The organism is Aminobacter sp. P4_D5 (assembly GCF_056401815.1).
Genome location: NZ_JBFUIP010000022.1, coordinates 1 through 48,649 on the forward strand (window position 1 = coordinate 1; position 48,649 = coordinate 48,649).

A 48,649-nucleotide genomic window follows, 5' to 3' on the forward strand; every position below is an offset into this window, starting at 1 on the left:
TATAATAATGCAGCGGAATGTCACGGGTCTTGAGCAGCGCTATCTGGCGATTGACTGGCAGCGGCGGCGTGTAGGCCGGCGGCACATGCATCTCCAGAAAGGTGACCGTGACTTCAATATTTTCGCAGCGGTCGACGGCCATGCTCATGCTTTCCCCGTCACCACCGGGGTGTCGGACATGCCGCCCCATTCTGTCCATGAACCGTCATAGAGCCTGTTGTCGCCATGGCCCAGCGACTGCAGGGCAAGTGTGATGATCGCAGCGGTCACGCCTGAGCCGCAGGAAGTGACGACAGGCTTGGACAGGTCGAGCCCCGCCGCCTCGAGCGTTGCCTTCAGACGATCAAGCGGCAACAACTCGCCGTTCTCAGACAGCGTGCCGGAAGGCACGTTGCGTGCGCCAGGCATGTGGCCCGAACGCAAGCCGGCGCGCGGTTCCGGATCGGTGCCCTCGAAACGCCCGGCGGAACGCGCGTCGGCGACCTGGGCGCTGCCGGTATCAACCACCTTCCGCATCTCGGCAAGCGAAACGACCTTCGATGCATCGTAGTCGACATGGAAAAAGCCCGGAGCAGTCTTGGTCGGCTCGGCCGTCACCGGCCGCCCAGCCGCCTTCCAGCGATCGAAGCCGCCATCCAGAATGTAGACTTGGAACACGCCCATGATGCGGAACATCCACCACACCCGCGGCGCTGCCATGAACCCCGGCCCGTCATAGATGACGATGGTGTCGTCAGCCGAAATCCCCATCGAACCGGCAAAGCGCGCGAACAGCGAAGGCGAAGGCAAGGTGTGAGGCAAGGCCGAATCCGGGTCGACGACCAGATCCTGGTCGAAGAACACCGCACCGGGAATGTGAGCCGCATCATACTCCGCGCGCGCGTCGCGCTTGAGTGCGGGCATGTACCAGGATGCGTCGACGATCGACAGTCCGGGCGTGCCCAGCCGCTTTTCCAACCAGTCCGCATCAATGACGAAGGCGCTTTTTTCGCTCATGGCAACTTCTCCGGTTCAGTTGGCGGGCATCGCGCCGAAGCGGATGCGGAAGCGGCGGTTTTCGCGCCCCTTCTTTTCGATCTTGCCGATGTGGATCTCGCCGATTTCAGCCGTGCCGGCGACATGGGTTCCGCCGCAGGGCTGGCTGTCGATCGAACCATTATCGCCGATGCAGACCAGTCTGATTTTTCCCGTGCCCGAGGGCGGACGGACGTTCTTGGACTTCACCAGTGTCGGATTGGCAGCAAGCTCGTCATCGGAGATCCACCGCGTGTAAATCGGATGGTTGGCACGGACGAGCGCCATCAACTGCGCCGTCACATCTTCCTTGGTGACGCCGGCATCAGGGAGATCGAAGTCGACACGCGAATCGTCCTCGCTGACCGCAGCCCCGGTGATCGGATATGGGCAAACGACAGTCAGCAGATGGCAAGCGGCATGCATCCGCATCAAAAGATGCCGGCGCGGCCAGTCGATTGCAAGCTTCAGGCGTTCGCCGATCTCAGGCATCGCCTGATCCAGCGCCGGCACGTGGATGATCTCGTCCTTGCTCTCGCCGGTGATGGTCGCAGAAACGGCAATCCGGCTGCCGTCATCGCGAATCAAGGCGCCGGTATCGCCGGGCTGCCCGCCCGAGGTCGCATAAAAGATGGTGCGGTCGAAGATGATGCCGCCGCGGTCGTTGATGCCGACCACATTGGCCTCGGTCTCGCGCAGATAGGCATCTTCGCGAAAAACCGCCTCGGTGGAAAACGCCATCACGCCACCCGCTCGAACGGAACCGAAATCCTGGGCTCGCGCTCCATCCAGTCGGGCACAGGCAGGCTCTTGCCGCGCAGGAATTCCGGATTGAACAGCTTGGACTGGTAACGCGTGCCGAAATCGGCGAGCACGGTGACGATGGTGTGGCCGGGGCCGAGCTGGCGGGCGAGCCTGATCGCCCCGGCAATGTTGATGCCGGTGGAGCCACCGACGCAGATGCCCTCCTCCTGGATCAAGCCAAAGACGATCGGCAGTGCCTCCTCGTCAGGGATCTGAAACGAGAAATCGGGCGTAAAGCCCTCCAGATTGGCGGTGATGCGGCCCTGGCCGATGCCTTCAGTGATCGAGCTGCCTTCGGCCTTGAGCTCACCTGTCGTGTAGAAGCTGTAGAGTGCAGCACCCAACGGATCGGCGAGCGCGATCTTGACGGTGCCACTCTTCGCCTTCAGCCCCATCGCCACGCCAGCCAGGGTTCCGCCAGTACCGACCGCTGAGACAAAGCCATCGACCTTGCCGCAGGTCTGCTGCCAGATTTCTTCCGCTGTCGTGCGCATATGGCCGTCGCGGTTGGCGACGTTGTCGAACTGATTAGCCCAGATGGCCCCGTTCGGTTCGGACTTGGCCAGTTGCTCGGCCAGGCGGCCGGAAACCTTCACATAGTTGTTCGGGTTCTTGTAGGGAACCGCTGGAACCTCGATTAGCTCGGCGCCGAGCAGTCGAAGCGCGTCCTTCTTTTCCTGGCTCTGGGTATCGGGAATGACAATCACCGTACGATAGCCGAGCGCCTTGGCGACAACGGTCAGGCCGATGCCGGTATTGCCGGCCGTGCCTTCGACGATGACGCCGCCGGGCCGGAGCAGGCCGCGCTTTTCGGCATCGCGGATGATGAACAGGCCGGCTCGGTCCTTGACCGACTGGCCGGGATTCATGAACTCGGCCTTGCCAAGTATCTCGCAGCCGGTTTCTTCCGAGGCCCGCTTGAGCCGGATGAGAGGCGTATTGCCGATGGCATCGATCACCGAGCGCATGAAGATTCCTTCCTAATTCGACTGTGAACCCTAGAAATGTGAGGCGGTGCTTTCAAGGGATGAAATTGTCTGGACCACTCGCATCCGGGCGTCAACGAGCACATGCCCCTATGCTGCGGTCCCAAAACAGCCTTTCCATGTGAATGGGGCCTCGCTAGAGCTTCATAAGCTGCACTGCCGAGGGATTCAAAGTGAGCACATATCGGGCCAATCCAGAAGATGGGGTCGCATGGATTACCGGCGGCAGCACCGGTATTGGCCGCAGCGTTGCCCGCATGCTGGCCAGCAATGGCTACACCGTCGCCGTCACCGTCCGGCCCAGTGATCCGATCGACTCGCTGATCGACGAAACCAAGGGCATGAAGGGTCGTGTACTTTCGTTCCCTTCCGACGTCACCGACGAAGCCGGCATGGCCGCTGTAGTCGCCGCCATCGAGGCGCAGGCTGGCCCCATCGTGCTCGCCATCTTCRATGCCGGGACCTACTTACCCGCGACCGGTGACAACCTGCGCATCGCAGCCTTCCGCCAGAGTTTTGAAGTCAACGTCTTCGGCGTCATCAACGGGCTGGTGCCCGTCATCGAACGCATGCGCAATCGCGGACGTGGCCATGTCGTGTTCATGGGTTCGATCAGCAGCTATTTCGGTTGGCCAACGACGRCTGCCTATGGCGCGACCAAGGCTGCGGTCAACATCATGGCCGAAGCGCTGAAGTTCGACTTCGACAAGATGAACATCCGAACGCAGGTGATGAACCCCGGCTTCATCGACACGCCGCTGACGGAAACAGCACCCTTCTCGATGCCGGCGATGATGCCGGTCGAGGCTGCGGCAGCGCGAATCTGCAAAGCAATACGCAAAAGCGGTTTTGAGGTCACCTTCCCCCGCCGCCTCACCTGGGGCATGAAATTGCTGTTTTTGCTGCCACGGCCTCTGCGGGAAAAGGCGCTACGCATCGCCACGCGGTGGAAGGCCGAACCTTTGGTATACCTCAAGCGTTCGAGCTTCGACTGACGCTCAGTCTTCGCCACGGCTTAGGGTTTGGCGGCGCGGGCACGGAGATAGAAGACGATCGCGCCCCTGCATCCGCACATAACGAAAGGGCGGCCGAAGCATTGCTCCGACCGCCCTGACTTATCCAGTCATGTCAGCAAATGGACCAAGCCGGCCCGATCTGCTGCACCGGTTACGCTGCGCGCGTGTTCGGCTTGCGTGCGCCAAAGCGGCGCTTGCCGCCCTTGGGGGCCGCGCCATTCGGACGATCGCCCTTGGGCTTGCCGCCATTATTGCCACGTGGGCGCTGACCGCTGGGCCGGCGTTCCTCGCGGTCACCACGGTCGTTGGCCGGCACAAAGTTGCGCTCACCGGCCGGACGAGCCGGATCGGGCTCGCCAAGATGGTCGGCATCGATGGTCAGCTTCATGCGGATGATGCGCTCGACCTGCCTCAACTTGGAGTTTTCCGAGGGATCGACAAGCGTGACCGCAACGCCGTTGGCGCCGTTACGGCCGGTACGACCGATGCGATGGACATAGCTTTCGGCTTCGTCAGGCAGGTCGAAGTTCACGACGTGGCTGATGCCAGGCACGTCGATACCGCGTGCCGCGATGTCGGTTGCGACCAGAATGCGGACCTTACCGGCGCGGAAGCCGTTGAGTGCGGCCTGACGCGCGTTCTGCGACTTGTTGCCGTGAATGACGGCGGCGACAAAGCCGTCGCGATCCAGATCCTTCACGACACGGTCGGCACCATGCTTGGTGCGGGCAAAGACCAGGACCGAGGTCATGGATTCATCACCCAGCATCTTGGCCAGGATCTGACGCTTCTGCTTGGTGCGGGCCAGAATGATGCTCTGGCGGATTTCAGCCGCGGTCGTGCCCTGCGGCGCAACCTCGACACGAATCGGATCCTTGAGCAGGCCTTGCGCCAGCTCGGCGATCTCGGCGGGCATGGTTGCCGAAAACAGAGCGGTCTGACGGTTACGCGCAGTCGCCTTGGCGATACGCTTGACGTCGTTGATGAAGCCCATGTCGAGCATGCGGTCGGCCTCGTCGAGGACCAGCCACTGGGTATCGGCCAGCACAAGGTCGCCCTCACGGACGAGGTCGGTCAGGCGGCCGGGCGTGGCGATCAAAATGTCGACGCCTGGAGCGATCTTCTTGACCTGCGAGAAGCGCGACACGCCGCCGAGGACCAGGGCTGTCGAGATATGCGCGCCCTTGGCCAGAATCTTGATGGTGTCTTCGATCTGCACGGCGAGTTCACGCGTCGGTGCAAGGATCAGTGCGCGCGCCGTCTTGGGTCGGCGCTTGGTGCCAAGCGCAACTATCTTGGACAGAATCGGCAGCGAAAACGCAGCGGTCTTGCCCGAACCGGTCTGGGCGATGCCGAGAATGTCGCGACCAGCCAGCTGAGCCGGAATGGATTCGACCTGGATCGGCTTGGGCTCGGTGAAGCCCGCAAGCTGGGTAGCCTTGAGCAGAGCGCCGGTAATGCCGAGTTTGGCGAAGCCGTTCAGCTCCGCATTGATTTCATTCGTCAATATCTTCTTCTTTCGTGTGGCTTTCCGCCACAAACAACAATGGCGGCAGGGCGCAACCTGCCGGCCTCAATCTCTCGTGAAACGACAAGGCGGCGGACGACCGTCCGCTCGGCTGCGCTGTCGTGCCCGCTGGCCTCATGCCGCGGGTCTATTTCGCCGCCTTCCGTTGCCGGAAAGGGTGAAAACAGACGCAACCAGTCTCTCTTAGGAGAAAGCCGTAAGCCCGGCTCAAGCGCCTATGACGCCGCATATGGATGATTTGGCCACAAATAGCAAGCCCACCATGCTGCAACGCAACATGACAAATCGAACATTCGGACATCGATCTGCGTCAGACGGTGCCGACAACCTCGTTGAAAGTGTCCAGATCGACATAGAATATCCTGGTGATCGCAATGATCAGCTCGTCCCCCCAATAGCCGTGCGATTTCAATATGCTGACTGCGGTGAGTATGTCGACCGGTTCGGTCAGACGCCTCTTCATGCTTTCCTCGACAAACTGTTCCATCAGGCTGTCCCTTCGTCCGATTGCCCATACGCAATGAACACAGACCAGAACGTCCAATCAGAAGTATGGATCGCAGCTTGCGCGGAACTTGCCGGCGCGGCCGGCGATTCCATTCTTCGATCGGGGAGACACGGGAAAAGCGGCCGACTCACAAGGCCGCAGCAATGTTAGCACGGGCGCAGGACCGCGCTAGCGCTGAGAGGTATCCGGCCCGGCCGCCGCCGAAGGCCCGGTTGCGACATCGAGTGCAAGCCGCACCATTTCGGAAAATAATGCCTGCCGCTCGGCCGGATCAGTCTCCTCACCAGTCACCAGACTGTCGACCACGGTGCAGATCGATAGTGCCTTTGCACGAAAGCGGGCGGCAACAGTGTAAAGCGCGTTGGTCTCCATATCGACCGCCAGTGCGCCATGGGCTCGCACCCCGGCAAATCGCCCAAGCACGTCAGGATGGTAAAACACGTCGCTCGATGCCGTTTGGCCGACATGATGATCGAGGGCCAATTCTGCTGCCCGCGCCGCCGCGCGGCGCAGCAACTCGAAATCAGCGCTCGGCGCGTAATCATAAACGCCGAAGAACTGGCGATTGATGGCGCTGTCGCTGCTCGAGGATTGCGAGATGACCAGGCTGCGCAACTTGACGTGCTCGGCCAGGCCGCCGCAGGTGCCGACGCGGATCAGCGTCTTCACGCCGTAGGTCTCAAGCAATTCATGTGCATAGATGGCAAGCGAGGGCGCACCTATTCCGGTCGTCTGCACGCTTACCGGCATACCGCGGAATCTGCCTGTGTAGCCAAGTGCACCGCGCAGCCGGTTTACGCATCTGACGTCTTCAAGGAAAGTCGCGGCAATCCATTCCGCACGCTGAGGATCGCCAGGCAACAGAACGGCCTCGGCGTAGTCGCCTCGTTTTGCTTCGTTGTGCGGCGTTGTCTGCATATGTCCACCCCGACGACGCGCTTACCGGCATGATGGCACCATAAATGCCTGCGGGGAAGCGGTTCAAAAGGTCGGGCAGACCTGAACACAGCGTAGCTGTGCTGCCTTTAGCTTTCAAGCACCTCTTTGACGACCGTTGCCAGCTGCTTGAGCGAGAACGGCTTGGGCAGGAAACCGAACTGCGCGTCAGCGGGTAGGTTCCTGGCAAAGGCATCTTCGGCATAACCGGAAACGAAGACGAACTTGATATCCGGCTGGCGCTTGCGCAGCTCACCGAGCAACGTCGGCCCATCCATCTCGGGCATCACCACATCCGAAACGACAATGTCGATCTGGCCTTGGAGCTCATCGAATATCTCGAGCGCCTCCACGCCAGACGATGCTTCGTGAACGGTGTAGCCACGCGAGGTAAGCGCCCTCACGCCGCCCATGCGCACGGCATCCTCGTCTTCAACCAAAAGAACGGTCGCCGAACCGGAAAGATCCTTGGCGACATTGCTCGGTGCGGCCTCCGATTTGGCAAGTGCTGCTGCCTCGGCACCAGCTTTGGCTTCCTCCACCGACTGTGGCTTCACGACATGCCGCGGCAGGAAGATGCGGAATACGGTGCCCTTGCCGACTTCGGAGTCACAATAAATGAACCCGCCGGTCTGCTTGATGATGCCGTAGACCATCGACAGGCCAAGGCCGGTGCCTTTGCCGACTTCCTTGGTGGTAAAGAATGGTTCGAATATCTTCTTCAACACCTCGGGCGCGATGCCGCTACCGGTATCCTCGACCTCTATCACCACATAGTCGGCTGCCACCAGCTCGCGATAACCATAAGCCTTGGACTCTTCGGCCGGCACGTTCTTGGTGCGTACCACCAGGTCACCGCCTGCTGGCATCGCATCGCGCGCGTTGACCGCGAGATTGACCACCACCTGTTCGAGCTGGCCTATATCGGCACGTACAGGCCACAGGTCGCGGCCATGGTCCACCTTGAGCTTGATGCCGTTGCCGACAAGGCGCGCTACAAGAGTGCGCAGATCGGCGAGAACGTCGGTGAGGTTGAGCACTTCCGGACGCAGCGTCTGCTTGCGCGAGAATGCCAGAAGCTGCCTGACCAGCGATGCGGCGCGGTTGGCGTTCTGCTTGATGTTCATGATGTCGGGGAACGACGGGTCCGACGGGCGGTGATTGGTCAGCAAAAGGTCCGATGCCATGATGATGGCGGTCAGCACATTGTTGAAGTCGTGGGCGATGCCACCTGCAAGCTGCCCCACGGCCTGCATCTTCTGGCTCTGGGCCATCTGGTTTTCGAGCGCCTTCTGCTCGGTCGTCTCGACGGCATAAACGATCGCGGCCTCTTCGGCACCCTCAGCATCAGAACCGTCAGCCACCGCGTTGACGTAGAAGCGCATATGGCGCTCCTCATTGTCCGGCATCACCGTGTCGATGGGGGCAATATCGGCCTGGCGCTGATGCGCCCTTTGGAGGGCCGCAGCAAAAGCGGCTCGGTCGCGGTCGTGGATGACCGTGTCGAGACGCACCTTCCGATCCACGGCATCGCGGTCGACCACCGACGAGAACAGCGACAGGAACGGCGCATTGGTGCGCAGGATGCGCCCGTTGTGATCGACACCGGCAATCGCCATCGGCGTGGAATTGAAAAAACGGGTGAAGCGCACTTCCGAAGCGCGCAGCTGCGCCGACGAATCCTCGCCCTGGGTGCGGTTGAGCACGATCGTCCGCGTCGGGCCGTTGATGCCTTCACGACTGGCCGAGACGCGATGCATGAAGCGCACCGGCAATGCCTCGCCGTTGATCGTTGCAAGATCGAGGTCGATCACCGCATTGCGCGTCGTACCCGGATCGGCCTTGACCGAACGGACAAGCGCCATGCCGTCGCCGGCGACGACCTCGTCGAGGCTGATGGCTCCAGGCGTAAAACTTGCAAGGTCGATGCCGAGCCACTCGGCCAGGGTCGCGTTGACGTAGGTAATGCGGCCATCCTGGTCAGCCGAGAAGAATCCAGCCGGGGCGTGGTCGAGATGGTCGATGGCCTGCTGCAGGTCGAGGAAGAACCGCTCCTGCTCCGCTCTCTCAGGCGAAATATCGGCTAGCTGCCAAGCGTTTAGAGGCTGGCGCTGGCCTGGCACATTGAACGCGCGTGCCCGCACCCGGTACCAGCGTGCGCCGGGCGCAGCGCCTGGTCGAACGGATTGCGCGAGGCGGAATTCGCCGTCGCCCGGCTGGCCGTCACGCAAACCCGACGCCAGCTGCGAAATGGTCGCCGACGCCTCGGTCACGTCCGAGAGCAACCCTTCGACAGTCTTCAGGTCCGACGCCGTGGTCGCGCCTGTCATGTCGGCATATGCGCGGTTGGCATAAACGACACGGCCCTTGGCATCGGTTACGACAAGGCCCTGCGACATGGAATCGACAAAGGCCTTGGAAAGGCCATCTGAAGGCGAGCGCGGGGAAATCTGGACGAAGCCGATCGCGGTCGCAAAAAGGTAGCCAACGCCGATCATGGCGAGCACGCCAAGCATACCCATCAGAAATGGATCGCCCAGGCGCTCGCGAAAGATTCCAAAAACGATGGCAGCGCCGGTCAGAACGACGATGAAGATGATCAGCCGGGTGATGGCATCGGGGCGCGCCGCCTGATCCACGATCGGAACCGGATAGAAATCGTTGCGCGTTTCTTTGGCCATGCCCCTGCGAGTCTCTCCGGCTCCCTCATAAGGAAGCGGTTGAATCACATTCTCCTTACCGGGAAAAGGCCCAGACACAAAAAGGCGGTGCAAGCTCGGGGCAAGATCATGCGCTTAGCTTCAATCTTGCCTGTAACGCGTGAATGGCAACTTGCCGTGCGCGGCAGCTAAGGGTTAGTGTCGCCCCGGCGCGGCGACGGGGGTAAGACATGTTCGAATGGCTAGATAACGTAGCGGGACCCGGATATGCGGCGGCGGTGCTGTGGACCTTTGCCGCGCTGGTGTTGCTCGTCATCGTGCTTGTCATCGTCAAGCTGATCCGCAGCCTGACCTTCGGCACGTTCGTTGCCGGTGGCAGGAACAGGAAGACCCGCCTCGCCGTCATGGACGCAACCGCCGTCGACAGCCAAAGGCGGCTGGTGCTGGTGCGCCGTGACGACATCGAGCATCTACTGCTGATCGGCGGTCCAACCGACGTCGTAATCGAAACAGACATCCGCATGAGTGCACCGCGCCGCCCTGCATTGACAGGCAGCGAGGGCGGGCAGGACGCGCCCCCGAGACCTCGCCAGCCAGCACCTGTACAACAGGCAGCCCCGCAACCGGCGGCACAAGCACCAACCAGGCCGCAGCAGCAGCAGCCCGCTCTTGCACCAGCGCAGCCGCGCCCTGCTCCGCCCAGGATGCCAGTCGCACCAGCACCCCAAGCCGCGCCGAACCCAGTGCCGCAAGCATATGCCCAGCCAAGCAATTCCGCACCGGTGCGGCAAGCACCTACGCCTGCGGCGGTACCGCCCCGTGACGCCATCGACGATACACTGATGAAGGAACTCGAGGTTTCGCTCGACGACAAACCCCAGACCAAGGCGGTCAAGATCGCCGATCCGTCACTCGACGATGAAATGGCGAAACTGCTCGGCGAGCTTTCGAGCCATAAGCGATAATGCGCCATCGGATAGTACACGCAAAAAAGGCGGCCGAGGCCGCCTTTTTCATTTCTTCGATATTCCGCAATCAGTCGTCTCGATAGACTTTTTCGCGGCGCTCATGACGCTCCTGAGCTTCGATCGACAGCGTGGCGATCGGACGCGCGTCCAGTCGCTTCAGCGAGATCGGTTCGCCAGTCTCCTCGCAATAGCCGTAGGTTCCCTCGTCAATTCTCTGCAGCGCCGAGTCGATCTTGGAGATCAACTTGCGTTGACGGTCGCGCGCTCGAAGTTCGATGGCACGGTCCGTCTCGGATGATGCGCGATCGGCAAGATCCGGGTGGTTGGCATTTTCCTGCTGGAGTATTTCGAGTGTTTCGCGAGCTTCGCGGAAGATGTCGTTCTTCCAGGCAATCAACTTAGCTCTGAAGTAAGACTTCTGCCGTTCGCTCATGAACGGCTCCTCCTCAGAGGGCACATAACCAAGTGTAACGGTATCGTTCATTCGACTCACCCGATAACCCCGTTTCGCCGCCTATATATTCGCGGGTCAACCCTCACACAAGAGCATTCCTGGAAAAGTTGTCRCAGGCCTGCGTGTAGTGATTCGGGCGTGGCAAGAGCGCAACTCTCCTGCACAAGCAACGAGGAACGGCATCGTCCGGTTGCAAGGTGCCTGGCGCTTGGCTACATCCTCAGATGGCTGTTGGCACAGGCTCGTCGGGAGCTTGAGCTTCCCGGGAGCGACATTTGAGCAAGCTCTATCTTCTCAGGCACGCCAAGGCTGGCTGGGCGCTGCCCGGCGTCAGGGATTTCGACCGCCCGCTCGACGCCACCGGCGTCGCGGATGCCGAAGCAACCGGCAGGGCGATGCGCGCCAATGGCTATGTTCCCGAACTGACGCTCTGCTCCAACGCCCGGCGCGCCCGCGAAACCCTGGAAGGTATCGCCGGCCACGCAGATACCGGACGGGTGGTTTTCACCGATGATCTCTACAGTGCGGACGCCGCCGGGTATCTGGAGAAAATCCGGGAAAATGGCCGGCACGGTTCTATCCTCATCATCGGTCACAATCCGATGATGGAGGACCTCGCCATGGCCGTTTCGGGCGACGGCGATGAGGCTGCCATACATACGCTGCAAACAGGTTTTCCGACGTCGGGGCTAGCCGTGGTCCGGTTCGAAGGCGAGCTTTCCGCTGCCGAGCTCGGCCAAGGTTATCTCGAAGCTTTCCTCACGCCAGCTGATCTTTGAAATTGCACGCCATTTCAAATCCCGTCGGCGCGACCTATATCCGACGCGACCTCATGGGGATCGACGATTGGCGTCTCTGACCACTTTCACCGACGAGGCGCGTATTGCCCTCGACACGCTTTCCGGCCGTGCCACGGGTATGTTTGCGCCTTCGCTGCGGCTTGGCGTCACCGGCCTTTCACGGGCTGGCAAGACCGTGTTCATCACGGCCTTCGTGCACAATCTGATCCATGGCGGGCGGTTGCCGCTGTTTGAAGCGCAGAAATCGGGGCGTATTTCGCGCGCCTTCCTCGAAGAGCAGCCCGACGACGCGGTGCCCCGTTTTCAATATGAGGATCATGTCGGAGCGCTCGTCGACCAGCGGATCTGGCCGGACTCGACACGCGCCATATCGGAACTCAGGCTGACGATAGAATTTGAATCGGCTTCAGGCTGGAACCGCATGTTTTCAGCGGGAAAGCTGTCGGTCGACCTCGTCGACTACCCCGGCGAATGGCTGCTCGACCTGCCGCTGCTGGGCAAGAGTTACGACGACTTCTCCAGAGAGGCGTTTGAGCTGGCAGGTTTGCCGGTTCGGGCAGACCTGTCGGAAGGCTGGCGCGAGCTTGCAGCCACGGTGAAGCCCGAAGCGGACGCCGACGAGATGACAGCGCGGCGCCTGTTCGAGAGTTTTGCCGCCTATCTCAAGGCGTGCAAGGATGACGAGCGCGCACTGTCGACGCTGCCGCCAGGACGGTTCCTGATGCCGGGCGACCTAGAAGGCTCGCCGGCGCTGACATTTGCCCCGCTGCCTGGCCTCGCCCAGCGGGCGCGCCCCGGTTCGCTGCACGCGATGATGGAGCGGCGTTACGAGGCCTACAAGACCCATGTGGTAAAGCCGTTCTTCCGCGAGCACATTGCCCGCCTCGACCGGCAAATCGTGCTGATCGATGCAATGCAGGCGCTGAATGCAGGCCCTGGCGCCATCGCCGACCTCGAACGCGCGGTGACGGAAATCCTGGCCTGCTTCCGTCCCGGTCGCGGCAACCTGTTCACCGACCTGTTTTCGCGCCGCATCGACCGCATTCTGGTCGCTGCGACCAAGGCAGATCATCTGCACCATGAAAGCCACGACAAGCTGCAGGCGATCGTGCGGCGGCTGACCGATCGCGCCGTTGCACGCGCCAATCTCTCAGGCGCCGAAGTCGACGTTCTTGCGCTGGCCGCAGTCCGCGCCACCCGCGAGGGCACGGTCAAACAAGGTCGAGAGACACTGCCCGTCATCATCGGCACGCCGATCGAAGGCGAGACCATCGGCGAGGACCGTTTTGACGGCAATACCGAAACCGCCATATTTCCCGGTGACTTACCCGAAAAAGCCGATGTCGTGTTCCAGGATTTTGGCACCAATCACCGCCAGGACGCGAACGACCCGACGATCCGCTTCGTGCGCTTCCGCCCACCCCGGCTCGAGCGCACGGCCGAAGGCATGACACTGTCGCTGCCGCATATCCGGCTTGACCGCGCCCTGCAGTTCCTCATCGGAGATCACCTCGCATGAGCGCTCCCCGAAAGCCTGCGGCGTTCCGCATCGAACCGGAAATTGCCCTGCAAGACGTGGCCGCGAGCAAGAAAACGCAAGTGTCCCAGCCTGCCGAGCGCAAGCCGCGCGCGCTCGCCGCCGAGGCTGCGATTGTCACACCGGCCGAATTCGATGTGTTTGACGAGCCCAGCATCGCTGCCGCCGAACCGCCGCCGGCAACTGCGCCCAAGCGCAAGTCCCGCCTCGGCGCAATCTTTCTTGCCGCAGCAGGTGTTTTGATTTCGCTCGGTGTCGGGCTTTGGACCGACCGGCTGATCCGTGACCTGTTCACCCGCGCTGATTGGCTCGGTTGGCTCGCCATAGGCGCCGCCGGTATCGCGGCGCTTGCGTTGCTGGTCATTCTTGTTCGCGAGCTTCTCGCCGTCTTCCGCCTCGCTTCAGTCGAGCGGCTGCGCAACCGGGCAACCGATGCCATCGAACGCAATGACCCGGGCTTGGCACGCAATGTCGTCGATGAATTGTCGAATCTTTTGGCGTCGAAACCTGAAACGGCAGCCGGGAGGCGTACGCTTGCGGATCTGCGTAGCGACGTGATCGATGGCGCTGACCTCGTGCGGCTCGCAGAAACCGAGATTCTGACACCGCTCGATGCACAGGCAAAGATCCTGATCCTGGACGCTGCCAAACGCGTGTCGCTGGTGACGGCGGTCAGCCCGCGCGCATTGGTCGACATCGCCTATGTCGTGTTCGAAGCCGGTCGCCTGATACGCCGGCTAGCCGAGCTTTACGGCGGACGCCCTGGCACGCTCGGCTTCTTCCGACTTGCCCGAGCAGCCCTCGCCCACCTCGCCGTCACCGGCTCGATCGCCGTCGGCGACAGTTTCGTCCAGCAATTGGTCGGCCACGGCCTGGCTGCGAAACTTTCGGCAAAGCTCGGCGAAGGCGTGGTCAACGGGATGATGACCGCGCGTATCGGCATAGCCGCGATGGAGACCGCGCGCCCCCTGCCCTTTGCCGCGATGAAGCGTCCCGGCATGGGCGATTTCCTCGCCGCTCTCACCACATTTGCAACCAAGGACAAGGGCAGCGAAAAGGCCAAATAGACGAAGCATTAACCATTCTTGGTCATGGTCTTTTCAACCAATTGTTCCAGTTTCCTGCTGTCGGGTGTGCCCATGAAGCGCTTGTTGTTGTCCGCTGTCCTGCCTGCCATGGCCGTGGCGCTGCCATCCGTCGTGCACGCGGACATGGTCAAGGCACCAGAACGCGACAAGACGTTCTTCAAGTCGGTCCAAGGTGAATGGGTCGGCCCGGGCGAGATCGTCGCAGGCAAATACAAGGGAACGAAATTCACCTGCAATTTCACCGGCTCGACACCGGACGGCAAGGTCGGCATGTCGCTCGACGGCGGATGCCGCGTGGGTGTGTTCACCCAGAAGATGTCGGCAACCATCGAGCAGAAGGGCCGCAGCGGCTATAGCGGCAAATTCCTCGACGGCTCGGAAGGCAAAGGCCTCGATATCGTTTCCGGCAGCGTCGTCGATGGCCGCAAGGTCGTGCTTGCGATCAACAGAAATCAGCTCAACGGTGTGATGCAGGCGCGCGTGCCGGACGAAAATTCGATGCATGTCACCATTTCAGTGCGCGTCGAAAAGCAGCTTGTGCCGGTGATCGGAATGAAGCTGTCGCGTGTCGACGGCACGGCGGTCGGCGCCATCGCCAAGAACTGATTGTTTCCTCYTCCAACGAAAAGGGCGACACCTAAGGTGCCGCCCTTTCTTTTTTGAAGCTGAAGAATCAGCCCTTGATGGCCGTCAGCAAGTCGTCATAGGCCTTGCAGGCATCCGCCGAAGTCGTCGCGCCGGTGAACTTGGATGCAACTTCCGTCACCTTGGCAGACAGATCAGCCGCCTTGGCCGGATCCTTGGTGATGGCTTCCTGAAGCGCGGTTGCCACTTCCTGGCCCTTCTTGGCCATGATCTCGGCGGTGCATTCCGGCGCCTTCGAGCAGGCCGAAAGGCCAAGTGCAGCAACGCCAAGAACGGCAAGCAGAATATTTCTCATGTCAGTCTTTCCTCGTAACCGGCAGGAAATGCCGGCAGCTTTTCGATCCCCGCTGATCGAAACCACGCCCGCCATAGCGGCATGACATGCCAGACGCAATGGCAAGTTGTGCGGCCAAAGACTGACGCGCCGAACGTCGAACCACCGACATTTCGCAGCCCGGCGATTCGATTGGATGGGCGGGCTGTTCGACAGCCTTCGAAGCACCTATCTTGGCCCTTTCCCCAAAGCGGCAGCTGCCGCACGCATAAGGATCGACAAGGCGCATGGCGGCAGAAGCATCGGGTGTCGATCTGGTTCCGGTGGTGGCGTTGCTTGCCGCAGGCGTTGTTGCCGTCCCCCTATTCAAGCGCCTCGGCCTCGGCTCGATCCTTGGCTATCTCAGCGCCGGCGTGATCATCGGTCCTTTCGGCATCGGTGTCTTCTCCGAAGCCGAGACCATCCTGCATGTCGCCGAACTCGGCGTGGTGATGTTCCTGTTCATCATCGGACTTGAAATGCAGCCATCGCGGTTGTGGGGCCTGAGGCGCGAAATCTTCGGGCTTGGCGCCCTCCAAGTCGGCATTTGCGCGCTTTTGCTGACCGCTGTTGGGCTGGCGGGCGGCTTTTCAGTCGCTCAATCCTTCATCGCCGGCGCGGGATTTGTGCTGACTTCAACCGCAATCGTCATGCAGTTGCTCGACGAGCGCGGCGAGATGTCGACTCCCAAGGGCCAGCGCATGGTCTCGATCCTTCTGCTCGAAGATCTTGCCATCGTGCCGCTGCTTGCGCTTGTGGCCTTCCTCGCGCCTGTCGCGGCAAATGATGCCGGCACCGGCTGGGCCGGTAGGCTCACGGAGATCGGCATCGGCATCGCAGCGATCACCGGCTTGGTGATCGCTGGGCGCTATTTGCTCAACCCGCTGTTTCGCATCCTCGCCGAATCGCGCGCTCGCGAAGTCATGACCGCCGCAGCCCTGCTGGTCGTGCTCGGTTCGGCACTTGCCATGCAGTTGAGCGGCCTATCCATGGCGATGGGCGCCTTCCTCGCCGGCGTTCTGCTGTCCGAATCGACCTTCCGTCATCAGCTCGAGGCCGACGTCGAGCCATTCCGCGGAATCCTGCTCGGCATGTTCTTCATTGCCGTTGGCATGTCGCTCGATCTTATGGTGGTCGTCGCGAACTGGCAGCTGATCGCACTCTACGTTGTTGTCTACATGCTGATGAAGGGCCTCGGCATCTACGTCGTTGCCCGCTTCCTCAGATCAGGACACCGCGAGGCGCTGGAGCGCGCGGTGATCATGGCGCAGGGCGGCGAATTCGCCTTTGTGCTTTATTCCTCGGCCCTTGCCGTCGGAATCATCGACGGCGAAGCCAATGCGGTGCTTACCGCCATCATCATCATTTCGATGGTGCTGACCCCGTTGGCGATCATGGTCTTGCGCCGCTTCACGCCCAAGGACGAGCAGTCGCTCGAAGATGTCGACGTGGCCGCCGAACTCAGCGGCACCGTGCTTGTCATCGGCTTCGGTCGTTTTGGCCAGATCGCCAGCCAGCCGCTTTTGTTGCGCGGCGTCGACGTGTCCATCATCGACAACGACGTCGAGATGATCCAGGCGGCCGCCGACTTCGGCTTCAAGATCTATTATGGCGACGGCACCAGACTCGATATCCTGCACGCGGCGGGTGCGGGACGTGCACGGGCCGTGCTGATTTGCGTCGACAAGGAAGATGTCGCTGTCCGCATCGCCGAAAACCTCGCCGCCGAGTTCCCGCTGGTACCTGTACTGGCCCGCGCCTATGACCGCGGCACGGCGATCCAGCTCATTCGCGCCGGCGTCGACTACCAGCTGCGCGAGACCTTCGAGTCGGCCCTCGTCTTTGGCGGCGCCACGCTCGAAAAGCTCGGCGAGGATCCAGACGATGTCGCCGAAGTGATCGAAGAGGTGCGAAACCGCGATGCGGCGCGGCTGGAAATGCAGATCGCAGGTGATATCCAGTCAGGCCGCGACTATCTGCAGGGCAACATTCCCGGTCCGGTGCCAACACCACTGACACCGCCGCGGCGCACCGCCAAGGCGCTCAATGAGGAAGCCGCGAGCATGATCGCCAAGAAGACCGCGCCAAGCGAACAAACGGAGAGAAATTGATATGGTGGACAGGCAGCGCGCAACCGAAGTTGTGGCCTATTGGCGTGAGGCCGGCCCGGAAGGCTGGTTCCGCAAGGACGAGATGTTCGACGCTGGCTTTCGCAGCCGCTTCGGCGACCTTCACATGGCCGCCGCCAAGCGCCAATGTGATGCCTGGGCCGAAGACGCCGAAGGTGCGCTGGCGTTGATGATCCTGCTCGACCAGTTTCCACGCAATTGCTTCCGGGGCAGCGGCCATATGTATGCCACCGATCCCCTTGCCCGCCACTTTGCCCGCAAGGCGATCGCCGATGGCCATGACCTCGCCACCGAAGCGCCGATCCGGGTGTTCTTCTACCTGCCGTTTTCGCATTCCGAGGCCCTGGCCGACCACGACATCCCGCTCGAACGCTCGACAGCCCTTGGCGGCGACTATCTGAAACACGCCATCGGCCATCGCGACATTGTCGCCCGCTTCGGCCGCTTCCCGCACCGCAATTTCATCCTCGGCCGCGAATCAAGCGAACAGGAGCTGGCATTCCTGGAAGCGGGCGGCTTCTCCGGCTGAGCCTTCAAAGCTCCAGGCGCATCAACGGGCGGCCAGGCCTGCGTTCGGCGGTGCGGGCGAAGCCTGCTTTTTCGAATACCCGCGTCGAGCCGACGAACAGGCCGACCGAGCGCGAATCCTTCGACTGGTCCATCGGACACGCTTCAACAATACGAGCGCCCGATTGCCGCGCGAATGCGATGCCGGCATCGACAAGTCGATGCGTCAGCCCCTGGCCACGCGCTGTTTTGCGAATGAAAAAACACGAGATCGCCCAAACTAGCGGGTCGCTGGCATCGCCCGGCTCAAACGGTGCCGAGCCCCTGCCCGCATTGTTGAACTCCGGCACGTCGGCGCGCGGGCCGATCTGCATCCAGCCGCTCGCCTCATTGTCTTCGAATGCTAGCAAACCCGGCGGCGGGCCAGCCTCGATACGCGCCTTGATGTGATCCTTGTTGCTCTCGCGATTGTTTTCTCGGCGTGCTGCCGGCGGCAGCCTGAAATAGGTGCACCAGCAGCCGTAGCAGGCGCCCTGCTTGCCGAACAACTCCTCGAAATGCGGCCACAGATCGGGCGTCAACGGCGAGATGGCAATAGTCATGGTATAGCTCCGTCACACGGCCTTGTCCCGACGGGACAGCTGACATAAAATCTCGGCTGTTCTCTTTATGTTCGCAGTGAAGGCAATGCCTGTCAACGATCCCAGCCACGGTTTCTGCCGCGACTGCCTTGCCCTTCAGCGTGGCGCGGGGCCGCGTTGTCATGCTTGCGGCAGCCCACGCCTGTTGCGCCATCCCGAACTCTACAAGCTGCATCTCGCCCATATCGACTGCGATGCCTTCTACGCGGCCGTGGAAAAACGCGACAACCCTGACCTGAAGGACAAGCCCGTCATCATTGGCGGTGGCAAGCGCGGCGTGGTCTCTACCTGCTGCTACATCGCCCGCATTCATGGCGTGCGCTCGGCCATGCCGATGTTCAAGGCGCTGGAGGCTTGCCCCGAAGCGGTCGTCGTCAGCCCAGACATGGAAAAATATGTCCGCGTCGGGCGCGAGGTGCGTTCGATGATGCAGGCGCTGACGCCGCTGGTCGAGCCTATCTCCATCGATGAGGCCTTCCTCGATCTCAACGGCACCGAGCGGCTGCATGGACTGCCGCCGGCGCTGGTGCTCGCCCGCTTTGCAATTACGGTGGAAAAGGAGATCGGCATCACCGTCTCCGCCGGGCTGTCCTACTGCAAGTTCCTCGCCAAGATCGCCTCGGACTTCCGCAAACCGCGCGGATTTTCTGTCATCGGCGAAGCGGAGGCGGTCGGCTTCCTGGCGCAACAGCCGGTGACGATGATCTGGGGGGTCGGCAAGGCGTTTGCCGCGACGCTCGAAAGCGATGGCATCCGTTCCATCGGCCAATTGCAGCGCATGGATCGCGGCGACCTGATGCGCCGCTACGGCACAATGGGCAGCCGGCTCTTCCATCTGTCGCGCGGCCAGGACGACAGGCAGGTTTCGCCCGACCAAGAGGCCAAGAGCGTTTCTGCCGAAACCACCTTCGACAGCGACCTCGCCTCGTCGGCTGACCTTGTGCCGGTGCTGCGGGCACTGTCGGAAAAAGTCTCGGCCCGGCTGAAGAAAGCGAAAATCGCCGGCCGCACGGTCGTGCTCAAACTCAAGACGCAAGACTTCAAGACAAGGACACGCAACCGCCAGCTTGCCGACCCGACACGGCTTGCCGACCGCATCTTCCAGACCGGCATGCAATTGCTGGAGAAAGAGACCGACGGCACCAAATATCGCCTGCTCGGCATTGGCGTCAGCGACCTGTCGGACGACGAACGCGCCGATCCGCCTGATCTTGTCGACACCCAGTCGCGCAAGCGTGCTCTGGCCGAAGGCGCCATGGACGCCTTGCGCAACAAGTTCGGCAGAACTGCCGTCGAGACAGGCTATACGTTCGGCAAGGGCCGAAACGCCCATCCGCCCGAGCCGCTGGAAGAGTAACCACCGCGACCCGATTTAGCCCTGCTCAGGCTGCCTTCTGCACAGAGCTCACGACGCCCATGTTATCAACGACGCATGTATAGCGTTGGCCCGATGCATTGAGTTCGACCTGGTATCTGGTGGCGTCGAGCGTGGACGAGCCTACCGGCAGTACTTTGCTGCTGTCGACGCCGGCCTGTGTTGCCGTTGCGGTGGCACAAGTCAGTTGCAGGTCCGCCGGCGCGGTCTGCACAGTTGTCCGTGCCATGTTCTGCGGCTCGGGTGCGGTGGAGGAGCAGCCTGCGACCGCAAAGCCGATCAGCAAGCCAGTTCCGGCAAGAAAAGCTGTTCGCATGATATCCCCTCATTCGACGTGCTTATTGTTATTAGATGACGGCGCTTACACCCCCTTGTAGAGCGCAGCCCCCTGCATCAGCACCACGACCTTTGCCCCGACCTGGACCTGCGAGTACAGGTCGACGATGTCGTCATTGTTCATGCGGATACAGCCGGACGAAACGTCGAGTCCGATCGTCCAGGGTTCGGGTGTGCCGTGGATGCGGTAGATGGTGTCCTGATCGCCCTGGTAGAGATAAAGCGCACGCGCACCGAGCGGATTGTCGGGACCGCCGGGCATGCCGCCGGCAAATTTCACGGCGTTCGGATCACGCGCCACCATTTCGGCCGGCGGTGTCCAGGTCGGCCATTCGGCCATGCGCCCGACACGCACGATGCCGGCCCAGCCAAAACCATCGCGGCCAACGCCGATGCCGTAGCGCACGGCCTTGAGCCCAGGCAGCACGAGATAGAGGAAGTGCTGGTTGCCGTCGATGATGATCGTTCCCGGCTTCTCAGCGGTGCGGAAGTCGACGACCTGGCGCCGGAAAGCGTCGGGAACCTGGCCATGGGCGGCGTAGTATTGCCGCGCTTTTTTGCGATCGTAGTTGATCCACTTGTGCGTCTTGGGGTCGAATATCTGCGTCTGATCGGCCAGCGCCAGTGTCGTACCCAGTCCGATAGCCACGGAAAGTGCAACGGCCTGACCCAACTTTCCACCTAGACGCGATATGCCTGTCATTGAGCTTGTCCCCGTTTGCCGCTTGTCCGGCCTACTGCAACCATGCCTTGACGCGATCCTCGTGGGTCGCCACCCATTGCTCCGCAAATTTCGCTGGATCCTGCCGTTCGACTTCGATGGCGTAACTCATCGCGGTCACCTCGTCGGCGGTGAAATCAATATTGTCGAGGAACTTGGCGACCTGCGGCAAGCGTTTGGACAGGGACGTTGCATAAGCGACGCTGAAGCTTGACGGCTTCCAGGCCACGGGCGCGTCTGACTTCGACAGCCACATCGGATCGTCCGCCTGCAATACGATGTTCCATTTCGCTGCATCGAAAGGCGGCTCGCTGAGCTGCTTGAGCTGATGAAGTTCGAACACGTGATGCGGGCTGTAACAGTAGAAAACGATCGGCTTGTCCGTCGCAGCCGCTGCGTCGACAGCCGACATGGCCACCTCCTCGGGCATTTCGAGCAGCGTCATGGTGTCGGCATAGCCATAGCTCTTGGCGTGAATGCGCTCGACATCGGTCGACAGCCAACCACGTGCGCCAATCCACATCTCGCCCTTGCCGTCGCCATCGGTGTCGAAGACCTTGGCCTTGGCGGGATCCTTCAAGTCCGCAACGTCGTGAATGCCAAAGTCGTCATAGGTCTTCTGCGTGACGCAAAGCCCTTGGGTCGCCGCCACGTTGCGCGAGCTGAGATGGACGGTTCCGCGTTCGGTGCTGAATCTCTGGATGAGCTGGTCGAAATTCGGTTGCCACACTTCAGGGTAAACATCGACCGCCCCTGAATCCATGCCCGTGAAGGCGATCATCGTCCCCATCTCCTGGACGTCGACCTTGACCTGAAGGGATTTTTCGAGCGCGGCCTTGATGATGTTTGCGGACGCCTGTCCGGAAGGCCAATTGGGCATCGCCACGACCAGATCGGCAGCCGACGCCTGGAGGGCTCCTGCGAAGATCGCAGCTGTAGTGCAGACACCACGCAATAGGGGCTTCATATCGTCCGCCTGCTTCGTTTCCGCTGACAGGCAGGATTTATTCTTATCAAGGCCAAGTCAAGCCGAGTTCCTCGACAATCGGTAGGCGCGAAAAATCGATGGCTTCAGATAGGCTCCCCTTCGATGACGCTGATGCGCGGACCGGCAGCGATCGTTCGCGTCAGCCTGAAGCCGGAGGCGTTGAAGAGTTTCGCAAATTCTTCGGCGGTCCTCTCCTGCCCTCCCGGCGCCACCAGCATATTGAGGTCGGCGAACTTTGCGCCCGCGCCCTCGTTGGGCGGGGCCAACACCGCCTCCAGTACCAGCAGATTTCCGCCTGGCCGCAACGCACGGCGGCAGCTTTTCAGGATTGCGATGGAACGCTCGTCGTCCCAATCATGCAGGACCGATTTCATGAGCTGTACGTCTGCCCCATCGGGTACCGCTGCAAAGAAGTCACCGCCGACAATTTGGCACCGATCCGCGACCGAGGCGGCCTGAAGCGTAGGAAGCGCACCAGCAACCACCTGCGGCTGGTCAAACAGGATGCCTCTTGGAGCAGGATTGCGGGAAAGTATTTCGGCGAGAAGCGCGCCCTGCCCGCCGCCGATATCCATAACGACCTCGAACGGGCTGAAATCATAGGCGGCAAGCACCGCATCGGCCACCAGGCGCGACAACGCGGTCATGGCCCGGTCAAAGATCACCGACTCCTCGGGATGCTCCGCCCGATACTGCCAGACTCCCATGCCGTGCGCGTGATGGAAGGCGTTCTCGCCGGTGCGCACGCTATGCAGCAAGTCGCTCCACGCCTGCCGATAGTAGGATCTCTCGACAAGGCGCGCCCAAGGCGCAACAGATTGCGGCGCATCGGAGCGCAGGCCCGACCCAAGCGCGGTCAGCGAGAAACGACGGTCATCTCCTTCACGCAAGACGCCAACCGAAGCCAATGCGCGCAGCAGCCGGTAAAGCGCCTGTGGATGGGAATGCGTTGCCGCGGCGAGATCGTCGCTGGTACGGCTAGCGTCTTTCAGCTGATCAGCGATGCCCAGTGCTGCTGCAACGCAGATTGCCTGGGACACCTGGTATCCATTGACCATCTGCAGGAGTTGATTGGCGGCGGCATTCTCGTCCATGACGATACTCCTGCTTCAAACATGAGCAAAAGCTAAAGTACCAGCACAGGTTGCTGTCCGCAACGCGCCCTCAATTGGCATCGGCAAAGAACCTTGTTCGACGTGCCGATCCCGCCGCAGCCAGATCCGGAGGCGGGTGCAATGCCGCGGGCAGAGCGTCCGGCGCTATGGCCAAGTCGCGCGACTAGACCAGTTCAACCTCAACAACACCCGGTACGGCCCGCATCGCAGATGCGATCGACGGCGTGATGCGATAGCGATTGGGCAGCTCGATCTCGATCTCGCCTTGCGCCTCGCCCTTGAGCACGATGAAGCTGACCTCGCCCTCGCCGCGCACGGTCAGCTGGTTGGACAGCATGTTCAACGGAGCTGCGTCGCGCACGAAGATGCGCAGGGTCTTTTGCACCCGGCTTGCTTCGTCCTCAAGCGACTGCACGGTCTGGATGCGCAGATTGACACCCTCCGGGCGGTCTTCCGCTGCCACCGTAATGACCACAGACCTGCCTGGCTCAAGCAGGTCGCGATATTGCGCCAGCGCCTCCGAAAACAGCACGGACTCATATTGCCCGGAGACGTCGGAGAACTGGATGACGCCCATCTTGTTGCCGGTCTTGGTCTTGCGCTCCTGCTTGGTCGTGACAGTTCCGGCGAGGCGACCGGCAGTCGCGCCACGCTTCACGGCGGCGGCAAAATCGGTCCAATTCTGGACACGCATTTTTTCGAGCGCCGACTTGTATTCGTCGAGCGGATGCGCCGACAGATAGAAGCCGACGACCTGGAACTCGCGGTGCAGGCGATCGGCCGGCAGCCAGGCATCGGCCTGCGGCAGGTGCAGCACCGGCGCCTGGCCAGAAAAAGCGCTGCCGAAAATGTCGGACTGGCCAAGCGTGGCGTTCTCATGCGCCAGCGAAGCCAGGCCCATCATCCGCTCGATGCCGGCCATCAGCGCTGCGCGCTCATAGCCGAAGCAGTCGAAGGCGCCGGCCATGATCAGGCTTTCAAACACACGCTTGCCGACGATCTTGGGGTCGATGCGCTCGCAGAAATCGGCGAGACTGGCGAAAGGCTTTTCCGTACGCTTGGCAACGATGTGCTGGACCGCGGCCTCACCCACGCCCTTGATGGCGGAGAGAGAGTAGAAGATCTTCTTTTCGCCGACCTCGAAGTCGCGGAAGCTGGTCATGACAGACGGCGGCACGACGTCGATGCCGAGGCGCATGGCGTCCTGGCGGAAGTCGTTTAGCTTGTCCGTGTTGGACATATCGTAGGTCATCGACGCGGCGAGGAACTCGACCGGATAATGCGCCTTGAGATACGCCGTCTGGTAGGAAACGATGGCGTATGCAGCGGCGTGCGACTTGTTGAAGCCGTAGTCGGCGAACTTGGCGAGCAGATCAAAGATGGAATTGGATTGGGGCTTGGAGACGCCTTTTTCCATCGCGCCGGTGACGAAGCGCTCGCGCTGCTTGTCCATCTCGGCGCGGATCTTCTTGCCCATGGCGCGACGTAGAAGATCGGCTTCGCCGAGCGAATAGCCCGACAGCTCCTGCGCGATCTGCATCACCTGTTCCTGGTAAACGATGACCCCTTGGGTCTCCTTCACCAGATGGTCGATCATCGGATGGATCGAGGCGATCTCCTCGTCGCCATGCTTGCGGGCGTTGTAGGTCGGGATGTTCTCCATCGGGCCGGGACGATAGAGCGCCACCAGCGCGATGATGTCTTCGACGCGGTCGGGTTTCATGCCGATCAGCGCCTTGCGCATGCCGGCACTTTCAACCTGGAAGATGCCGACGGTTTCGCCGCGCGACAGCATGGCATAGGTCAGCGGATCGTCGAGCGGGATCAGCGCCAGGTCGATGTCGACACCACGCCGGCTGATGAACTGCAGCGCCTTCTGCAGCACCGTCAGGGTCTTCAGGCCAAGGAAGTCGAACTTCACCAGCCCGGCCTGCTCAACATATTTCATGTTGAACTGGGTGACCGGCATGTCCGAGCGCGGATCGCGGTACATCGGCACCAGTTCGGACAGCGGCCGGTCGCCGATGACGATACCGGCGGCATGGGTCGACGCGTGGCGATAGAGCCCTTCCAGCTTTTGTGCCATGTCGAGCAGCGTCTGGACGATCGGCTCGCGCTCGGCCTCTTCGGCGAAACGCGGTTCGCCCTCGATGGCCTGGCCAAGCGTCACCGGATTGGCCGGGTTCTGCGGCACCATCTTGCACAGCTTGTCGACCTGGCCGTAGGGCATCTGCAGTACACGGCCGACGTCGCGCAGCACGGCGCGCGCCTGCAGCGTTCCAAAGGTGATGATCTGCCCGACCTGCTCGCGGCCATACTTGCCCTGGACGTAGCGGATCACCTCTTCGCGGCGGTCCTGGCAGAAGTCGATGTCGAAGTCGGGCATCGAGACTCGGTCGGGATTGAGGAAGCGCTCGAACAGCAGCGAAAAACGCAAAGGGTCGACGTCGGTGATGGTGAGCGCATAGGCGACCAGCGAACCGGCACCAGAACCACGCCCGGGGCCGACGGGGATGCCTTGCATCTTTCCCCATTTGATGAAGTCGGCAACGATCAGGAAGTAGCCCGGAAACTTCATGCGCTCGATGATGCCGAGCTCGTATTCCAGCCGCTCGGTATATTGCTCTGGTGTGTAGCCTTCGGCCAAGCCCCGCGAGGCGATGCGCATGGCAAGCCCCTGATGGGCCTGCCGCGTCAGCTCCTCAGCCTCGGCTGCAACCGCGGCAGCCGCATCGGCGATGTCGCCACCAGTGAAGCGCGGCAGGATCGGATCGCGGTTCTTGGGATAATAAGAACAGCGGCGGGCAATCTCGATAGTATTGTCGATCGCCTCAGGCAGATCGGCAAAAAGCTCCGCCATCTCCTTCTGTGACTTCAGAAAATTATCGGGCGTCAGCCGTCGGCGATTGTCTTCGGCGACCACCGAACCCTCGGCGATGGCGATGAGCGCGTCATGCGCCTCATAGTCGGCGCGCGCCGGGAAAAATGCCTCGTTGGTGGCCACCAGCGGCAGATAGTGGCGATAGGCAAGCTCGATGGTTGCCGCCTCTACAACGCGGTCATAGCCGGCCAGCCGTTCAAGCTCGACATAGAGCCTGTCGCCGAATAACGCCTTCAGGCTCAGCAGGCGGCTTTCGGCGAGTGCCGCGTGGTCACTCTTGATCGCAGCTCCGATCGGTCCGCGCGGCCCGCCGGTCAGGCAGATGATGCCTTCGGCAGAAGCTGCAAGCCAATCGAGCGTCGCATGGACCGGATCACCGGGCGGCGTCTCCAGATAGAGCCGACTGACCAGCCGCACGAGATTGGCGTAGCCGGTCTCGGTCGCGGCGATCAGCACGACAGGGAACAGGACGAGCGCCTGCTTCCAGCCATGGCTGCGCTGGGTGTCGTCGCCGCCATCTGCAAAGTCGATATCGACCTGGCAACCGATCAGTGGCTGTATGCCGTCCTTGGTTGCCTTCTGGGCGAATTCGAGCGCACCGAACAAATTATTGCTGTCGGTAACGGCGATCGCTGGTGCCGCATCCTTTGCGGCATGGGCGACGACCTTGTTGAGCGGCAAGGCACCTTCAAGCAGCGAATAGGCAGAATGGACGCGAAGATGAATGAACATCCGCGCCGAAACCTCTGGCTTTTCTGCATTTTTCAACGCTTCGCGCTTGAGCGGATCGCGTGGGAGCCTGTCACTCGACATCGAATCGTTTGCCTTGCAAGGGAGATTTCGGCCGCCATGTTCCGCCACACCCGCTGCCATGTCCATCCCGCAAGGGGTCGCGCTGGCAACGGCTTGTGGAGTATCATCGCGGGCGCCGCTTTACGACCGCTTTGCGTCGCCTTCGCGGTTGATCGCCTCGGCAAAACCTGAAACCTTGCCGCCGAACTTTTGCCCCTGATTTCTCTTGAAGGAACATCGCCATGAAAACCCGCGCCGCAGTCGCCGTTGGAGCTGGAAAGCCGCTCGAGATCATGGAGGTTGACCTCGAGGGGCCGCGCGAGGGCGAGGTGCTGGTCGAGATCAAGGCGACCGGCATCTGCCACACCGACGAATTCACTTTGTCGGGTGCTGACCCCGAAGGCATCTTTCCTGCCATTCTCGGCCATGAGGGTGCGGGTGTCGTCGTCGACGTCGGCAAGGGTGTGACCTCGCTCAAGAAGGGCGATCACGTCATCCCGCTCTACACGCCTGAATGCCGCACGTGCCCGTCGTGCCTGTCGCGGAAAACCAACCTCTGCACCGCGATCCGCGCGACGCAAGGGCAAGGCTTGATGCCGGATGGCTCGAGCCGCTTTTCGATCGGCAAGGACAAGATCTTCCACTACATGGGCTGCTCGACCTTTTCGAACTTCACCGTGCTGCCCGAGATCGCACTTGCCAAGGTCAACCCCGACGCGCCGTTCGACAAGATCTGCTACATCGGCTGCGGCGTGACCACCGGCATCGGTGCTGTCATCAACACCGCCAAGGTCGAGATCGGTGCGACAGCCATCGTCTTCGGTCTCGGTGGCATCGGCCTCAACGTGCTGCAGGGTCTGCGCCTTGCCGGTGCCGACATGATCATCGGCGTCGACATCAACAATGACCGCAAGGCGTGGGGCGAAAAGTTCGGCATGACGCACTTCGTCAACCCGAAGGAGGTCGACGGCGACATCGTTCCCTATCTCGTCAACATGACCAAGCGCGGTGCCGACCAGATCGGTGGCGCCGACTACACCTTCGACTGCACCGGCAACGTCAAGGTGATGCGCCAGGCACTTGAAGCCAGCCATCGCGGCTGGGGTGAATCGATCGTCATCGGTGTCGCCGGTGCCGGCCAGGAGATCGCGACGCGGCCGTTCCAGCTGGTCACCGGCCGGACCTGGAAGGGCACCGCCTTCGGCGGCGCGCGCGGCCGCACCGACGTGCCCAAGATCGTCGAGTGGTACATGGAGGGCAAGATCCAGATCGACCCGATGATCACCCACACGCTCAAGCTCGAAGACATCAACAAGGGTTTTGACCTGATGCATGCAGGCGAAAGCATCAGAAGTGTCGTGGTCTACTGATGAGCGAGGTCGCATACGAGGTCGATGTCAGGKGGCTGGACGACCTGCCCCCACGCGACCTCTATGCGATGCTGAAGATGCGCATCGACGTCTTCGTCGTTGAACAGAAATGCGCATTCCCCGAAATGGACGGCAAGGATCCTGAGGCGTTGCACCTCAGGATCCTTGCCGGCACGGAATTGCTGGCGAGCACGCGTATCATCGCGCCGTCCGGCACCGACGATCCGGCCCATATCGGCCGGGTCGTCGTGTCGCCCGACCATCGCGGCAAGCGCCTCGGCGAAAAGCTGATGGCGGAATCCGTCTCCGCCTGCGAACGGCTGTTTCCGGACAGGCCTATCGCGCTCTCCGCGCAGAGCCATCTCGAGAAGTTTTATGCGTCGTTCGGCTTCGAGACGGTGTCGGAGGAATATCTGGAAGACGATATCCCCCATATCGACATGCTGCGTCCGAGGTCGCACACCGGCTCGACAGGTCAAAGTCAGGCCTGACGGCCACGCCATTGGCGCGCCGCCCTGGTAGTCACTCTGCCAGGCATCGGCCTTTTCGGCCCATTGTTCGCGATTGATCAGATGTGCCATGGTCGACCTCCGTTCGACGCGCCGACCATAGCCACAGATATCCTCTCCCGGAACCATGCCTGAAATGACTGAAAATGCCCCCATCATCTATGTCGATGCCGACGCCTGCCCGGTGAAGGACGAGGTGGTGAAGGTCGCAGAACGGCTCGACCTTGTCGTCACCTTCGTCTCCAATGGCGGCCTGAGGCCGTCGCGCGACCTGATGATCCGCAACGTCGTCGTCTCCAAGGGAGCGGACGCTGCCGATGACTGGATCATCGAGAACGCGCGCGCCAACGACATCGTCGTCACCGCCGACATTCCGCTGGCTGCCAGGGCGGTCGCGCTTGGCGCGCATGTGCTGGGCCCCACCGGCAGGCCGTTCACACCCGAAAGCATCGGCATGGCAGTGGCCATGCGCGACCTCAAGCAGCATCTGCGCGAAACCGGCGAGAGCAAGGGCTACAACGCTTCCTTCGCACCGCAGGATCGGTCGCGCTTTCTGGGCGCCCTTGACCAGACGGCACGACGGGCGCTCCGGTCGGTTCCTTCTGGCAAAGGTGAGCCCGAATGATGCGGTTTCGCCGACACTTCATTTTCGCGGCCAGCGCCGCTGTCGGCTTGATCGCACTTGGCGCGGCTCTGTTTCTGCAACATCCCTTGAGCTATGCAATTGCCGCCAATGCTTTTTTCGTGGCCTACATTTTCCTTGTGCTGCGCGAAATGCCGAAGCTGACAGCGGACTTCCTGAGCCGGCGTGCCCAGCAGGCGGACGAGCCTATCTGGATCATCTTCCTGGTCACGATCGGCATCGTTGCGGTGGCAGTAGGGTCGCTGTTTGTACTGATGAACGCGAAGCAGTCCCCGCATCCCTACTGGCTTGCCTTTTCGCTGCTGTCATTGCCGTTGGGCTGGTCCACCATCCATGCCATGGCGGCGTTGCACTACGCCCACCTCTTCTGGAAGGGCGACAAGAACCAAACGACCTCAACACGCAGCCGGATTCCGGTCGGGGGATTGATATTTCCAGATACCGAGCGCCCCTGCGGCTGGGATTTTCTCTATTTCTCCCTCGTCATCGGGATGACCGCTCAGACCGCCGACACCAATATCTCCACGACGGTGATGCGAAAGGCTGTAATGGCCCATTCGGTCCTGTCGTTCTTCTTCAACACCATCATCGTGGCTGCCGCGGTCAATCTGGTGGTTTCACTGGCAAGCTGACCGGCTCACGCGAATATCATCGCAACGGCGAAACAAAATCCAATCTCCAAGCGTAATCACTTCCGAAGGGGCGTAAAATGACGTCCCGCGATGGCTGAGGCCACGGGAGGTCAGGTCCGATGGAAAGCCAGGCACGCACGGCGCAGCAGGCGGATGAGCAGCCCGCGCCGATCGCAGATGGCGAACTGGTCTACCGCCAAACGCGCTGGACCCGCCTCACCCACTTGGTCTGGGCGCTGTCGCTGTTTTTCCTGCTGCTGAGTGGCCTGCAGATCTTCAACGCCCACCCCGCGCTCTATATCGGCCAGCAATCGGGCTTTGCTTTCAACAATGGCGTGCTTGCCATCGGCGCGGAAAATACCGCAACAGGACCAGTTGGTTACACCACAATTCTCGGAAATCGTTTCAACACCTCGGGCGTGCTAGGGCTGTCAGGTCCGGCCGACAATCCGAGCGGTCGCGCCTTCCCGGCATGGGCAACGATTCCCTCCGGCCAGGACCTTGCGACGGGGCGCGTGGTGCATTTCTTCTTCGCCTGGCTTTTGTCCGGCACGCTGCTCGTCTGGCTCATCGCCAGCCTGTTCAGCGGCCATCTACGCCGCGATCTCGCACCGGGCATCGATGATCTGCGCCGGCTGCCCAAGGACATTTCCGACCACGCAAGGCTGAAATTCCATCACGGCCGCGACTACAACACGCTGCAGAAGCTCGCCTATGGCGGCGTGTTGTTCGTGCTGCTGCCACTAATGATCCTGACCGGGCTTGCCATGTCGCCGAGCATGAACGCCGCGATCCCGTTCCTCACTGACATGCTGGGTGGGCGGCAGACCGCACGCACCATTCATTTCATCACCATGCTGCTGATCGTCGGCTTCTTCATCGTTCATATGCTGATGATCCTCGCTGCCGGTCCGATCAATGAACTGCGCTCGATCGTCACCGGCTGGTATCGCACCGACCGGGCTGAAAACGACCGCCCCAAGGGGAGCGACTGAGATGCCCAAATTGGACATGCCGAAGTTCCAGATCACCCGCAGGCGCTTCCTCACAGCCGCCACGCTCGGGGCATCGACCGTTGCGCTGTCTGGCTGCGATGCCTTCGACTTCCTGCAGGACCGCGACAGCAGCGTGCGCAACTTCCTCACTGGTGCCAACGATCTGACCTATCATGCTCAAAGGTTAATTGCCGGCCGCAACTCCCTGGCGCAGGAATTCACCGAGGCTGACATCCGCCAGCCGCAGCGGCCGAACGGCATCACCGCGCCCAACGACAGCGTCTATTTGGGGCTCCAGGTCAACGACTTCGCCGATTGGCGGCTGGAGGTCATTGGCCTTGTCGAAAAGCCGTTGTCACTGTCGCGGCAGCAACTGATGGATATGCCCTCTCGCACCCAGATCACCCGCCATGACTGCGTCGAAGGCTGGAGCTGCATCGCCAAATGGACCGGCGTGCCGATGGCGCTGGTGCTCGACCAGGCGGTGGTCAAGCCTGAGGCGCGCTATGTCGTTTTCCATTGCCTCGACACGATCGAGCAAAGCCTGTCGGGCGACATCAAATATTACGGCTCGATCGACCTGATCGACGCGCGCCACCCGCAAACGATCCTCGCCTATGGCATGAATGGTGGCCCGCTGCCGGTGGAAAACGGGGCGCCGCTGCGCGTGCGGGTCGAGCGCCAGCTCGGCTACAAGATGCCAAAATACCTCCACAAGATCGAACTGGTCGACAGCTTTGGGGTCATGGGCCTCGGCAAGGGCGGCTATTGGGAAGACCGCGGCTACGACTGGTATGGCGGCATCTGACGGCGATCGTCCTTGCCTCCACTACCCGGAAGTATTGGATAGGACTATCCTCCCGGTGAATAAGCACTGCGCGTCTAGGTGACAAAGCGTCGTGCTTGGGATATTGACGACTCGTCGAGGGCCTTTGCGGGCTCTACCTGTTTGCGGGAGAGAACAGCGGAAGCTGTCGCCGAAGGGGAAATCGCCCGAAATCTCTCAGGCAAAAGAACCGTAGACGGGAAAGACACTCTGGAAAGTCGGGACTTCGATCCCGCGCCGAAGGTGTAAGCGCTGCCGACAGAGTTCCGGAGCGCGAGTCTCTCAGGCTTCAGACAGAGGGGCACGGAATGGCCGCCGCAGCGGCTGGACACGTGCGACTCTGGAGAAGACATGACGGGCGACCATACCAACGAACTACCCCTTGCTGACCTGCATTCCGCCGCTGGTGCGCGCTTTGGCGCCTTCGCCGGCTGGAACATGCCGCTGACCTACCCTGCCGGCGTGATGAAGGAGCACCTTCACACGCGTGAACATGTCGGCCTGTTCGATATCTCCCACATGAAGCTGTTCGTGGTCAGCGGCCCCGGTGTTGCCGACCTGCTCAACCGGGCCTGCCCGCTCGATGCCAAGGCACTTGAGCTCAAGCAGTCGAAATACACCTTCTTCCTCACCGAGAGGGCGGGCGTCATCGACGACCTGATCATCACCAGGCTCGGCGACGAGCGCTTCATGGTGGTGGAGAACGCTGGCAATGCCGCAACCGACGAAGCGCATTTGCGCGCTCTGGCCAAGGATTTCGACGCCAAGGTCGAACCGCTTGACCGCGTCTTCATCGCGATCCAGGGCCCTGAAGCAGCAGCGGTGCTCGGACAAGCCGGCATCGCCACCGAAGACCTGTTTTTCATGCAGGGCTTCGAGCCACGCACCAACTGGTTCATGAGCCGTTCGGGCTACACCGGCGAGGACGGTTTTGAGATCGGCCTTCCTGAGGCCGACGCCCGCGAACTGCTAGGCAAGCTGCTCGGCGACGAGCGCGTCATGTGGATCGGCCTTGCCGCCCGCGACAGCCTGCGCCTTGAAGCTGGTCTGTGCCTGCACGGCAACGACATCACACCCGACACTGACCCGGCAAGTGCGGGCCTGATGTGGGCGATCCCCAAGGACCTGCGTGCTGGCGGCAAGTTCATCGGCGCTGAAGCGCTCGCGAAAATCCTCGCTGGAGGCGCCAAGCAAAAGCGCGTTGGCTTGAAGGCCGAAGGCCGCCAGCCGGTCCGTTCAGGCGCTGAACTCTTTGACGCGGACGGCAATCCGATCGGCCGCGTCACGTCAGGCGGCTTTGGCCCATCGGCTGGCTTCCCGGTCGCCATGGGCTACGTCTCAACACCACTCGCCAAGGCCGGAACCCGCGTTTTCGCCGACGTGCGCGGCACCAAGGTGCCCGTCGACGTTCATTCTCTTCCCTTCACGCAGCATCGCTATCGCAAAGGATGATTTCCATGACCAAGACCTATTACACCGAAGATCACGAATGGCTGCGCGTTGAGGGCGACATCGCAACGGTCGGCATTACCGACTACGCCCAGGAACAGCTTGGCGACCTCGTTTTCGTCGAACTGCCCGAGACCGGCCGCAAGGTCGCCAAGGGCGACGTCGCGGTTGTCGTTGAATCCGTCAAGGCAGCTTCGGACGTCTATGCGCCGCTCGACGGCGAGATCATCGACGCCAATGCAACGCTCTCTTCAGATCCGGCACTCGTCAATTCGGCAGCCACCGGCGACGGCTGGCTGTGGAAGATGAAGATCGCCAATGCGGGCCAGCTCGAAGGCCTGATGGATGAAGCGGGCTACAAAGCCCATATCGGTTGACAGGATCGCCTGAGATGACCACTGCACCTTATCCCTTTTCGGCTCGTCACATCGGGCCCGGCGCGGCGGATACCCGCGCCATGCTCGCCGCAATCGGCGTGCCTTCGGTGGAAACGCTGATTTCGCAAGCCGTTCCGAAGTCGATCCGGCTCGACCGGCCGCTGGCGCTGCCGGCACCTGCGAGCGAACATGAAGCACTTGCCGAACTCGGCGAGAAGATGGGCCGCAACAAGGTGCTGAAGAGCTTCATTGGTGCTGGCTATCACGGCGTCCATGTGCCCCCGGTCATCCAGCGCAACCTGTTCGAGAACCCGGCCTGGTACACCGCCTATACGCCTTACCAGGCCGAGATCAGCCAGGGCCGTCTGGAATTGCTGTTCCATTTCCAGACGCTGGTCGCCGAACTGACAGGCCTGCCTGTCGCTTCCGCCTCGCTGCTCGACGAAGCAACCGCAGTCGCCGAAGCTGTCGGCATCGCACTGCGCCATCATCGTGACAAGCGCAGCCGTGTCGCGCTTGCCGGTGCAGCGCATCCGCAGGTCCTCGACGTCGTGCGCACCCGCGCTGAGCCGCTCGGCACCGAGATCGACGGCGAGACCATCGACGACAACACCGCGGCATTGATCGTTTCCTGGCCCGACACCAACGGTGTCTATGGCGACCACAAGGCAGCGATCGAAAAGGCCAAGGCAGTCGGCGCGATCGTCATCTTCGTCTCCGACCCGCTCAGCCTGACGATCACCGACACCCCGGCCAGCCTCGGCGCCGACATCGCCACTGGTTCGATGCAGCGTTTTGGCGTGCCGATGGGCTTTGGCGGTCCGCACGCTGCTTATTGCGCCGTTTCCGACAAGCTCACCCGTCTGATGCCGGGCCGCCTCGTTGGCCAGTCCGTCGACAGCAAGGGCCGTCCCGGTTACCGCCTCGCACTCCAGACGCGCGAGCAGCACATCCGCCGCGACAAGGCGACGTCGAACATCTGCACCGCGCAGGCGTTGCTCGCCAACATGGCCGCGTCCTTCGCCATCTGGCATGGCCCATCGGGCCTGCAGGCGATTGCGGAACGTATCCATGGCCTGACGAGCCGTCTCGCCGAAGGCCTGAAGGCCGCCGGTCTGTCGGTGGTGGGCGACAAGCGCTTCGACACCGTCTCCATCAATGCCATGGGCAAGGCCGAAGCCTTCGCCACTGAAGCAGAGAAGACCGGCCGCCTGTTGCGTGTCATCGACGCCGACCATGTTTCGGTCGCCTTCGACGAGACCTCGACCGTTGCCGACCTCGAAGCGATCGCCGCCCTGTTTGGCGCCAAGGTCGCATCCGAGGCCAAGCGCTCGCTGCCGGGCAAGCCGCGCGGCAAGGAGTTCCTGACCCAGCCGGTGTTCCATGAGAACCGCTCGGAAACCGACATGATGCGCTTGCTGCGCAGGCTGGCCGACAAGGATTTGGCGCTCGACCGCGCGATGATCCCGCTCGGTTCCTGCACCATGAAGCTCAATGCGGCGGCCGAGATGATGCCGGTCAGCTGGCCGTCGGTCGCCAACCTGCATCCGTTCGCGCCGACCAGCCATTCGCTTGGCTACCGCGCGATGACCGACGATCTCGAAGCATGGCTCTGCGAGATCACCGGCTTCGACGCCGTCAGCCTGCAGCCGAACGCCGGCAGCCAGGGCGAATATGCCGGCCTTCTGGCGATCCGCCGCTATCACCATTCGCGTGGTGAGACCCAGCGCAACATCTGCCTGATCCCGTCTTCGGCGCATGGCACCAACCCGGCTAGTGCCGCCATGGCCGGCATGGACGTAGTGGTCGTGCACTGCCTCGACGACGGCGACATCGATGTCACCGACCTCAAGGTCAAGGCCGAGCAGCATGCCGACAAGCTCGCGGCACTGATGTTCACCTACCCCTCGACGCATGGCGTGTTCGAGGAAGGCGCGCGCGACATCTGCGAGATCGTTCATGCGCATGGCGGTCAGGTCTATTTCGACGGCGCCAACCTGAACGCGATGGTCGCACTGTCGCGGCCGGCCGATATCGGCGCCGATGTCTGCCACATGAACCTGCACAAGACCTTCTGCATCCCGCATGGCGGCGGCGGCCCCGGCATCGGCCCGATCGGCGTCAAGTCGCACCTGGCACCGTTCCTGCCCGGTCATGTCGAAATCGGCAGCGCTCACGCGGTCTCCGCGGCTCCCTTCGGCAGCGCCTCGATCCTGCCGATCACCTGGATGTACATCCGGATGATGGGTGCGTCGGGCCTCAAGCAGGCGACGGAACAGGCGATCCTCAACGCCAACTACATCGTCAGCAAGCTCGAGGCGCACTATCCGGTGCTGTTCAAGGGCCGCAACGGGCGTGTCGCGCATGAGTGCATCCTCGACACCCGCGTGCTCAAGGAAACCGCTGGCATCTCGGTCGAGGACATTGCCAAGCGCCTCATCGACTACGGCTTCCACGCCCCGACGATGTCGTGGCCGGTTGCCGGCACGCTGATGGTCGAGCCGACCGAGTCCGAGCCCAAGCACGAGATCGACCGCTTCTGCGCGGCGATGATCGCGATCGCTGGCGAAGCGGCGAAGGTCGAAAAGGGCGAATGGCCGAAGGATGACAATCCGCTGGTAAACGCCCCGCATACTGCGACAGAGACGCTGGTAGGGGATTGGAAGCACCCCTACTCGCGCCTGGAAGCAGCCTATCCGGGCGGCGATCCCGACACTGTGGCCAAGTACTGGCCGCCGGTGTCGCGCATCGACAATGTCGCCGGCGACCGCAACCTGGTCTGCGCCTGCCCGCCGTTGAGCGAGTATCTCGGCGCCGCCGAGTAACAATGTAAGGCTTGCAAGCGCCGGAGCGCCGCGTTACGCGGTTCTCCGGCGCTTTTGCATTTGTACAAAAGGGGAACCAAACTCGCGTTCCCGGCCGATGCATGACACACTCACTGGTGATTCGCAGATTGGATACCTCGCCCGCCCATGGACGATAGCAACGATCTTTTTGGCAGCCTCGATAAGCAGCCTCCCCGCCCCGTTTCCCGCCCGGCGGATCCGTTGGTGCAGGCTGCAGCAGCAGCCAAGCGCCCCGCACCGGCCGTCAAGGATGGCAGCGAAGGTTATGACGCCAGCCACATCGAGGTCCTGGAAGGGCTGGAGCCGGTGCGCCGCCGTCCAGGCATGTATATCGGTGGCACTGACGAAAAGGCGCTGCACCATCTCTTCGCCGAAGTCATCGACAACTCGATGGACGAGGCAGTCGCTGGCCATGCGACCTTCATTGAAGTCGAGCTCGATGCCGAGGGCTTTTTGACTGTCACCGATAACGGCCGCGGCATGCCTGTCGACCCACATCCGAAATTCAAGGACAAGTCGGCGCTCGAAGTCATCATGACGATGTTGCATGCCGGTGGCAAATTCGATTCCAAGGTCTACGAAACGTCAGGCGGCCTGCACGGCGTCGGCGTGTCGGTGGTCAACGCCTTATCCGACCAGCTTGAAGTCGAAGTCGCGCGCGGCCGCCAGCTCTATCGCCAGCGCTTCTCGCGCGGCGTGCCGCAAGGCGGGTTGGAGAACCTCGGCGACGTGCACAATCGGCGCGGCACAAAGGTTCGGTTTCACCCGGATCCTGATATTTTCAAGGGTGCGCATTTCGAACCGGCCCGCGTCTACAAGATGGCCCGCTCCAAGGCCTATCTATTCGGCGGCGTCGAAATCCGCTGGAGCTGCGATCCCGCACTGCTCAACGAAAAGGACGAGACGMCGGCCAAGGCGGTGTTCCACTTCCCCGGCGGTCTCGGCGACTATCTCAAGGCCTCGCTCGGCGACGAGATGCAGGTTACCCGAGAGATATTCTCGGGCAAGACCGAGAAGCAGGGCGGCCACGGCGCGATGGAATGGGCCGTCACCTGGTATGGCGGCGACGGCTTTATCAACTCCTACTGCAACACCATCCCGACCGGCGACGGCGGCACCCACGAAATGGGTTTCCGCAACGTGCTGACGCGTGGTCTGCGCGCCTATGCCGACCTCGTCGGCAACAAGCGCGCCTCGATCATGACCAGCGAAGACGTGATGATCTCGGCGGCTGGCATGCTGTCGGTGTTCATCCGCGAGCCGGAATTCGTCGGCCAGACCAAGGACAAGCTCGCGACTGTCGAAGCCATGCGGTTGGTCGAGACCGCGATCCGCGATCCATTCGATCATTGGCTTGCCGACAATCCGCAGGAAGCTTCCAAGCTGCTCGACTGGGTAATCGCGCGGGCCGACGAACGCGTGCGCCGACGCCAGGAGAAGGAAGTTTCGCGCAAGAGCGCCGTGCGCAAGCTGCGCCTGCCCGGCAAGCTCGCCGACTGCACGCAGAATGCCGCCGCCGGCGCCGAGTTGTTCATCGTCGAGGGCGATTCGGCAGGTGGCTCAGCCAAGCAGGCGCGCGACCGCAAGATGCAGGCGATCCTGCCGTTGCGCGGCAAGATCCTCAACGTCGCCAGTGCTGGCCACGACAAGCTCACCGCCAACCAGCAGATCGCCGACCTGATCCAGGCACTGGGCTGCGGCACACGCTCGAAATACCGCGACGAAGACCTTCGCTACGACCGCGTCATCATCATGACCGACGCCGACGTCGACGGTGCCCACATCGCTTCGCTGTTGATCACCTTCTTCTACCAGGAGATGCCGCAGCTGATCCGCGACGGCCACCTCTACATGGCCGTGCCGCCGCTCTACAGCCTGCGCCAGGGTGGCAAGGTCGGCTACGCCCGCGACGACGCCCACAAGGAAGAGCTTTTGCGCACCGAGTTCAACGGGCGTGGCAAGGTCGAGATCGGCCGCTTCAAGGGCCTTGGCGAGATGATGGCGAGCCAGCTCAAGGAAACGACGATGGACCCCAAGAAGCGCACGCTGCTGCGGGTCGACGTGCTTGATACAGAAGACGTCACCAAGTCGGCGGTCGATGCGCTGATGGGCACCAAGCCGGAAGCCCGCTTCCGCTTCATCCAGGACCGCGCCGAATTCGCGCAGACAGAAGTGCTGGATATCTGAGTGCCGGCGGCTGCTCAGGCAGCCGCTATTGCCAGCGCATGGCCACGCGCGTTTTCGCGCAGCGCCTCGAGATGGATCGATTTCACCAATCCGGCCAGTTCGCCTTGAGCCGACTGGCCGCCCAATTCCTTGAGCATCAGCCAGCTGACTTCCTGGGCGCCGGCAATGCGGCGGCCGTTGGCGACCTCGCGCCAGACCTTCAGAGCCCGCAGGATGATCGCATGTGTCGCGTCGGCCAGGCCAGCGGAGCGGAAAAGTGCGCCCAGCGCGACGTCCTGCCCTGCTGACAGCAGCGCCCTCACCCGTGGCTCGTCGCGGCCCGTCAGAACGACCAGGGCGGCGCCGAAAAAGTCGACCTTCCCATGGGCGAGGATGCGAATGATGAAGCTCGCGGTCAGGTCACCGCGCAAACGCAGATGTTCGACCAGCGCCATGTGCTCATCGGTACGGGTGCCTTCGATGAGTGTCAGCGAAGCCTTGACGCAGGCGTCGCGTGTCACTTTTTCGGCGCGCGCAGCGCCCATCAAGGCCATGACGAAGGGCGAGGCCCTCAAGGCTTCGCCGAGCTTGACCAGAAGCAGGTGCCGGCAATCCGATGGCAGGCGCGGATCGGCAACCAAGGCCTCGCGCACCCGCGCGTCATGACCAAAACGCTCTGCCATCCGCCGGAAGCTCAGCGAGGCGATGTTGGCGCCATAGTTTTGCAGCAGGACGACACAAGCGTCAGCCTCGCCGACTTCGGCGATGGCCGCTGCAAGCGACATAGATACAATTGCCCGGTCGGCGACAAGTTTTTGGATAGAGCTTGAGCCTGAAGCCACCCGGTCGATCAGATCGGCATCGGTCAGCAAGGGCGAACGCGCAATGACCATGGCCGCGACGTCTGGCTGATCCGAGGCAAGCGCCGATATGATCTGAAGCGGCGCGTGCATGCTCATCGACAGCGCCTCAGCCAGCGCCTGGCGCACCTTGGATGACGGATCGTCAAGCAGCAACGTTAGCGCAGCTTCAGCAGCACAGCGGTCTTCGAAAGGCATCTCGCGGTTGACATAGGCGCTCGCCAGGGCCGCCGCGGCAGCTGCGCGCTCGCTGACCTTGGCCGTGTCGATCCATCGCAGAAAATGCGAGACAACCATTCGCTTTTTTCGCCCCCGGCAACCCATGCCAATCCCCAGAATCGACCCTAGGAAGAAAAGGTTTACGAACGGTTCACCATATCCGTTAACCCGCTTGCCGCTTGCCGCTTGCTGTGGCAGCGCCTATCAAGCCCTGACAACAGGAGGAAATGCCGATGGCCGGACTGTATCTCGAACAATTCGTGGTTGGTCAGGTGATCCGGCATCAACTCACCAAGACCGTCACCGAGAGCGACAACATGATGTTCTCGACAATGACGCTGAATGCCCAGCCGCTGCACATAGATTTCGACTTCGCCGCCAAGAGCGAGTGGGGCAAGCCGCTGGTCAATTCGCTGTTCACGCTCGGCCTGATGATCGGCATTTCGGTGCACGACACMACGCTSGGCACSACCATCGGCAATCTCGGCATGACCGAAACCACCTTCCCGCATCCGGTCTTTCATGGCGACACCATCCGCGTCGAAACCGAGATCCTGTCCGTACGCGACTCGAAATCGAAAGCCGACCGCGGCATCGTCGAATTCCTGCATCGCGCCTATAATCAGGATGGTGCGCTGGTCGCCAAATGCCAGCGCCAGGCCATGATGAAAAAGAAGGCCGCCTGAAGCGATGCGCTCCCTGTTGTTTGTTCCTGGCGATTCGGAAAAGAAGCTTGAGCGTGGGCTTTCGTCCGGCGCCGACGTGGTCATCGTCGACCTCGAGGATTCGGTTTCATCCGACAACAAGGCGCATGCGCGCGGCGTCGCTGCGGGTTTCATCGCCAGCCGCCGCAGCGAAACGCGCTCTGCGATCTATGTCCGCGTCAACGACCTTTCGACTGGGCTGACCGACGATGACCTCAGGGCGATTGTGCCGATCGCGCCTGACGGCATCATGCTGCCCAAGTCGAACTCGGGTGCTGATGTCCAGCACCTTTCCACCAAGCTGCGTGTACACGAGGCCRAAAACGGCCTGCCGGACGGTGCGATCCGCATCATTCCGATAATCACCGAAACGGCCGGCGGCGTACTTGCAACCGGAAGCTATGCCGGGGCAAGCGCCCGAGTGGCTGGACTGACCTGGGGCGCAGAAGATCTTTCAGCCGCCATCGGGGCGCGCGCCACGCGCGACAGCGATGGCCGCTACACCGATGTATTCAGACTGGCGCGGGCAATGACTGTGCTGGGTGCGGCAGCGGCCGATGTCGCCGCGATCGACACCGTCTTTGTAAATTTCCGAGATGCCGAAGGCCTGCGTGTCGAATGCCTGGACGCCGAGCGCGACGGTTTTACCGCCAAGATGGCAATCCATCCTGCTCAGGTCGCCGTCATCAACGAAGCCTTCACGCCGTCACTTGAAGCCATCGAACACGCAAACGCGGTTGTCGCGGCTTTTCGGGCGGCCGGTAATCCGGGCGTCGTCGGCATCGATGGACAGATGTATGACCGCCCGCATTTGCGCCGCGCCGAGCGTCTTTTGGCACGCGCAATAGCAGCGGGTATCTAGTCTTCCCAGCGCGGACGACGCATGGAAAACACCGCGTCGACGGTCGAATAGTCCATGTAACCCAGCCGGGCGACGTTGCCGGCCTTGACCGTATCGAACAGCCCGTCGGTCAGGAACGCCTCGTCGATATGGACGCCGACGACCTCGCCAATGACGACGAAAACACCGGCGTCGTGGCCATCCAGTCCCTTTGGCCGAAAGATCTCGGTCACCTTGCACTCAAGTGCTGCGGGTGCCTCGGCAACGCGCGGCGGCGCGACCAGTCGCGATGGCGCGGGCGTCAAGTCGGCATAACCGAATTCGCTGACGCCACGCGGTGCATTGACCGCACTTCGGTTCATTTTCTCGGCCAGATCGCGGCCAACGAGATTGGCAACGAACTCCTTTGTCTCGGCCGCGAAGGTGGCGCTGTCTTTTGGTCCTTCCGACGAAAACCAGACCAGATGCGGATTGCTGGAGAAAGCGTTGAAGAACGAATAGGGCGCGAGGTTGAGCGCCCCGTCCTTGCCGAGCGTCGAGATCCAGCCGATCGGCCTCCGCGAGACGATCGCCTTGAATGGGTCATGCGGCAGGCCGTGGCCTTTCGACGGCTCGTAGAACAATAGCCTATCCTTCCCAAGGACCCGCATAGTCGGAATAGAGCCCGGCTACATCAGGGCGCGGCCGCTCGGGCGCTGGGCCATCATAGCTGCCAATATGGATGAAGCCTACGACGCGCTCGTGAGGAGCAAGGCCCAACAGCGCGCGCCCTTCCTCATTGTCGGAATACCAGTTGGTGATCCAGTTCGCGCCATAGCCCAGCGCGTTGGCGGCAATGACGAGGTTCATGGCGGCGGCACCACCGGACAGGAACATCTCCCATTGCGGGATCTTGGCGTTCGGCTTGGGGCTCGATACCACACCGATCACCAACGGAGCACGCGAGAACCGGGCAAGTTCCTGCTTGCGGCGGCCTTCGGCAAGGGGACCTTCGCGACGTTCGGCAAGCTCGGCGAGCTTCTTGCCAATCTCGACGCGCGCATCGCCACGATAGATGATGAAACGCCAAGGCTCCAGCCGACCGTGATCAGGCACGCGGGTCGCCGCGCGCAGCATCGTCTCGATCTCGGTGTCGGAAGGTGCCGGCGCACGCAGTTCGGGGATGGGCGCGGAATTGCGGGTCAGCAAAAAGTCGATGATCGGCGATGGCACGGCGCAGGCGCTCCTTGGGTTTTTGGCTGAAGCACCGGCCCGAAATGGCGGCTGCTCTGGCAGCGGCGCATTGCGGTTGAGAATCCATCGCGCCGGAATAGCCTTGAAATTGCCACCGCCTTGCGCTTCAAACAAGGCATGTCTTGGGGATACATCCGACTTTTCGTGCCGATTCTGGGTGCCGCACTGTTTACGGTGCAGCCTTCGGTTGGTTTCGCTCAGGATGGCGCGACCGCTCTCGAAGGATTGAGCCTGCCTGGCATATCGGGTTTTGCCTCGCCACGCGGCGACGAACCGCTGGCAACCGGCACGCTGGGCGAAATTACGCTCACCGCGCAAATGACCGACAAGGGCAAGGACATCAGTCGCGGCCTGGTTTGGCGCGTGTTCCGCCCCGAGGCAGGCCCGGACGGCAAGTTGCCGCTGGTCGCTTCGGCCCAAGGTGGCACCAGCATGTTCCAGCTACCGCCCGGCAGCTATCTCGTGCACGCCTCCTATGGCCGTGCAGGTGCCACCAAGCGCATTACCGTGGGCAAGCAAGGCAAGCGCGAAAGCCTGGTGCTCGACGCCGGTGGGCTCAAACTCGACGCGGTGTTATCCGGTGGCGTGCGCATCCCGCCAGCAAAACTGAAATTCTCGATCTACGAAGCCGACCCCGGCAGCGACGGCGAACGCGCGCTCATCATTCCGAATGTCGCGCCAAATTCGGTGGTTCGCCTCAACTCCGGCACCTACCATGTCGTTTCGACCTATGGCAGCGTCAACGCCGTCATTCGCTCCGACATCCGCGTCGAGGCAGGCAAGCTCACTGAAGCAACCGTCGAACACCGCGCCGCCGATGTCACCTTCAAGCTGGTGCGCGAGGCCGGCGGCGAAGCCATCGCCGACACGTCATGGTCGGTGCTGACAGAATCGGGCGACCCGCTGCGCGAAGCGGTCGGCGCTTTTGCCTCGATGGTGCTTTCGGAAGGCGACTACACGATCATCGCCAAGAACCGCGACCGCATCTACCAACGCGATTTCACCGTCGTTGCCGGCAGCAATCAGGACGTCGAAGTGGTCGCCTCGGAAGATGCGGCGATCGACCCCAACGAAGGCGCAGATTGATCTGGCCCGCGTGGGTTGTTTCCAGCAAACAAAAAAAGGGCGGCATCACTGCCGCCCTTTCTGCGTCTCTTAGCCTCTCGGCTTATGCGCGGCGGCGATCCGGAGCCGTCGCTTCTTCGCGCAGCGAGGCAACCGCCTCGTCAAGCGTCATCGAAACCTGATCGCGCGAGCCGAGACGCCGCACGTTGACGGTTGCCTCTTCCGCCTCGCGCTTGCCGCAGACGAGAATGACCGGCACCTTGGCCAGCGAATGCTCGCGGACCTTGTAGTTGATCTTCTCGTTGCGCAGATCAGCCTCAGCCGACAGACCAGCTGCCTTGAGCTTGGCCACCACAGAGCGGACATAGTCGTCGGCGTCAGACGTGATCGTCGTCACCACCACCTGCTGCGGCGCAAACCATAGCGGGAAGTGGCCCGAATAGTTCTCGATCAGGATGCCAAGGAACCGCTCCATCGAACCGCAGATGGCGCGATGGATCATGACAGGCTGCTTCTTCTCCGAATCCGAGCCGATATAGAAGGCGCCGAAACGCTCTGGCAGGTTGAAGTCGACCTGGGTGGTGCCGCACTGCCATTCGCGGCCGATGGCATCACGCAGCACATATTCGAACTTGGGACCGTAGAAGGCGCCCTCACCCGGATTGATCGACGTCTTGATGCGATTGCCAGACTGCGCCTCGATGGTCTTGAGCACATTGCCCATGATCTCTTCGGCGTGATCCCATGCCTCGTCGGAGCCGACACGTTTGTCGGGCCGGGTCGACAGCTTGACCGAAATCTCGTCGAAGCCGAAGTCGGCATAGGTCGACAGGATCAGGTCGTTGATGCGCAGGCACTCGGCCGCCAACTGCTCTTCGGTGCAGAAGATATGCGCATCGTCCTGCGTGAAACCGCGCACGCGCATCAGCCCGTGCAGCGCGCCCGACGGTTCGTAGCGATGCACATTACCGAATTCGGCAAGCTTCACCGGCAGATCGCGATAGGACTTCAGCCCGTGCTTGAAGATCTGGACGTGGCCCGGGCAGTTCATCGGCTTGAGCGCGAAGACGCGTTCGTCGTCTGTATCGTCGCCGGCAACCGTCACCTTGAACATGGCATCGCGATACCAGCCCCAGTGACCCGAGGTCTCCCACAGCGACTTGTCGAGCACCTGTGGCGCGTTGACTTCCTGGTAGCCCTGCTGGTCGAGGCGGCGGCGCATGTAGCTGACGAGGTTCTGGAACATCTTCCAGCCCTTGGCGTGCCAGAAGACGACGCCTGGGCCCTCTTCCTGGAAATGGAACAGGTCCATCTCGCGGCCAAGGCGGCGATGGTCGCGCTTTTCGGCTTCTTCCAGCATGTGCAGATACTGGTCGAGCTGCGCCTGGTCAGCCCAGGCCGTGCCGTAAATGCGCGTCAGCATCGGATTGTTGGAATCGCCGCGCCAATAAGCACCGGCCACCTTCATCAGCTTGAAGGCGCCGCCGATCTGGCCGGTCGAAGCCATATGCGGACCACGGCACAAATCGAACCACTCGCCTTGCGCGTAGATGTTGAGGTTCTGGTCTTCAGGGATCGCATCGATCAGCTCGAGCTTGTAGGCCTCGCCCTTGTCGGAGAACACCTGCTTGGCCTTGTCGCGCGACCAGACCTGCTTGGTGAACGGCTTGTTGCGCCCGATGATCTCGCGCATCTTCTTTTCGATCGCCGGGAAATCCTCGGGCGTGAAAGGCTCGTTGCGCGCAAAGTCGTAATAAAAGCCGTTGTCGATGACAGGACCGATGGTCACCTGGGTACCCGGCCACAGCTCTTGAACGGCTTCCGCCAGCACGTGAGCGGTATCGTGACGGATCAGCTCCAGAGCGCGCGGATCGTCGCGCGTGAGGATCTCGACCTTGCCCGACTTGCCGAGCGGGTCGGACAGATCGCGCACGGTGCCGTCGACGGCATAAGCGACCGCCTTCTTGGCAAGCGACTTCGAAATCGACTCGGCCAGGCCAGCACCTGTCAGCGCCGCGTCATACTCGCGGACGGAACCATCGGGAAATGTCAGGGAAACGGAATTCGACAAAGCTCTTCTCCTATCCAGTCCCGCAAACGAGCGCGGGTGGTTAAAAGCCGGATGCGTCCGGCAGCGAGGGGTCTTTTATGGCGAGTTTTCCGCCTCGTAAAGACTGACGGCGATGAGATTGCAGCTTTGGACCGTCGAGATTTGCGTCCGCTAAAGGCTGTGAACCCAGCAAAGCGCTCGTGATCAGTTCTTCACCAGCGTTGGCAGCTGCTGCAGGAAATCGTCGCGTGCCTGGAGGCCCATGCGGGTCTTGGCTCGCTCGTTGCCGACCACCAGACGCACGAACACCAGCTTGCGGCCATCCCTCTCGGCCCAGCCGATGAACCAGCCGAAGGGCCGGTTCGCATCGACCTTGCCAGCCTTGTTGGTGAGCCAGCCGCTGCCGGTCTTGCCCTGCACGCGCCAGTCGCCGGCCTGGAATGCTGGCAGGATGGCATTGGTCATGTCGTAGGCCTTGGCCGACATCGGCAACTTACGGCCGACAATCTCGCGCAGCAAGCCGATCTGCTCGACCGGCGAAATCTTCAGCGACGAGCTCAACCAGGCATGGGTAAGGCCATCCTTCTTGYCGGCATTGCCTGAGATGTCCTTGTTGCCATAGCCGAATTTGTCGATGTAGGCAGCGAAACGCTTGTCGCCCAGCCGCCGGGTGATCTCCTGCGAGAACCAGACGACCGAATCCCTTTCCCAGATCGTCGGATCGACGGTCCTTTGATCACGCTGGACCGCCTTGAACTCAGGCTTGTAGTCCCAGCTTGGCGTATGCTCATCGACAAGAATGCCCACGTCGTAGCCGACAAGCGCAAGCGGCAGCTTGAAGGTCGAGGCCGGGCTGACCCGCTGGTCACAGATACCGCGCTGGTAGACCGTTTCGCCACTTGCTGCATCGACGATCAGATTGCATTCGAAGGCCTGGTTTGGCGTGGCCGACTTTGCCGAGGCAGGCATCGATGCCGCCAGCGACGCCGCGATGAACCCTATTGCAGCGAGGAGCAGGAGGCGGAGATCGGCGTGACGCACGTGGAATTCCCTCTGGCGATTGGTGCAGAGGTCCTAGACTGTCGCCTTGTCTCGAATATGACTAAACTTGGATCGACTCTCTTTACGCTAACTAAATCGTAAAGCGGGCAGCAGGCCAGTTGGCCGGCGGCGTACGCCTAGGCATCACGAACGGTTTTCAGGCCACTTTTTGCTGATGAGCCAGTAGCGCCAGGGCGTGAACCAGGCGTAGCGCCGGTCAAGTTTTTCCGGCACGCGGTCGATGCCATGGGTGCCCCACGGGCCGCAGCGGACAACACGAAAGAGTCCCATCCAGCCACCGGCCCACAGGCCGTGGCGAGYGATCGCCTCGTGGGCGTATTCCGAGCAGGTCGGCATATGCCGGCATGAATTGCCGATGAAACCCGAAAGCGTCAGCTGATAAAGCCGCACCAGCGACGTGCCGAGCACGCGACCCGGCGTCTTGCGCCATGGCCCAGCCCAGTTGCGGCCGCGTGCGGCGATGCTGCGTGTGTGGTCGTGACCGTGGTCCATCGTCTCCGCCGATCGGAATTTCTTCATCATAGATGTCAATTCCGACATGCATACGCAATGTTCGGCCTCTAGGACCACAGCGCTGCGGCGCCATGTCACGCAAGCCAGCCAAGCTTCGCCCAGCGGTGGGGGCACCGCCGTTGCGGGGTGGCGAGCTGTTTCCGCTCGGCGCCGCAGCGCTTCGCGCTACGTGCGGAATGGTCGGCCTGAAACGTCGCGATGCGGAACATCTCGGCGTAGGCGTTGAAGAGCGTTGGCATTGTTTTGCCTCCTTAGCTGGGAGGATTAGACCGCCTCTAGCTGTCTGCTTCAAACGAGTATAACGTCCGCCTTGGATAACCTGAGATTATGCGAATGAAGCGCGGGCGGCTGCCGCTGACGGCATTGAGAAGTTTCGAGGCGGCCGGCCGGCATCTGAGTTTCAGCCGTGCGGCGGAAGAGCTTTTTGTCACCCAGGCCGCCATCAGCCGGCAGATTCGCGAGCTTGAAACGTTCCTGCGCCTGCCGCTGTTCGTACGTTATCACCGTCGCGTCGAACTGACCGAACCGGGCCAGAAGCTGTTGCAGCAGCTGATCAAAAGCTTCGACGATATCGATCAGCGGCTGTCGGAATTGGCCGGCGCGCRCACGCAATCGGTGGCCGGCGTCAGCGTCGAGCCGTCGCTGGCAGCCAGTTGGCTGGTGCCGCGCCTCAACCAGTTCCGCGAACTGCGGCCCGACATCGACATCGTGCTCGATGTCGATCCGCGCCTGATCGATTTCCGCAACGACCAGGCCGAACTTGCCTTGCGTTTCAGCGCTCACAGCACGTCGTGGCCGCGCAGTGAAGCGGAGCTGTTGGGGCCGGTCGTCGACTCGCCCGTACTCTCGCCCGCCCTGCTCGCCTCTGGCCCGGCTTTGGAAAGCCCTGGCGATCTGCGCCGCTACACCCTGCTGCATGAAGAAAACCGCCAGGGATGGGCACGCTGGTTCGAGGCCGCAGGCGCCACCGAAGCCCCTGTATCCGAGCGTGGGCCGCTGCTGGCAGACGCCGCTCTGTCGAAACAGGCTGCGATGCTCGGCCACGGTGTGGCACTTGGCGATCTGTTGCTGGTGCGTGAGGAGCTTGCGGCCGGAACTTTGGTCAAGCCGTTCGAGACCAACGTGGTGTGCGGCGGCTACTGGCTGGTGGCAAAAAGCCTGAGCAAACTGTCGGAGCCTGCACAAGCATTCGCCGATTGGATCAGGGCTGAGTTCGCCGAAAGTCTGCGCAATCTCGAAGATTGCTAAGCGGCGGCCTGCTTGCGCTCGATCTGGCCGATGGCATCAACGACAGCGTCGAAAGTCAGCATGGTCGAAGCGTGGCGCGCCTTGTAATCGCGCACCGGCTCGAGATATTTCAGATCGGCGAAGCGTCCCTCGGGCGGCGTGCCACCTTCCTTGAGCATGCGCAGCATGGTGTCCCTCACCGCACGTAGCTCATCAGCGCTCGCACCAACCACATGTTCGGCCATGATCGACGACGATGCCTGGCCCAGCGCGCAGGCCTTGACCACATGGCCAAAGTCGGTGACCAGGCCGTCTTCCAT

Annotated in this window: 45 protein-coding genes, 2 pseudogenes and 1 riboswitch; of the genes and pseudogenes, 23 read left to right on the forward strand and 24 right to left on the reverse strand. The window is 61.9% G+C overall.

Annotated elements, in window-relative coordinates; translation table 11 throughout:
• The 4 genes and pseudogenes from AC1DWF_RS07435 to AC1DWF_RS07450 all read right to left on the reverse strand — a co-directional run.
• A pseudogene (locus AC1DWF_RS07435) lies at positions 1-142 on the reverse strand (GNAT family N-acetyltransferase); the annotation flags it as partial.
• 2 nt (positions 143-144) lie between these two features.
• Entirely contained in the window at positions 145-996 is an 852-nt protein-coding gene (gene sseA, locus AC1DWF_RS07440) for a 3-mercaptopyruvate sulfurtransferase (protein ID WP_476787678.1), read from the reverse strand.
• 15 nt (positions 997-1,011) lie between these two features.
• Entirely contained in the window at positions 1,012-1,755 is a 744-nt protein-coding gene (locus AC1DWF_RS07445; RefSeq protein WP_476786344.1) for an alanyl-tRNA editing protein, read from the reverse strand.
• The gene (locus AC1DWF_RS07450; RefSeq protein WP_476786345.1) at positions 1,755-2,786 is read right to left on the reverse strand and encodes a cysteine synthase A; all 1,032 of its coding nucleotides are present in this window, start codon (positions 2,784-2,786) and stop codon (positions 1,755-1,757) included. The genes AC1DWF_RS07445 and AC1DWF_RS07450 overlap by 1 nt, the downstream gene beginning before the upstream one ends.
• Positions 2,787-2,977: 191 nt before the next feature.
• Between AC1DWF_RS07450 and AC1DWF_RS07455 the strand changes: the two genes are divergently transcribed.
• Entirely contained in the window at positions 2,978-3,799 is an 822-nt protein-coding gene (locus tag AC1DWF_RS07455) for an SDR family NAD(P)-dependent oxidoreductase (protein ID WP_476841557.1), read from the forward strand.
• A 544-nt stretch (positions 3,800-4,343) separates the two neighbouring features.
• Here the strand turns inward: AC1DWF_RS07455 and AC1DWF_RS07460 are convergent.
• From AC1DWF_RS07460 to cckA, 4 genes and pseudogenes are all read right to left on the reverse strand, one after another.
• Positions 4,344-5,360, reverse strand: a pseudogene (locus AC1DWF_RS07460) (DEAD/DEAH box helicase); the annotation flags it as partial.
• A 298-nt stretch (positions 5,361-5,658) separates the two neighbouring features.
• Positions 5,659-5,835, reverse strand: coding sequence for a hypothetical protein (locus AC1DWF_RS07465; protein WP_476785976.1), 177 nt, complete (start codon positions 5,833-5,835; stop codon positions 5,659-5,661).
• A gap of 189 nt (positions 5,836-6,024) precedes the next feature.
• A complete protein-coding gene (gene deoD, locus AC1DWF_RS07470; protein WP_476785975.1) occupies positions 6,025-6,774 on the reverse strand; it encodes a purine-nucleoside phosphorylase in 750 nt (249 codons plus the stop codon).
• A 107-nt stretch (positions 6,775-6,881) separates the two neighbouring features.
• Positions 6,882-9,473 carry a cell cycle histidine kinase CckA gene (gene cckA, locus AC1DWF_RS07475; RefSeq protein ID WP_476787679.1) on the reverse strand — a complete coding sequence of 864 codons (2,592 nt, stop codon included), beginning with the start codon at positions 9,471-9,473 and terminating at the stop codon, positions 6,882-6,884.
• A 209-nt stretch (positions 9,474-9,682) separates the two neighbouring features.
• On the opposite strand from cckA, the gene AC1DWF_RS07480 reads away from it, so the two are divergent.
• A complete protein-coding gene (locus tag AC1DWF_RS07480) occupies positions 9,683-10,417 on the forward strand; it encodes a hypothetical protein (RefSeq protein WP_476787680.1) in 735 nt (244 codons plus the stop codon).
• A 70-nt stretch (positions 10,418-10,487) separates the two neighbouring features.
• Here AC1DWF_RS07480 and dksA read toward each other — a convergent pair whose 3' ends face one another.
• The gene (gene dksA, locus AC1DWF_RS07485; protein ID WP_476784386.1) at positions 10,488-10,904 is read right to left on the reverse strand and encodes an RNA polymerase-binding protein DksA; all 417 of its coding nucleotides are present in this window, start codon (positions 10,902-10,904) and stop codon (positions 10,488-10,490) included.
• Positions 10,905-11,149: 245 nt separating this feature from the next.
• Between dksA and AC1DWF_RS07490 the strand changes: the two genes are divergently transcribed.
• From AC1DWF_RS07490 to AC1DWF_RS07505, 4 genes are all read left to right on the forward strand, one after another.
• On the forward strand, positions 11,150-11,653 hold the full coding sequence (locus tag AC1DWF_RS07490; protein ID WP_476784387.1) for a SixA phosphatase family protein: 504 nt from the start codon (positions 11,150-11,152) through the stop codon (positions 11,651-11,653).
• A gap of 67 nt (positions 11,654-11,720) precedes the next feature.
• A complete protein-coding gene (locus AC1DWF_RS07495; protein ID WP_476784388.1) occupies positions 11,721-13,193 on the forward strand; it encodes a YcjX family GTP-binding protein in 1,473 nt (490 codons plus the stop codon).
• A complete protein-coding gene (locus AC1DWF_RS07500; RefSeq protein WP_476784389.1) occupies positions 13,190-14,278 on the forward strand; it encodes a YcjF family protein in 1,089 nt (362 codons plus the stop codon). Before AC1DWF_RS07495 ends, AC1DWF_RS07500 begins: the two co-directional genes overlap by 4 nt.
• A gap of 108 nt (positions 14,279-14,386) precedes the next feature.
• Complete coding sequence (locus AC1DWF_RS07505; protein ID WP_476784394.1) at positions 14,387-14,905, forward strand: hypothetical protein; 519 nt, start codon at positions 14,387-14,389, stop codon at positions 14,903-14,905.
• A gap of 67 nt (positions 14,906-14,972) precedes the next feature.
• Here AC1DWF_RS07505 and AC1DWF_RS07510 read toward each other — a convergent pair whose 3' ends face one another.
• On the reverse strand, positions 14,973-15,239 hold the full coding sequence (locus tag AC1DWF_RS07510) for a hypothetical protein (protein ID WP_476784390.1): 267 nt from the start codon (positions 15,237-15,239) through the stop codon (positions 14,973-14,975).
• Between the two features lie 266 nt (positions 15,240-15,505).
• Here AC1DWF_RS07510 and AC1DWF_RS07515 point away from each other — a divergent pair, with 266 nt between their 5' ends.
• Together AC1DWF_RS07515 and AC1DWF_RS07520 are read left to right on the forward strand one after the other, a co-directional pair.
• A complete protein-coding gene (locus tag AC1DWF_RS07515; protein ID WP_476784391.1) occupies positions 15,506-17,368 on the forward strand; it encodes a monovalent cation:proton antiporter-2 (CPA2) family protein in 1,863 nt (620 codons plus the stop codon).
• 1 nt (position 17,369) lies between these two features.
• Positions 17,370-17,915: a DUF924 family protein gene (locus AC1DWF_RS07520; protein WP_476784392.1), complete on the forward strand. Its 546-nt coding sequence runs from the start codon at positions 17,370-17,372 to the stop codon at positions 17,913-17,915.
• Positions 17,916-17,919: 4 nt separating this feature from the next.
• Here AC1DWF_RS07520 and AC1DWF_RS07525 read toward each other — a convergent pair whose 3' ends face one another.
• Complete coding sequence (locus tag AC1DWF_RS07525) at positions 17,920-18,495, reverse strand: N-acetyltransferase family protein (RefSeq protein WP_476784393.1); 576 nt, start codon at positions 18,493-18,495, stop codon at positions 17,920-17,922.
• 67 nt (positions 18,496-18,562) lie between these two features.
• On the opposite strand from AC1DWF_RS07525, the gene AC1DWF_RS07530 reads away from it, so the two are divergent.
• Complete coding sequence (locus AC1DWF_RS07530; protein ID WP_476787682.1) at positions 18,563-19,891, forward strand: DNA polymerase IV; 1,329 nt, start codon at positions 18,563-18,565, stop codon at positions 19,889-19,891.
• Positions 19,892-19,916: 25 nt separating this feature from the next.
• Here the strand turns inward: AC1DWF_RS07530 and AC1DWF_RS07535 are convergent, their stop codons facing one another.
• From AC1DWF_RS07535 to dnaE, 5 genes are all read right to left on the reverse strand, one after another.
• Positions 19,917-20,195: a hypothetical protein gene (locus AC1DWF_RS07535; RefSeq protein WP_476841558.1), complete on the reverse strand. Its 279-nt coding sequence runs from the start codon at positions 20,193-20,195 to the stop codon at positions 19,917-19,919.
• Between the two features lie 75 nt (positions 20,196-20,270).
• Complete coding sequence (locus AC1DWF_RS07540; protein WP_476784399.1) at positions 20,271-20,948, reverse strand: L,D-transpeptidase; 678 nt, start codon at positions 20,946-20,948, stop codon at positions 20,271-20,273.
• Between the two features lie 31 nt (positions 20,949-20,979).
• On the reverse strand, positions 20,980-21,933 hold the full coding sequence (locus AC1DWF_RS07545) for an ABC transporter substrate-binding protein (protein WP_476784398.1): 954 nt from the start codon (positions 21,931-21,933) through the stop codon (positions 20,980-20,982).
• A gap of 104 nt (positions 21,934-22,037) precedes the next feature.
• On the reverse strand, positions 22,038-23,048 hold the full coding sequence (locus AC1DWF_RS07550) for a methyltransferase (RefSeq protein WP_476784397.1): 1,011 nt from the start codon (positions 23,046-23,048) through the stop codon (positions 22,038-22,040).
• Positions 23,049-23,232: 184 nt separating this feature from the next.
• Positions 23,233-26,763 (reverse strand): DNA polymerase III subunit alpha, encoded by a 3,531-nt coding sequence (gene dnaE / locus AC1DWF_RS07555; RefSeq protein ID WP_476841559.1) that lies wholly within the window; start codon positions 26,761-26,763, stop codon positions 23,233-23,235.
• A 221-nt stretch (positions 26,764-26,984) separates the two neighbouring features.
• Here dnaE and AC1DWF_RS07560 point away from each other — a divergent pair, with 221 nt between their 5' ends.
• The 10 genes from AC1DWF_RS07560 to parE all read left to right on the forward strand — a co-directional run bounded on the left by AC1DWF_RS07560 (position 26,985) and on the right by parE (position 38,576).
• Entirely contained in the window at positions 26,985-28,112 is a 1,128-nt protein-coding gene (locus AC1DWF_RS07560; protein ID WP_476787684.1) for an S-(hydroxymethyl)glutathione dehydrogenase/class III alcohol dehydrogenase, read from the forward strand.
• Positions 28,112-28,603: a GNAT family N-acetyltransferase gene (locus tag AC1DWF_RS07565; RefSeq protein WP_476841560.1), complete on the forward strand. Its 492-nt coding sequence runs from the start codon at positions 28,112-28,114 to the stop codon at positions 28,601-28,603. Before AC1DWF_RS07560 ends, AC1DWF_RS07565 begins: the two co-directional genes overlap by 1 nt.
• Positions 28,604-28,757: 154 nt before the next feature.
• Positions 28,758-29,246: a YaiI/YqxD family protein gene (locus AC1DWF_RS07570; protein WP_476785796.1), complete on the forward strand. Its 489-nt coding sequence runs from the start codon at positions 28,758-28,760 to the stop codon at positions 29,244-29,246.
• Positions 29,243-29,896 carry a DUF1345 domain-containing protein gene (locus AC1DWF_RS07575; protein WP_476785795.1) on the forward strand — a complete coding sequence of 218 codons (654 nt, stop codon included), beginning with the start codon at positions 29,243-29,245 and terminating at the stop codon, positions 29,894-29,896. Before AC1DWF_RS07570 ends, AC1DWF_RS07575 begins: the two co-directional genes overlap by 4 nt.
• A 119-nt stretch (positions 29,897-30,015) precedes the next feature.
• Positions 30,016-30,891, forward strand: a complete 876-nt coding sequence (locus AC1DWF_RS07580; protein ID WP_476785794.1) for a cytochrome b/b6 domain-containing protein — start codon at positions 30,016-30,018, stop codon at positions 30,889-30,891.
• Between the two features lie 16 nt (positions 30,892-30,907).
• Positions 30,908-31,699 carry a molybdopterin-binding protein gene (locus AC1DWF_RS07585; protein WP_476785799.1) on the forward strand — a complete coding sequence of 264 codons (792 nt, stop codon included), beginning with the start codon at positions 30,908-30,910 and terminating at the stop codon, positions 31,697-31,699.
• 134 nt (positions 31,700-31,833) lie between these two features.
• Positions 31,834-31,920, forward strand: a riboswitch (glycine riboswitch).
• 148 nt (positions 31,921-32,068) lie between these two features.
• Positions 32,069-33,169 (forward strand): glycine cleavage system aminomethyltransferase GcvT, encoded by a 1,101-nt coding sequence (gene gcvT / locus AC1DWF_RS07590; protein ID WP_476841561.1) that lies wholly within the window; start codon positions 32,069-32,071, stop codon positions 33,167-33,169.
• 5 nt (positions 33,170-33,174) lie between these two features.
• On the forward strand, positions 33,175-33,543 hold the full coding sequence (gene gcvH, locus AC1DWF_RS07595; protein WP_395447006.1) for a glycine cleavage system protein GcvH: 369 nt from the start codon (positions 33,175-33,177) through the stop codon (positions 33,541-33,543).
• A 14-nt stretch (positions 33,544-33,557) separates the two neighbouring features.
• On the forward strand, positions 33,558-36,368 hold the full coding sequence (gcvP, locus tag AC1DWF_RS07600) for an aminomethyl-transferring glycine dehydrogenase (RefSeq protein ID WP_476787687.1): 2,811 nt from the start codon (positions 33,558-33,560) through the stop codon (positions 36,366-36,368).
• A gap of 147 nt (positions 36,369-36,515) precedes the next feature.
• Entirely contained in the window at positions 36,516-38,576 is a 2,061-nt protein-coding gene (gene parE, locus AC1DWF_RS07605; RefSeq protein ID WP_476841562.1) for a DNA topoisomerase IV subunit B, read from the forward strand.
• A gap of 14 nt (positions 38,577-38,590) precedes the next feature.
• Here the strand turns inward: parE and AC1DWF_RS07610 are convergent, their stop codons facing one another.
• Positions 38,591-39,712 (reverse strand): DUF2336 domain-containing protein, encoded by a 1,122-nt coding sequence (locus AC1DWF_RS07610; protein ID WP_476786018.1) that lies wholly within the window; start codon positions 39,710-39,712, stop codon positions 38,591-38,593.
• Between the two features lie 155 nt (positions 39,713-39,867).
• On the opposite strand from AC1DWF_RS07610, the gene AC1DWF_RS07615 reads away from it, so the two are divergent.
• Positions 39,868-40,320 carry a MaoC family dehydratase gene (locus tag AC1DWF_RS07615; RefSeq protein ID WP_476804237.1) on the forward strand — a complete coding sequence of 151 codons (453 nt, stop codon included), beginning with the start codon at positions 39,868-39,870 and terminating at the stop codon, positions 40,318-40,320.
• A gap of 4 nt (positions 40,321-40,324) precedes the next feature.
• The gene (locus AC1DWF_RS07620) at positions 40,325-41,200 is read left to right on the forward strand and encodes an HpcH/HpaI aldolase/citrate lyase family protein (RefSeq protein ID WP_476841563.1); all 876 of its coding nucleotides are present in this window, start codon (positions 40,325-40,327) and stop codon (positions 41,198-41,200) included.
• On the opposite strand, the gene AC1DWF_RS07625 is transcribed toward AC1DWF_RS07620, so the two are convergent.
• Together AC1DWF_RS07625 and AC1DWF_RS07630 are read right to left on the reverse strand one after the other, a co-directional pair.
• On the reverse strand, positions 41,197-41,802 hold the full coding sequence (locus AC1DWF_RS07625; protein ID WP_476841564.1) for a flavin reductase family protein: 606 nt from the start codon (positions 41,800-41,802) through the stop codon (positions 41,197-41,199). The two genes, AC1DWF_RS07620 and AC1DWF_RS07625, sit on opposite strands and share 4 nt — an antisense overlap.
• Positions 41,803-41,806: 4 nt before the next feature.
• Complete coding sequence (locus tag AC1DWF_RS07630; protein ID WP_476782608.1) at positions 41,807-42,391, reverse strand: nitroreductase family protein; 585 nt, start codon at positions 42,389-42,391, stop codon at positions 41,807-41,809.
• A gap of 138 nt (positions 42,392-42,529) precedes the next feature.
• On the opposite strand from AC1DWF_RS07630, the gene AC1DWF_RS07635 reads away from it, so the two are divergent.
• Positions 42,530-43,498 (forward strand): hypothetical protein, encoded by a 969-nt coding sequence (locus AC1DWF_RS07635; protein ID WP_476782607.1) that lies wholly within the window; start codon positions 42,530-42,532, stop codon positions 43,496-43,498.
• Positions 43,499-43,580: 82 nt separating this feature from the next.
• Here the strand turns inward: AC1DWF_RS07635 and thrS are convergent, their stop codons facing one another.
• The 4 genes from thrS to AC1DWF_RS07655 all read right to left on the reverse strand — a co-directional run bounded on the left by thrS (position 43,581) and on the right by AC1DWF_RS07655 (position 47,341).
• Positions 43,581-45,548 carry a threonine--tRNA ligase gene (thrS, locus tag AC1DWF_RS07640; protein WP_476782606.1) on the reverse strand — a complete coding sequence of 656 codons (1,968 nt, stop codon included), beginning with the start codon at positions 45,546-45,548 and terminating at the stop codon, positions 43,581-43,583.
• A gap of 183 nt (positions 45,549-45,731) precedes the next feature.
• Positions 45,732-46,568 carry a class D beta-lactamase gene (blaOXA, locus tag AC1DWF_RS07645; RefSeq protein WP_476841565.1) on the reverse strand — a complete coding sequence of 279 codons (837 nt, stop codon included), beginning with the start codon at positions 46,566-46,568 and terminating at the stop codon, positions 45,732-45,734.
• A gap of 144 nt (positions 46,569-46,712) precedes the next feature.
• Complete coding sequence (gene yidD, locus AC1DWF_RS07650; RefSeq protein WP_476841568.1) at positions 46,713-47,081, reverse strand: membrane protein insertion efficiency factor YidD; 369 nt, start codon at positions 47,079-47,081, stop codon at positions 46,713-46,715.
• 95 nt (positions 47,082-47,176) lie between these two features.
• Positions 47,177-47,341 carry a hypothetical protein gene (locus AC1DWF_RS07655; protein ID WP_476782604.1) on the reverse strand — a complete coding sequence of 55 codons (165 nt, stop codon included), beginning with the start codon at positions 47,339-47,341 and terminating at the stop codon, positions 47,177-47,179.
• 94 nt (positions 47,342-47,435) lie between these two features.
• On the opposite strand from AC1DWF_RS07655, the gene AC1DWF_RS07660 reads away from it, so the two are divergent.
• Positions 47,436-48,350 (forward strand): LysR substrate-binding domain-containing protein, encoded by a 915-nt coding sequence (locus tag AC1DWF_RS07660; RefSeq protein ID WP_476841566.1) that lies wholly within the window; start codon positions 47,436-47,438, stop codon positions 48,348-48,350.
• On the opposite strand, the gene AC1DWF_RS07665 is transcribed toward AC1DWF_RS07660, so the two are convergent.
• On the reverse strand, positions 48,347-48,649 hold a 303-nt coding region (locus AC1DWF_RS07665), incomplete at its 5' end, for an iron-sulfur cluster assembly scaffold protein (RefSeq protein WP_476841567.1). The two genes, AC1DWF_RS07660 and AC1DWF_RS07665, sit on opposite strands and share 4 nt — an antisense overlap.

Excerpts from the sequence above, each read along its gene's own strand:
- sseA (WP_476787678.1), bottom strand. The coding sequence starts at position 996 with ATGAGCGAAAAAAGCGCCTTCGTCATTGATGCGGACTGGTTGGAAAAG.
- AC1DWF_RS07445 (WP_476786344.1), bottom strand. The coding sequence starts at position 1,755 with ATGGCGTTTTCCACCGAGGCGGTTTTTCGCGAAGATGCCTATCTGCGC.
- AC1DWF_RS07450 (WP_476786345.1), bottom strand. The coding sequence starts at position 2,786 with ATGCGCTCGGTGATCGATGCCATCGGCAATACGCCTCTCATCCGGCTC.
- AC1DWF_RS07465 (WP_476785976.1), bottom strand. The coding sequence starts at position 5,835 with ATGGAACAGTTTGTCGAGGAAAGCATGAAGAGGCGTCTGACCGAACCG.
- deoD (WP_476785975.1), bottom strand. The coding sequence starts at position 6,774 with ATGCAGACAACGCCGCACAACGAAGCAAAACGAGGCGACTACGCCGAG.
- cckA (WP_476787679.1), bottom strand. The coding sequence starts at position 9,473 with ATGGCCAAAGAAACGCGCAACGATTTCTATCCGGTTCCGATCGTGGAT.
- AC1DWF_RS07480 (WP_476787680.1), top strand. The coding sequence starts at position 9,683 with ATGTTCGAATGGCTAGATAACGTAGCGGGACCCGGATATGCGGCGGCG.
- dksA (WP_476784386.1), bottom strand. The coding sequence starts at position 10,904 with ATGAACGATACCGTTACACTTGGTTATGTGCCCTCTGAGGAGGAGCCG.
- AC1DWF_RS07500 (WP_476784389.1), top strand. The coding sequence starts at position 13,190 with ATGAGCGCTCCCCGAAAGCCTGCGGCGTTCCGCATCGAACCGGAAATT.
- AC1DWF_RS07505 (WP_476784394.1), top strand. The coding sequence starts at position 14,387 with ATGGCCGTGGCGCTGCCATCCGTCGTGCACGCGGACATGGTCAAGGCA.
- AC1DWF_RS07510 (WP_476784390.1), bottom strand. The coding sequence starts at position 15,239 with ATGAGAAATATTCTGCTTGCCGTTCTTGGCGTTGCTGCACTTGGCCTT.
- AC1DWF_RS07515 (WP_476784391.1), top strand. The coding sequence starts at position 15,506 with ATGGCGGCAGAAGCATCGGGTGTCGATCTGGTTCCGGTGGTGGCGTTG.
- AC1DWF_RS07520 (WP_476784392.1), top strand. The coding sequence starts at position 17,370 with ATGGTGGACAGGCAGCGCGCAACCGAAGTTGTGGCCTATTGGCGTGAG.
- AC1DWF_RS07525 (WP_476784393.1), bottom strand. The coding sequence starts at position 18,495 with ATGACTATTGCCATCTCGCCGTTGACGCCCGATCTGTGGCCGCATTTC.
- AC1DWF_RS07530 (WP_476787682.1), top strand. The coding sequence starts at position 18,563 with ATGTTCGCAGTGAAGGCAATGCCTGTCAACGATCCCAGCCACGGTTTC.
- AC1DWF_RS07540 (WP_476784399.1), bottom strand. The coding sequence starts at position 20,948 with ATGACAGGCATATCGCGTCTAGGTGGAAAGTTGGGTCAGGCCGTTGCA.
- AC1DWF_RS07545 (WP_476784398.1), bottom strand. The coding sequence starts at position 21,933 with ATGAAGCCCCTATTGCGTGGTGTCTGCACTACAGCTGCGATCTTCGCA.
- AC1DWF_RS07550 (WP_476784397.1), bottom strand. The coding sequence starts at position 23,048 with ATGGACGAGAATGCCGCCGCCAATCAACTCCTGCAGATGGTCAATGGA.
- dnaE (WP_476841559.1), bottom strand. The coding sequence starts at position 26,763 with ATGTCGAGTGACAGGCTCCCACGCGATCCGCTCAAGCGCGAAGCGTTG.
- AC1DWF_RS07560 (WP_476787684.1), top strand. The coding sequence starts at position 26,985 with ATGAAAACCCGCGCCGCAGTCGCCGTTGGAGCTGGAAAGCCGCTCGAG.
- AC1DWF_RS07570 (WP_476785796.1), top strand. The coding sequence starts at position 28,758 with ATGACTGAAAATGCCCCCATCATCTATGTCGATGCCGACGCCTGCCCG.
- AC1DWF_RS07575 (WP_476785795.1), top strand. The coding sequence starts at position 29,243 with ATGATGCGGTTTCGCCGACACTTCATTTTCGCGGCCAGCGCCGCTGTC.
- AC1DWF_RS07580 (WP_476785794.1), top strand. The coding sequence starts at position 30,016 with ATGGAAAGCCAGGCACGCACGGCGCAGCAGGCGGATGAGCAGCCCGCG.
- AC1DWF_RS07585 (WP_476785799.1), top strand. The coding sequence starts at position 30,908 with ATGCCGAAGTTCCAGATCACCCGCAGGCGCTTCCTCACAGCCGCCACG.
- gcvT (WP_476841561.1), top strand. The coding sequence starts at position 32,069 with ATGACGGGCGACCATACCAACGAACTACCCCTTGCTGACCTGCATTCC.
- gcvH (WP_395447006.1), top strand. The coding sequence starts at position 33,175 with ATGACCAAGACCTATTACACCGAAGATCACGAATGGCTGCGCGTTGAG.
- gcvP (WP_476787687.1), top strand. The coding sequence starts at position 33,558 with ATGACCACTGCACCTTATCCCTTTTCGGCTCGTCACATCGGGCCCGGC.
- AC1DWF_RS07610 (WP_476786018.1), bottom strand. The coding sequence starts at position 39,712 with ATGGTTGTCTCGCATTTTCTGCGATGGATCGACACGGCCAAGGTCAGC.
- AC1DWF_RS07635 (WP_476782607.1), top strand. The coding sequence starts at position 42,530 with ATGTCTTGGGGATACATCCGACTTTTCGTGCCGATTCTGGGTGCCGCA.
- AC1DWF_RS07655 (WP_476782604.1), bottom strand. The coding sequence starts at position 47,341 with ATGCCAACGCTCTTCAACGCCTACGCCGAGATGTTCCGCATCGCGACG.